The 56726-nt window shown below is 39.6% G+C and carries 57 protein-coding genes, 2 tRNA genes and 4 pseudogenes (1 of these 63 only partly in view); 33 read left to right on the forward strand and 30 right to left on the reverse strand.

All coding sequences use genetic code 11. The features are described 5' to 3' along the window. A partial coding sequence (locus tag ACY3FQ_RS09410; protein ID WP_489773942.1) for a hypothetical protein occupies positions 1-628 on the forward strand: 628 nt, incomplete at its 5' end. Between the two features lie 595 nt (positions 629-1223). Continuing rightward, positions 1224-1386 (forward strand): annotated as a pseudogene (locus ACY3FQ_RS09415) (IS66 family transposase); the annotation flags it as partial. A gap of 348 nt (positions 1387-1734) precedes the next feature. Here ACY3FQ_RS09415 and ACY3FQ_RS09420 read toward each other — a convergent pair. Next, a tRNA-Ile gene (locus ACY3FQ_RS09420) sits at positions 1735-1811 on the reverse strand. Positions 1812-2458: 647 nt separating this feature from the next. Here ACY3FQ_RS09420 and ACY3FQ_RS09425 point away from each other — a divergent pair. Both ACY3FQ_RS09425 and ACY3FQ_RS09430 read left to right on the forward strand, forming a co-directional pair. Further along, positions 2459-3031 (forward strand): 1-acyl-sn-glycerol-3-phosphate acyltransferase, encoded by a 573-nt coding sequence (locus ACY3FQ_RS09425; RefSeq protein ID WP_489774416.1) that lies wholly within the window; start codon positions 2459-2461, stop codon positions 3029-3031. Positions 3032-3293: 262 nt separating this feature from the next. Next, positions 3294-4043: a YebC/PmpR family DNA-binding transcriptional regulator gene (locus ACY3FQ_RS09430; protein ID WP_004693421.1), complete on the forward strand. Its 750-nt coding sequence runs from the start codon at positions 3294-3296 to the stop codon at positions 4041-4043. A 362-nt stretch (positions 4044-4405) separates the two neighbouring features. Here the strand turns inward: ACY3FQ_RS09430 and ACY3FQ_RS09435 are convergent, their stop codons facing one another. Together ACY3FQ_RS09435 and ACY3FQ_RS09440 are read right to left on the reverse strand one after the other, a co-directional pair. Further along, complete coding sequence (locus ACY3FQ_RS09435) at positions 4406-4876, reverse strand: Lrp/AsnC family transcriptional regulator (RefSeq protein ID WP_004693423.1); 471 nt, start codon at positions 4874-4876, stop codon at positions 4406-4408. A gap of 280 nt (positions 4877-5156) precedes the next feature. After that, positions 5157-5921: a glutathione S-transferase family protein gene (locus ACY3FQ_RS09440; protein WP_336957370.1), complete on the reverse strand. Its 765-nt coding sequence runs from the start codon at positions 5919-5921 to the stop codon at positions 5157-5159. Between the two features lie 240 nt (positions 5922-6161). On the opposite strand from ACY3FQ_RS09440, the gene ACY3FQ_RS09445 reads away from it, so the two are divergent. The 9 genes from ACY3FQ_RS09445 (at position 6162) to ACY3FQ_RS09485 (ending at position 15240) form a co-directional block, all read left to right on the forward strand. Beyond that, on the forward strand, positions 6162-7364 hold the full coding sequence (locus tag ACY3FQ_RS09445; RefSeq protein ID WP_489773944.1) for an SfnB family sulfur acquisition oxidoreductase: 1203 nt from the start codon (positions 6162-6164) through the stop codon (positions 7362-7364). Between the two features lie 10 nt (positions 7365-7374). Continuing rightward, on the forward strand, positions 7375-8598 hold the full coding sequence (locus tag ACY3FQ_RS09450; protein WP_489773945.1) for an SfnB family sulfur acquisition oxidoreductase: 1224 nt from the start codon (positions 7375-7377) through the stop codon (positions 8596-8598). Then, positions 8598-10022, forward strand: coding sequence for an LLM class flavin-dependent oxidoreductase (locus tag ACY3FQ_RS09455; protein WP_489773947.1), 1425 nt, complete (start codon positions 8598-8600; stop codon positions 10020-10022). The genes ACY3FQ_RS09450 and ACY3FQ_RS09455 overlap by 1 nt, the downstream gene beginning before the upstream one ends. A 15-nt stretch (positions 10023-10037) precedes the next feature. Then, positions 10038-10880, forward strand: a complete 843-nt coding sequence (locus ACY3FQ_RS09460) for a MetQ/NlpA family ABC transporter substrate-binding protein (RefSeq protein ID WP_489773948.1) — start codon at positions 10038-10040, stop codon at positions 10878-10880. Between the two features lie 9 nt (positions 10881-10889). Then, complete coding sequence (locus tag ACY3FQ_RS09465) at positions 10890-11726, forward strand: MetQ/NlpA family ABC transporter substrate-binding protein (protein WP_489773949.1); 837 nt, start codon at positions 10890-10892, stop codon at positions 11724-11726. 11 nt (positions 11727-11737) lie between these two features. Next, a complete protein-coding gene (locus tag ACY3FQ_RS09470; protein WP_489773951.1) occupies positions 11738-12808 on the forward strand; it encodes a methionine ABC transporter ATP-binding protein in 1071 nt (356 codons plus the stop codon). Beyond that, positions 12789-13448 carry a methionine ABC transporter permease gene (locus ACY3FQ_RS09475; protein ID WP_348960487.1) on the forward strand — a complete coding sequence of 220 codons (660 nt, stop codon included), beginning with the start codon at positions 12789-12791 and terminating at the stop codon, positions 13446-13448. Before ACY3FQ_RS09470 ends, ACY3FQ_RS09475 begins: the two co-directional genes overlap by 20 nt. A 171-nt stretch (positions 13449-13619) precedes the next feature. Next, complete coding sequence (ychF, locus tag ACY3FQ_RS09480; RefSeq protein WP_004693442.1) at positions 13620-14711, forward strand: redox-regulated ATPase YchF; 1092 nt, start codon at positions 13620-13622, stop codon at positions 14709-14711. Positions 14712-14901: 190 nt separating this feature from the next. Beyond that, entirely contained in the window at positions 14902-15240 is a 339-nt protein-coding gene (locus ACY3FQ_RS09485) for a hypothetical protein (RefSeq protein ID WP_348960488.1), read from the forward strand. Between the two features lie 56 nt (positions 15241-15296). On the opposite strand, the gene ACY3FQ_RS09490 is transcribed toward ACY3FQ_RS09485, so the two are convergent. After that, positions 15297-15836, reverse strand: a complete 540-nt coding sequence (locus tag ACY3FQ_RS09490; protein ID WP_004693445.1) for an Mpo1 family 2-hydroxy fatty acid dioxygenase — start codon at positions 15834-15836, stop codon at positions 15297-15299. Positions 15837-15953: 117 nt separating this feature from the next. Here ACY3FQ_RS09490 and ACY3FQ_RS09495 point away from each other — a divergent pair, with 117 nt between their 5' ends. Beyond that, on the forward strand, positions 15954-16649 hold the full coding sequence (locus ACY3FQ_RS09495) for a Crp/Fnr family transcriptional regulator (RefSeq protein ID WP_489773953.1): 696 nt from the start codon (positions 15954-15956) through the stop codon (positions 16647-16649). 300 nt (positions 16650-16949) lie between these two features. Here the strand turns inward: ACY3FQ_RS09495 and ACY3FQ_RS09500 are convergent, their stop codons facing one another. Further along, complete coding sequence (locus ACY3FQ_RS09500) at positions 16950-17432, reverse strand: hypothetical protein (RefSeq protein WP_004980102.1); 483 nt, start codon at positions 17430-17432, stop codon at positions 16950-16952. A 101-nt stretch (positions 17433-17533) separates the two neighbouring features. Here ACY3FQ_RS09500 and ACY3FQ_RS09505 point away from each other — a divergent pair, with 101 nt between their 5' ends. From ACY3FQ_RS09505 to dapC, 5 genes are all read left to right on the forward strand, one after another. Then, the gene (locus tag ACY3FQ_RS09505) at positions 17534-18286 is read left to right on the forward strand and encodes an AzlC family ABC transporter permease (RefSeq protein WP_004693451.1); all 753 of its coding nucleotides are present in this window, start codon (positions 17534-17536) and stop codon (positions 18284-18286) included. After that, positions 18283-18630 carry an L-valine transporter subunit YgaH gene (gene ygaH, locus ACY3FQ_RS09510; protein WP_004980107.1) on the forward strand — a complete coding sequence of 116 codons (348 nt, stop codon included), beginning with the start codon at positions 18283-18285 and terminating at the stop codon, positions 18628-18630. Before ACY3FQ_RS09505 ends, ygaH begins: the two co-directional genes overlap by 4 nt. Before the next feature lie 233 nt (positions 18631-18863). Beyond that, complete coding sequence (gene purT, locus ACY3FQ_RS09515; protein WP_171500584.1) at positions 18864-20078, forward strand: formate-dependent phosphoribosylglycinamide formyltransferase; 1215 nt, start codon at positions 18864-18866, stop codon at positions 20076-20078. 28 nt (positions 20079-20106) lie between these two features. Beyond that, entirely contained in the window at positions 20107-22773 is a 2667-nt protein-coding gene (gene glnD / locus ACY3FQ_RS09520; RefSeq protein ID WP_489773954.1) for a [protein-PII] uridylyltransferase, read from the forward strand. A 24-nt stretch (positions 22774-22797) separates the two neighbouring features. Beyond that, positions 22798-23967: a succinyldiaminopimelate transaminase gene (dapC, locus tag ACY3FQ_RS09525; protein ID WP_279739761.1), complete on the forward strand. Its 1170-nt coding sequence runs from the start codon at positions 22798-22800 to the stop codon at positions 23965-23967. A gap of 56 nt (positions 23968-24023) precedes the next feature. On the opposite strand, the pseudogene ACY3FQ_RS09530 reads toward dapC, so the two are convergent. The 5 genes and pseudogenes from ACY3FQ_RS09530 to msrB form a co-directional block, all read right to left on the reverse strand. Continuing rightward, positions 24024-24994: pseudogene (locus ACY3FQ_RS09530) on the reverse strand (TonB-dependent receptor domain-containing protein); the annotation flags it as partial. A 32-nt stretch (positions 24995-25026) separates the two neighbouring features. Beyond that, entirely contained in the window at positions 25027-25959 is a 933-nt protein-coding gene (locus tag ACY3FQ_RS09535) for an IS5 family transposase (RefSeq protein ID WP_489773955.1), read from the reverse strand. Between the two features lie 33 nt (positions 25960-25992). After that, positions 25993-26604: an AraC family ligand binding domain-containing protein gene (locus ACY3FQ_RS09540; protein ID WP_489774417.1), complete on the reverse strand. Its 612-nt coding sequence runs from the start codon at positions 26602-26604 to the stop codon at positions 25993-25995. A 21-nt stretch (positions 26605-26625) separates the two neighbouring features. After that, the gene (locus ACY3FQ_RS09545) at positions 26626-27108 is read right to left on the reverse strand and encodes a glutathione peroxidase (RefSeq protein ID WP_004980122.1); all 483 of its coding nucleotides are present in this window, start codon (positions 27106-27108) and stop codon (positions 26626-26628) included. Further along, positions 27105-27524: a peptide-methionine (R)-S-oxide reductase MsrB gene (gene msrB / locus ACY3FQ_RS09550; protein WP_005399615.1), complete on the reverse strand. Its 420-nt coding sequence runs from the start codon at positions 27522-27524 to the stop codon at positions 27105-27107. The genes ACY3FQ_RS09545 and msrB overlap by 4 nt, the downstream gene beginning before the upstream one ends. A gap of 227 nt (positions 27525-27751) precedes the next feature. Between msrB and ACY3FQ_RS09555 the strand changes: the two genes are divergently transcribed. The 3 genes from ACY3FQ_RS09555 (at position 27752) to ACY3FQ_RS09565 (ending at position 30502) form a co-directional block, all read left to right on the forward strand. After that, positions 27752-29182, forward strand: a complete 1431-nt coding sequence (locus ACY3FQ_RS09555) for a pyridoxal phosphate-dependent aminotransferase (protein ID WP_004980127.1) — start codon at positions 27752-27754, stop codon at positions 29180-29182. A 139-nt stretch (positions 29183-29321) separates the two neighbouring features. Next, positions 29322-29549, forward strand: a complete 228-nt coding sequence (locus ACY3FQ_RS09560) for a KTSC domain-containing protein (RefSeq protein ID WP_489773957.1) — start codon at positions 29322-29324, stop codon at positions 29547-29549. Between the two features lie 20 nt (positions 29550-29569). Further along, positions 29570-30502: an IS5-like element ISAlw1 family transposase gene (locus ACY3FQ_RS09565; RefSeq protein ID WP_279741615.1), complete on the forward strand. Its 933-nt coding sequence runs from the start codon at positions 29570-29572 to the stop codon at positions 30500-30502. A 95-nt stretch (positions 30503-30597) separates the two neighbouring features. On the opposite strand, the gene ACY3FQ_RS09570 is transcribed toward ACY3FQ_RS09565, so the two are convergent. Further along, complete coding sequence (locus ACY3FQ_RS09570; RefSeq protein WP_279746770.1) at positions 30598-31203, reverse strand: O-methyltransferase; 606 nt, start codon at positions 31201-31203, stop codon at positions 30598-30600. A gap of 30 nt (positions 31204-31233) precedes the next feature. Next, positions 31234-31452 (reverse strand): DUF1653 domain-containing protein, encoded by a 219-nt coding sequence (locus tag ACY3FQ_RS09575; RefSeq protein ID WP_004693482.1) that lies wholly within the window; start codon positions 31450-31452, stop codon positions 31234-31236. A 238-nt stretch (positions 31453-31690) separates the two neighbouring features. On the opposite strand from ACY3FQ_RS09575, the gene ahpF reads away from it, so the two are divergent. From ahpF to ACY3FQ_RS09590, 3 genes are all read left to right on the forward strand, one after another. Next, positions 31691-33256 carry an alkyl hydroperoxide reductase subunit F gene (ahpF, locus tag ACY3FQ_RS09580; RefSeq protein WP_489773959.1) on the forward strand — a complete coding sequence of 522 codons (1566 nt, stop codon included), beginning with the start codon at positions 31691-31693 and terminating at the stop codon, positions 33254-33256. Between the two features lie 180 nt (positions 33257-33436). Continuing rightward, entirely contained in the window at positions 33437-33778 is a 342-nt protein-coding gene (locus ACY3FQ_RS09585) for a hypothetical protein (RefSeq protein WP_010326567.1), read from the forward strand. Positions 33779-33897: 119 nt separating this feature from the next. Further along, entirely contained in the window at positions 33898-34596 is a 699-nt protein-coding gene (locus ACY3FQ_RS09590) for a VIT1/CCC1 transporter family protein (RefSeq protein ID WP_062032668.1), read from the forward strand. Positions 34597-34883: 287 nt separating this feature from the next. Here the strand turns inward: ACY3FQ_RS09590 and ACY3FQ_RS09595 are convergent, their stop codons facing one another. After that, positions 34884-35660 carry a TIGR03915 family putative DNA repair protein gene (locus tag ACY3FQ_RS09595; protein WP_348960496.1) on the reverse strand — a complete coding sequence of 259 codons (777 nt, stop codon included), beginning with the start codon at positions 35658-35660 and terminating at the stop codon, positions 34884-34886. A gap of 1 nt (position 35661) precedes the next feature. Continuing rightward, positions 35662-36921, reverse strand: coding sequence for a putative DNA modification/repair radical SAM protein (locus ACY3FQ_RS09600; RefSeq protein ID WP_489773961.1), 1260 nt, complete (start codon positions 36919-36921; stop codon positions 35662-35664). A 206-nt stretch (positions 36922-37127) separates the two neighbouring features. Between ACY3FQ_RS09600 and ACY3FQ_RS09605 the strand changes: the two genes are divergently transcribed. Next, positions 37128-38180 (forward strand): NAD(P)H-dependent flavin oxidoreductase, encoded by a 1053-nt coding sequence (locus ACY3FQ_RS09605; protein ID WP_489773963.1) that lies wholly within the window; start codon positions 37128-37130, stop codon positions 38178-38180. 40 nt (positions 38181-38220) lie between these two features. Here the strand turns inward: ACY3FQ_RS09605 and dusB are convergent, their stop codons facing one another. Both dusB and ACY3FQ_RS09615 read right to left on the reverse strand, forming a co-directional pair. Next, positions 38221-39246: a tRNA dihydrouridine synthase DusB gene (gene dusB / locus ACY3FQ_RS09610; protein WP_489773964.1), complete on the reverse strand. Its 1026-nt coding sequence runs from the start codon at positions 39244-39246 to the stop codon at positions 38221-38223. 143 nt (positions 39247-39389) lie between these two features. Further along, on the reverse strand, positions 39390-39839 hold the full coding sequence (locus ACY3FQ_RS09615; protein ID WP_489774418.1) for a cytochrome b: 450 nt from the start codon (positions 39837-39839) through the stop codon (positions 39390-39392). 60 nt (positions 39840-39899) lie between these two features. Between ACY3FQ_RS09615 and ACY3FQ_RS09620 the strand changes: the two genes are divergently transcribed. Then, the gene (locus ACY3FQ_RS09620; RefSeq protein ID WP_279741615.1) at positions 39900-40832 is read left to right on the forward strand and encodes an IS5-like element ISAlw1 family transposase; all 933 of its coding nucleotides are present in this window, start codon (positions 39900-39902) and stop codon (positions 40830-40832) included. Positions 40833-40882: 50 nt separating this feature from the next. Here the strand turns inward: ACY3FQ_RS09620 and ACY3FQ_RS09625 are convergent. The 4 genes and pseudogenes from ACY3FQ_RS09625 to ACY3FQ_RS09640 form a co-directional block, all read right to left on the reverse strand. After that, a pseudogene (locus tag ACY3FQ_RS09625) lies at positions 40883-41512 on the reverse strand (TonB-dependent receptor plug domain-containing protein); the annotation flags it as partial. Positions 41513-42147: 635 nt separating this feature from the next. Continuing rightward, positions 42148-42345 (reverse strand): hypothetical protein, encoded by a 198-nt coding sequence (locus tag ACY3FQ_RS09630; RefSeq protein ID WP_058869482.1) that lies wholly within the window; start codon positions 42343-42345, stop codon positions 42148-42150. Positions 42346-42400: 55 nt separating this feature from the next. Beyond that, the gene (locus tag ACY3FQ_RS09635) at positions 42401-42628 is read right to left on the reverse strand and encodes a hypothetical protein (RefSeq protein WP_078390397.1); all 228 of its coding nucleotides are present in this window, start codon (positions 42626-42628) and stop codon (positions 42401-42403) included. A gap of 106 nt (positions 42629-42734) precedes the next feature. After that, positions 42735-42944 carry a cold-shock protein gene (locus ACY3FQ_RS09640; protein ID WP_004693506.1) on the reverse strand — a complete coding sequence of 70 codons (210 nt, stop codon included), beginning with the start codon at positions 42942-42944 and terminating at the stop codon, positions 42735-42737. A gap of 434 nt (positions 42945-43378) precedes the next feature. On the opposite strand from ACY3FQ_RS09640, the gene ACY3FQ_RS09645 reads away from it, so the two are divergent. Beyond that, positions 43379-43960, forward strand: coding sequence for a hypothetical protein (locus ACY3FQ_RS09645; protein ID WP_279741612.1), 582 nt, complete (start codon positions 43379-43381; stop codon positions 43958-43960). Between the two features lie 145 nt (positions 43961-44105). On the opposite strand, the pseudogene ACY3FQ_RS09650 reads toward ACY3FQ_RS09645, so the two are convergent. Continuing rightward, positions 44106-46466: pseudogene (locus ACY3FQ_RS09650) on the reverse strand (TonB-dependent receptor). Between the two features lie 233 nt (positions 46467-46699). Next, positions 46700-47701, reverse strand: coding sequence for a zinc-binding alcohol dehydrogenase family protein (locus tag ACY3FQ_RS09655; protein ID WP_489773966.1), 1002 nt, complete (start codon positions 47699-47701; stop codon positions 46700-46702). 99 nt (positions 47702-47800) lie between these two features. Between ACY3FQ_RS09655 and ACY3FQ_RS09660 the strand changes: the two genes are divergently transcribed. Then, positions 47801-48172 carry a winged helix-turn-helix transcriptional regulator gene (locus ACY3FQ_RS09660; RefSeq protein ID WP_004693511.1) on the forward strand — a complete coding sequence of 124 codons (372 nt, stop codon included), beginning with the start codon at positions 47801-47803 and terminating at the stop codon, positions 48170-48172. Between the two features lie 190 nt (positions 48173-48362). On the opposite strand, the gene ACY3FQ_RS09665 is transcribed toward ACY3FQ_RS09660, so the two are convergent. The 5 genes from ACY3FQ_RS09665 to ACY3FQ_RS09685 all read right to left on the reverse strand — a co-directional run bounded on the left by ACY3FQ_RS09665 (position 48363) and on the right by ACY3FQ_RS09685 (position 49944). Beyond that, positions 48363-48439 (reverse strand) — tRNA-Met (locus tag ACY3FQ_RS09665). 97 nt (positions 48440-48536) lie between these two features. After that, a complete protein-coding gene (locus ACY3FQ_RS09670; protein WP_125273367.1) occupies positions 48537-48824 on the reverse strand; it encodes a hypothetical protein in 288 nt (95 codons plus the stop codon). A 77-nt stretch (positions 48825-48901) separates the two neighbouring features. After that, complete coding sequence (locus tag ACY3FQ_RS09675; RefSeq protein ID WP_017397253.1) at positions 48902-49027, reverse strand: hypothetical protein; 126 nt, start codon at positions 49025-49027, stop codon at positions 48902-48904. 104 nt (positions 49028-49131) lie between these two features. After that, complete coding sequence (locus ACY3FQ_RS09680) at positions 49132-49401, reverse strand: hypothetical protein (protein WP_087014309.1); 270 nt, start codon at positions 49399-49401, stop codon at positions 49132-49134. Between the two features lie 255 nt (positions 49402-49656). Next, positions 49657-49944 carry a head-tail connector protein gene (locus tag ACY3FQ_RS09685; RefSeq protein ID WP_489773968.1) on the reverse strand — a complete coding sequence of 96 codons (288 nt, stop codon included), beginning with the start codon at positions 49942-49944 and terminating at the stop codon, positions 49657-49659. A 306-nt stretch (positions 49945-50250) separates the two neighbouring features. Between ACY3FQ_RS09685 and thrH the strand changes: the two genes are divergently transcribed. Further along, positions 50251-50868 (forward strand): bifunctional phosphoserine phosphatase/homoserine phosphotransferase ThrH, encoded by a 618-nt coding sequence (thrH, locus tag ACY3FQ_RS09690; protein WP_026438262.1) that lies wholly within the window; start codon positions 50251-50253, stop codon positions 50866-50868. A 66-nt stretch (positions 50869-50934) separates the two neighbouring features. Here thrH and ACY3FQ_RS09695 read toward each other — a convergent pair whose 3' ends face one another. Together ACY3FQ_RS09695 and ACY3FQ_RS09700 are read right to left on the reverse strand one after the other, a co-directional pair. Further along, positions 50935-52221, reverse strand: coding sequence for an OmpP1/FadL family transporter (locus ACY3FQ_RS09695; RefSeq protein WP_063454719.1), 1287 nt, complete (start codon positions 52219-52221; stop codon positions 50935-50937). 355 nt (positions 52222-52576) lie between these two features. After that, entirely contained in the window at positions 52577-54199 is a 1623-nt protein-coding gene (locus tag ACY3FQ_RS09700) for an ABC transporter permease (RefSeq protein WP_063454721.1), read from the reverse strand. 55 nt (positions 54200-54254) lie between these two features. Between ACY3FQ_RS09700 and ACY3FQ_RS09705 the strand changes: the two genes are divergently transcribed. Together ACY3FQ_RS09705 and ACY3FQ_RS09710 are read left to right on the forward strand one after the other, a co-directional pair. Beyond that, positions 54255-55004 carry a hypothetical protein gene (locus ACY3FQ_RS09705; RefSeq protein ID WP_411935456.1) on the forward strand — a complete coding sequence of 250 codons (750 nt, stop codon included), beginning with the start codon at positions 54255-54257 and terminating at the stop codon, positions 55002-55004. A gap of 34 nt (positions 55005-55038) precedes the next feature. Next, positions 55039-55569, forward strand: a complete 531-nt coding sequence (locus tag ACY3FQ_RS09710) for a hypothetical protein (protein WP_063454715.1) — start codon at positions 55039-55041, stop codon at positions 55567-55569. Between the two features lie 101 nt (positions 55570-55670). Here ACY3FQ_RS09710 and ACY3FQ_RS09715 read toward each other — a convergent pair whose 3' ends face one another. Next, on the reverse strand, positions 55671-56033 hold the full coding sequence (locus tag ACY3FQ_RS09715) for a hypothetical protein (RefSeq protein WP_063454714.1): 363 nt from the start codon (positions 56031-56033) through the stop codon (positions 55671-55673). Between the two features lie 290 nt (positions 56034-56323). Here ACY3FQ_RS09715 and ACY3FQ_RS09720 point away from each other — a divergent pair, with 290 nt between their 5' ends. After that, on the forward strand, positions 56324-56726 hold the 5' portion of the coding sequence (locus ACY3FQ_RS09720) for a DUF4942 domain-containing protein (RefSeq protein ID WP_005005990.1). The gene runs 401 nt beyond the window's last position; the window shows 403 of its 804 coding nt (coding positions 1-403); it begins with the start codon at positions 56324-56326; its stop codon lies beyond the right edge, outside the window.

The following is a 56726-nucleotide window of genomic DNA, read 5'->3' on the forward strand; positions in this document are numbered from 1 at the left end:
CCCTATTTGGGATATTGAAAACACAAAATTTACATCAAATAAAATTATAAATGACATGCATAACTTATCTTCAGATATTCGCAGCTATGTAATATCCGATGGATTAGGTTGTCCACAACCCATATGTTATCCAACACTTGAAAAAATTATTTCTTTTGAAAATCTTGATGCTATCTATTCTATATATCTTCTATATCAATGGGGATTAATTATTAATAACTATGAATTATGTAACTATTGTGCTATAGCTCTTGAAAAAAACTTAGAAACTCTCTTATTAAATATTAGCTATTTGCATAGATCTCACATATTTTTATTCGACATAATTTTCGATAAAATTAGAAAAATATCTTATCGAGGCCTGACTATAGCTGACGTCACAAATATAAATTGGCGCCTGCTAAGAGCTAAAAATTGGATCAGTGATATTCGAATGAACTCATATGTATCCGAATATGAGTTGTTCAAAAAATCTGTTATATCAGAAAAATTTAAAAATAAAGAAATTTACATTTCCAATTCTGATTCTTTAATATTGCATGCGAAAATTGCTACTGATCCAAATGATCTAATCACCCTTAACCTTAATAAATTTTTTCCTTCCCACATCATATTGTATTCCAACTAAAGCGGACACCCACAATTAACACCCAGGTATGGCAGCCTGCCCTTTTATCGTTTGTAAACCTTTTTCCATGTGCTCATGCTGCCTGCCCCTGCACCAAATGCTGTATTGGCAATAATACCTTGAACATCGTCACCTGAAGCAGGTGAGATCCCAGCTGAAATTGTCCCGGCTAATTCAACATTGCTCTCTTAAATGTATTTCTTAATGCGGCACTGCCAGCCAATTTTTACCGTGTAAAAAACCCATTTACTGCCTTGGTAAATTCTATCACCAGATCCCCAAAGTGGCGAGCCAAGCTGTATAGAGTGTGGCTAAAACAAAGTCATCCCTGCTGCGCCTGTCTTAAACCAGTCACCAAAGATACACCATGGCACAGCCGTCATATTGTGAAGCTAAGTCATGGTAGGATGGATGCGGTCGCTCATCTTGAGATTTACCATCTATCTGTATTGTCCGAGGAGTGTTCAGTTTGCCAATGTCAACGAGGTATAACCGGGTGCCGAATGGCGCCTTAGAAGAGGCTTGAGCCGTGTGCTGGGAAACTCGCATGCACGGTTCTTAGGGGGTTGACGTAGGCAACTGCGTCTGACTACCCGACAACCAAATGCGCCCTTAGGCCTTGGGAAGTAAGAACTGGCTGTTTGTTGGCTCGCTGCGCAGTGGTCAACGAGCGGCGAATATCAAGACTTAAATCCAGTCAGCAAAGCTGAATGGCTTGGATCTGTATGCCTATGTTACCGACACATAAAGTGACCTAAATAGAAGAATTACTGCCACACCGGTGGCAACCCGACCAAAATTAAAAAATAGGTGTGGGGTTCAGCCCACGCTTACGAAACTTGTAATAAACTGATCTAAAATTCGATCATATACTTCATATCTCAAAGTATTGACTTAAATTATGATTAAGCCATGCCAGAATTAGATCGCCCCATACCCAAGTCGTCACTTGAATTTGAGTAACTATAGGAAATTCTATCTTTAAAGTCTTTATCCAACAAAACCAATTAAGAATAATGTTGATTTAAGCTGCTTACCATTTGCTTACCAGAATCTAAAAACAAAAAAACCACTTACGATTAGTACACGTAAGTGGTTGTTTTATATGGTGGGCCCAGACAGACTTGAACTGTCGACCAACGGATTATGAGTCCGCTGCTCTAACCAACTGAGCTATAGGCCCTAATATGCTGAATTTGTTATATATCAACAAGTTCAGGCGAAATGAATACTAGCGAAGATTTTTTCAAAAGACAAGCTTTTTCATACATGGTTGTACACTATCCAAACAATCAGGGAAATTTACATCATCAAACTGACATATCAGGTCTTTCACGATCTTTGAGTTACATAATAAGACTCAAAAGCACTTATAAATACTAGAATAATAAAATTTAATTAAAATTGGATAAAAACTAAATACTGGCTTCTTCTTTTTTTCGCGACTCAATGAAAAACTCAACAATTGACCATAAAACAATCAAAGAAAAGAGAATTATTGCACATAAAAAAGTCGAAAGATAAGCCATTCTAACAATCCTGAACTTTGTTAAACCAAAGTTAAAGTGTGAAAGTGCACACTTTAGTCTTAGACCAAAGTCTAATCTGTCATTTAGCTTATGAATAGTAGTATTTTCATTTTCACCATATTTATTTTCTATTGGATTAGATTTAAAACATCTTAATGCTCCATTTCTACCCTCACCTTGTTCAACTACTTAGGATTCAAGCCGATTCATAAAAGTGGTAAGTGCAATCAAGTAGGACTTGACTCAAACCGCAAACAAGCAGACATTAGCCTCTTTAAAAAACACTTGTATTTTTATGGTCATGTTAAAAAAATTCATTGGTGAGTCTGCTTTTAAACTCGCAGGCTGGAAATATCATGTAGAACCAAATGTTTTGGAAGACAAGCAAGTCATTATTGGATTTGAACATACTTCTATGATGGATGCTGTCTTGTCACTGGCAATTTTTCAGATCTATGATATGAAAATTCATACCCTGATTAAAAAAGAATTATTCAAAGGGCCAATGAAGCCAGTGCTCGAAGCCCTTGGCGGTATTGCAGTTGATCGCAAGTCAAATAAAGACATTGTGTCTCAAATGGTTGAACACTTTACCCAAAATAAAAAATTCAATTTAGTGATTGCGCCTGAAGCAACACGTGCCAAAACAGGTGAAGTACGTAAACCTATTCGTACTGGGTTTTGGCATATTGCTAAAGCAGCCAATGTCCCTATTGTACTCATGTACGCGAACTCAAAAACTAAGCAAGGCGGTATTTTTGGAAAAATCTACCCAACAGATCTAGATCATGACTTAGCGCTTATTAAAGCACTTTATAAAGAGCATGTTGGTTTAGATATTGAGATTCTAGAACCTAAAACTGCTGCACAATAAGGTCATTTAATTAACCTAAAAGAATGTGAAGACGCTATTCTTTTAGGTCTCTGTGGGTGTTTCCCAACAGTTAATTTTTAAAGTGAACTTCCTTTACAAGGTAAATTTTAAATAACTGGTTTTATTTCAAACAATTTTACTTCTTTTTTTGTTTGTTCAGGCGATTTTCAGAAAAACACCTACTTTCGCATAAAAAAGTGCTTATGGTAGAATTTGCACAATTTGATAGGCACAAAGCCAATCTACAAGGAGCATATTTCGCATGGCGGGTCATTCCAAGTGGGCCAATATTAAGCATCGTAAAGCAAAACAAGATGCTAGCCGTGGTAAACTTTTTACCAAATTTATTCGTGAATTAACAACTGCTGCAAAGCTTGGCGGTGGTGATGCTGCAAGCAACCCACGTCTTCGTGCAGTTGTAGAAAAAGCACTTTCCGTAAATATGACACGTGACGTCATCAACCGTGCAATCCAACGTGGTGCCGGTGGTGAAGATAACGATGACTTAAAAGAAATTACCTACGAAGGTTATGGTGTTGGTGGAGTTGCAGTTATTGTAGAAACCATGACTGACAACTTAAACCGTACTGTACCAGATGTCCGTCACTGTTTCTCAAAAACAGATGGTAACTTAGGCACAAACGGTTCAGTTGCTTTCTTGTTCACAAAACGTGGTGAGATCACTTTTGAAGATGTGTCTTTAGAAGATCAAATCATGGACGTGGCACTTGAAGCAGGTGCTGAAGATATCGAAGTCGATGAAGATGAAATCTTAGTCATTACTACACCTGAATCTTTTGGTGATGTACAAGATGCTTTGACTGCTGCAGGTTTAAAATCGGATAATGCTGAAGTGGTCATGAGCCCTTCAACTAAAGCCGAAATCACTGATATCGATCAAGCCAAAAAGATTATGAAAATGATTGATATGCTTGAAGATTTAGATGATGTACAAAACGTATATACCAATGTTGAATTCTCTGACGCGGTATTGGCAGAATTAGACGCCTAGTCTACTGCTTTAAAAAATGCGTTCTCGAATATAGTTTTGGGAGCGCATTTTTTATGTCTGATTGAATACCCTTTCAATAAATTTTGCTTTTTTACAATGATATTTATCCATGCTTAAATGCTGGCTGTCGTGTTTTAATTGATTTTAAGCCATAACTAAATTCTGATTTTTCAACAAGCGATCACGAAAGATCAGAAAACTTTACCACCGAGCGTTTTTCACGACCAATTGAATAGTAACATCATCCTGCTGTAGCACCTCTAACATACACAGCTCATGTGCTCTTATTGTCGCTGATATTATGCAAACTTTTGAAAGTAGGAAGCCTAATACTCATTAGACTCATACAAGTTCAGCGTGACTTAGACTTTGCTCAACAAACCACTACAGTTAAAAACGTTATACTCTTTAATCACAAAGCTTGAGTGCAGTGCCACCACATGTTCGATTTTACCAATGCGTTTGAGTAAAATATCACTATAGTTTTCCATATCTCTTGCCACAACTTCAACAATAAAGTCTGCCGACTGCCCTGTCACTAAAAAGGCATTGGTCACTTCAGGAATATTTTCTAGCTCTTCTAAAAACTTGGAAAAAGTATCGGTATCGTGCTTGCTCAAAGATACTTGTAGCAAAACATGTAGACTAAAACCGAGCTTTTGATAGTTAATATCACGCTTAACTTTGGTCATAATATCGTTATCAATGAGGTGCTTAATACGACGATGTACTGAACTGACCGATAGATTAATACGCTCTGATAATTCGTTTAGATTGATATCTTCATTACTTAAAATTTCTAAAATTTGCTTATCAAAACGATCTAATTCCATTATTTAACTCTCATAACAACTTATGTTTATAGGTGTTTATTTCATATTAAGCATTTCAAGTGAAAGATAAAGCTTATTTGCAGTTTTTTTTCATATATTTTCAGATTGATAAAAAGATATCAGCTTTTTCAAACAAAGAGTGCCATGATCTTTTACAAAGTTATAAATAGACTGAGAAACTTTCTATTCAGCTTCTATAAATCATGATATTGAAAATACAAGAAAGGCAAAGGCTGTCTGTATCACACATCACCTTTGCCTTGTTTGGCTTGAGCTTATTTTAAACGCCGCGCCAGTCGACTCGAGCATTGCGCTCGGTTTGATAGACTCTTAAAACATACTGCCCCAAGGGTAAATTGGTTAAATAGGTTTTATAAGCACTAAATTCTTCAGATAGACTTTCCTCATGGTCTTTTTCCCAAGGTGTCCCTTTAATCTCCAGTACAGGCGCTAACATCGAACATACAGCAATATCCGCCAAACCTAAACGATCCCCGACAAAGTAACGTCCATGATTAGCAATTAACTTCTCATTCAATACTTCAATTAAACGCTGCATTTCAGCTTTGGAATGCTCTATTTTCTCTGCATTCAACTCATAGCCTTTCGACATCAACGTTTTCATTAAAGGTTTGGTGTATTTTTCAAATTTACGTAAATACCCCTTTTCGCCCAACATAATCTGTAATGATTGATCGTTATCGGACAATGCATGGGCCAACCCCCAACGACGGACATGCAATCCCAAATCATTAGCTAACGCATTAACATCTAAAGCCTCTTTACGAAGCTGTGCTTCATTACGTAACAGTCGATGTTCTGGATAACGCTCATCAAGATATAACGCAATCTCGGTGGTATCAGCGACCCATTTGTCCTGATCACGCAAAATAGGTAGTTTATTTTGACCGGTCTTTAACTGTGCAAAAGCCCGGTGAACCCCAGGCACCACATTTTGTGCGACATAATCTAGCTCTTTATGATCGAGCAACCAGCGAGCTTTCTCACAAAAATGAGATAAAGGAAACTGGTATAAAGTTCTCATAAATGCTCCACATTTATTTTTCTATTTTGGCTTTTCAGAAAAGCCATCTATTTCAGTTGGATACTTTAGTCACTGTATTTAGGATTTACAATGTACTTTTTACTCAAATTGCCTAGAAAATGTTCAACAGCCTTTATCAAATTTATACGTTTTTTTCTCTACAATATCTCAAATCTTGATAAGTATTTAATCATTCAAGCAATCCCAAGTAGCGTATAGGCATTAAGTAAAGGTGCTTTTATGTCTCATACACTCTCTAAAAATATTCACGTGATACAAAATGATCAAGATGCGATTAATGCAGCCTATCATGTCGCTGACTTTGCCTTAGAAGGTCGGGATCAACGTGATCAGAACCGTCAGCTTCCTTTTGCTGAAGTCGAGTTATTTAGCCAAAAAGGATTAGGCGGTATTCGTATTCCTCAAGCTTTTGGAGGCGCATTTGTTTCCAACAAAACCTTAGCTCAGGTTTTTCGCATTATTAATAAAGCCGACTCAAGTGTTGGCCAAATTCCACAAAACCAAATTGCGCTGCTCAACATGATTGATATCTTGGGCAGCGAACAACAAAAACAGTTTATTTTTAATGAAATATTAAACGGCAAACGCCTTGCCAATGGCGGCCCCGAACGAAATACCAAAGATACTAAAACTCTGAGTACGACATTAAGTATTGAAAATGGTCATTACTATGTCGATGGTGAAAAGTTCTACTCTACAGGCAGTAGCTTTGCCCATTGGCTAGCCATTAAAGCCATTCACCCTGAAGGGTATGTGGTACTGACTCTTGTTGATGCCACAGCACAAGGTGTGGAAGTTATCGATAACTGGAATGGTTTTGGTCAGCGTACAACTTCAAGCGGCACAGTAAAATTACAGCGGGTTGAAATCGATCCACTACTTATTTTTGATGAGCGGAAACTGGCTGAAGATGTCAATTATCGCGGTGCTTTCTCGCAGTTAATGCAAGTTGCAATTGATATCGGTATTGCAGAAGCCGCATTTGAAGACACTTTGTCAGCAGTTAAAAAAGCCCGACCAATTGTCGATGCGCAAGTTGAGAAAGCCAGTTTTGAACATTACATCTTACAAGAAGTCGGCAAATCCGCTGTCCTGTTAGATGCCGCTATCCTACTGCTCGATGAAGCTGCTGAATATTTAGATGAGCTCGACCAACTGAGCGTTGTCAGTACCAAACAAGCAGCTAAAGCCTCTATTTTAGTCGCCGAAGCGAAGGTCTATGCTAACGATGCTGCACTACAAATTTCTGAAAAACTCCTAGAGCTTGGCGGCAGTCGTTCGAGCCTAAGCCAACATAATTTAGATCAACATTGGCGCAATGCACGTGTGCATACCTTACACGACCCGATCCGCTGGAAGCTGCATGCACTGGGTAACTATTATTTGAACAACACTTTCCCTGCTCGCCACGCTTGGATTTAAGGAGAACGTCATGACTTCATTTCAACCTATTCTTCCACTTCAATCCCAAGACACGGCGTATGCACATATTATTCAAAGTGATGCTGAAGCTTTAGAGATTGCCAAAAATTTGGCGGAGCAATTTAAACAACAGGCTATCCAACGCGATGCTGAACGAATTTTGCCTTTTGCGGAAATCGAAGCCTACAGCCAATCTGGGCTCTGGGCTATTACTGTACCGAAGGAATTCGGAGGGGCAGATGTTTCAAGCTATACCGTCGCGCAAATTATCGCATTAATGAGTGGTGTGGATGGTTCGATTGGACAAATTCCCCAGAACCATTTCTATGCCTTAGAGGTTTTACGTAACAACGGTACTGAACAACAAAAGCGTAAACTCTATGCAGAAGTGCTCAAAGGGGCACGCTTTGGTAATGCCTTGGCTGAGTTTAAAACTAAAAATGCAACACAAAAACAAACTGCTCTCAGCCAAACTGAACAAGGTTATGAGGTCAATGGTGAAAAGTTTTATTGCACGGGCAGTCTGTTTGCAGACCGTATCCCCACCTTAGTCAAAGATGCCGATGAGAAAGAGTTTCTGGTCTTTATCCCACGGAGTAGCCAAGGACTAGAACTGATTGATGATTGGTCGGGTTTTGGTCAACGAACCACAGGCAGCGGTACAGTCAAATTCAATCATGTCGCTGTAGATGCCGAAGATATTGTTCCTTTCGATACCGCTTTTTCTAGACCGACTCTGGTTGGGCCTTTTGCTCAAATTATGCATGCTGCAATTGAAACAGGCATCGCGCGTGCTGCTTTTGAGGAAACACTGGTTCGTGTGCGTCAGGCTCGTCCGTGGATTGACTCTGCTGTTGAACAGGCAACCGATGATCCTCTAACACAGTTTGAACTGGGACGAGTAGTTGCCGATGTGCGTGCCAGTGAAGTCCTACTCAAACAAGCAGCCCGCTCAATCGATGAAGCACGTCCCAATCCAACCATAGAGAACATTGCGAAAGCATCACTGGATGTAGCGAAAGTGCGTGCACATAGCACAGAAACCGCATTAAAAGCCGCTTCGAAATTGATTGAACTGGCAGGCAGTCGTGGTAGTCAGCGTGAAGATGGCCTAGACCGTTTTTGGCGTAATGCTCGTGTTCACACGCTACATGATGCGTCACGTTGGAAATATTACTTCATTGCCAATTATCTTCTTAATGGTGTACTCCCGCCACGCAGAGGGGCATTGTAATGACACTATCATCTCAAAATAGAAAGTCGAAGCAAATCATCCTGAATGCTTTTGATATGAATAGCGTAGGTCATATCAATCACGGTTTGTGGACACACCCACGTGATGAGTCACATCGTTTTAATGAGCTCAGCTATTGGACCGATTTGGCGCAAACTTTAGAGCAAGGTTTATTTGATGGTTTGTTTATCGCCGACATTACAGGTGTCTATGATGTTTATCAAAATGGTCTGGATTTAACCCTCAAAGAGTCAATTCAACTTCCAAGCCACGACCCAAGTACCCTCGTTTCTGCTATGGCTGCCGTTACACAGCACTTAGGTTTTGGTGTCACTGTAAATTTGAGCTATGAGTCGCCTTATCAGTTTGCACGGCGCTTTGCGAGCCTTGACCATTTAACCCACGGTCGTATTGGTTGGAATATTGTCACGGGTTACTTAGACAGCGCAGAACGGTTAATTGGTCAAAAAGGTTTAAAAGATCACGACTTGCGTTATGAACAAGCTGAAGAGTTTCTCGAACTTTGCTATAAATTTTGGGAAGGTTCTTGGGAAGACGATGCCGTACAAAAAGATAAGTTAAACCGTGTCTTTACCGATCCTTCAAAAGTTCATGCCATCCAGCATCAAGGCAAATTCTTCCAAAGTCAGGGCGTTTTTCAGGTTTCCCCATCTATACAGCGGACACCTGTACTTTATCAAGCGGGCGCTTCAATTAAAGGCTTAGCTTTTGCAACTCAACATGCTGAAGCCATGTTTATTGGTGCTGACACGCCTGAAAAACTCAAACAGCAAGTCGATAAGATTCGTGTGCTTGCATTAAGACATGGACGTGATGAACAAGCCATTAAACTCTTTGTTGGCATTAGTGTAGTGACGGCAGAAACGGATGAACTCGCACAAGAAAAACTCGCCGAATATATTCGCTATGCCAGTCCAGAAGCAGGTTTGGCACATTTTTCCAGTTCAGTCGGAATTGATTTAGCACAGTTTGCAGATGATGAAGCGATTCCTTATAAACAAACCAATAGCATTGCCTCGGTCAATAACAAATTTAAAGAGCAAAAAGTTACGCGAGCTGATTTAAAAGCCCAACATGTACTCGGTGGACGCTATCCACTGATTGTCGGGAGTGGAAAAACTGTAGCAGAAAAACTCATTCAGCTCTTAGATGAAACTGGCGTAGATGGCTTTAATCTCACACGAACCGTTGCCCCAGAGTCACATCAAGACTTTATTCGTTGGGTCATCCCAGAATTACAACAGCGTGGCCGTTATAAAACCGCCTATGAAACAGGTAGTTTACGCCACAAATTATTCGCTCAAGGTGACCGACTGGCCGCAGACCACCCTGTACAGCAGTATCGATGTCAAAGCTCGAGCTCTCATCCTAAAACACAGCAAAACAAACCGCATAAATTTTAAAATACGAGAAATATCATGGCTCAAACAGCAAAAAAAAAATTTACCATTATTGGGGTAATTGTCGCTGCCATCGTCATTGCGCTGGTGGCGTGGTCTTATCATAAAAAATCGAGCAGCACTGAACTGGTGATTGGGATCAGCCCACCCTTTGCCAATCCATTAAAGGTGGCTGTGGAAGAAGCGAAACAGCAAGGCATCAACGTCAAACTGGTCGAGTTCTCCGATTGGAATACCCCCAATATCACGCTCAACCATGGTGATATTGATGCCAACTATTTTCAGCATCAGCCCTTCTTAGATAACGCCATCAAAGAAACTCAATTTAAACTCAAAGCACTGGATAAAGGCATCACCACACACGTCGGTTTATATTCAAAAAAATATGACTCGATTGATGCAATTCCTGAAAATGCACGTACAGTTATTCCAAATGATCCAGTGAATCAAGGTCGTGCACTTTTACTGTTACAACAGGCTAAATTGATTAGCTTAAAAGACCCAAACAATCATCTATCTAACCTGCAAGATATTGTCAGCAATCCTAAAAAGCTCCAGTTTATTGAAGTTGAAGGTCCCCAAACTGCGCGTGCCGTTGATGATGCTGACTTGGTCTTTAGCTATCCACATTATTTACGTCTTGCAAAAACCATCGACCCAAATGATGCGCTGATCTTAGATGACAACACCAATACCCTGTATTCGATTTTATTTGTGGTGCGTGACGACTACCAACTGCAACATCCAGAGAAAGCCGCGCAACTTGAAAAATTCATCAAGATTTATCAAACGTCTGACAAAGTTAAACAGACTTTGAATAGTGAAATTGGTGAAAAACTTTGGTTCCCGGGTTGGAAGTGAGTATAAGCCATGACACAATCTTTCACTCAAAATCGAAAAAAATGGCTGATTGGCTTAAGCATCATCGTGACAATTTTTGCTCTAGCGGGTTACCGCTATAGCAAAAGCCATGCGCAAGATGATGTCTTAACGATTGGTATTAGCCCACCTTATGCCGAACTGCTGCAAAGCGTGGCAGACGATGTAAAAAAGCAAGGCATTCAAATCAAACTGGTTGAATTCTCTGACTGGCATGCACCGAATGTTGCTGTGCAAAATGGTGACATTGATGCCAACTTTTTTCAGCAAAGTGTCTTTCTACGCAATGCAATACGCGAAACAAATTATGATCTGCATGCATTCGCCACAGGAACAGGAAGTCATGTCGGACTGTATTCAAAAAAATATAAGTCCTTAGATGCACTACCAGCTCAAGCACGTGTGGTCATCCCCAATGATCCAGTGAATTCGGCACGTGCACTGATTTTACTGCATCGTGCGGGATTGATTCAGCTCAAAGACATTAACAATGAACTGTCTACTGTAAAAGATATTGTGAGCAATCCTAAACAGCTTCAGTTTATTGAAGTAGAAGGCCCACAAACTGCCCATGCGTTTAATGATGCCGATTTAATTTTTGGCTTCCCGCATTATTTAAAAATGGCCAAGGTCACAGATCCGCATCATGTCCTTTTTCTTGATCCGATAGACAAGAAATACGCCATTTTATTTGTGACACGTAAAGACTATCCAGATCAAAACCAAAAACTTGCGACTTTTGTGCAAGCATTCCAAAGCTCAAAACACGTTCAAGAAATTTTAGACCGTGATTTTGGCCAAGGTCTGTGGTTTGAAGGCTGGAAATAAGGAGAAAAAGAATGGTCAGCTTTGGTTCTCATGTGGATTTTTCAATTCCACATATCAAAATTCGTAACTTAAATAAACACTATGCAGTACAAGGGCATAGTGTGCATGCACTCAAAAATATTGACCTCGACATCCCGACAGGTAAAGTGTTTGGCATTATTGGCAAAAGTGGTGCAGGTAAATCCTCCCTGATCCGCACCTTAAATGGTTTAGAAAGTATCAGTGAAGGCCATATCCATATTCATCAGCAAGACTTGGCCGCATTGAACCACGCTGAGCTGATTCAGCTCCGACAACGCATTGGCATGATTTTCCAGCATTTTAATCTAATGTCTGCCAAAATAGTCTATGAAAATGTCGCACTTCCCCTCAAAGTGGCCAATTATCCCAGACAAGACATCGAACAACGTGTCAACGAAGTTCTCCAATTGGTCGGGCTAAGCGATAAGACTCAGCATTACCCATCACAACTGTCTGGCGGTCAAAAGCAACGCGTGGGCATTGCCCGTGCATTGGTCCACCATCCTGAAATTTTACTCTGTGATGAAGCGACATCTGCACTTGATCCAGAAAGCACCTCTGTAGTGCTGTCCCTACTCAAAGAGATTAATCAAAAGCTGGGTATCACCATTGTATTGATTATCCATGAAATGCAAGTGATTCGGGAAATCTGCGATCAGGTCGTGGTCATCGATGCTGGTGAAATTGTGGAATCAGGCGAAGTTTGGTCGGTGTTTTCTCAACCCCAACAAGGCATTACCCAAGAACTACTGAATCTAGAACAACTCGATTTGCCTTTTCGCTTAAATGCTGAACCTACGCAGCTCGATACACATGCCATTTTCAAAATTCGCTCGACTTCAGATGCGCATCATCCACCTGACTTAAAACAGATTTTGGAGCACTTTCCACAAACTGTGCATTTATATCAAAGTCAGGTCGACACCATCCAGAACCATTTAATAGGAACATTGGTTATTGCTGTTCCCACACAGGACTTAGAAATTCAATCGCTACTACAAAAACTAAAAGCACATGTGACACATGTAGAGGTACTGGGCTATGCACGACCAACTCATTGATTTATTACTGACAGGCACCATCGACACCTTAATCATGGTCGGTGCATCCGCATTTTTTGCCTTACTCATTGGTCTGCCAATGGCAGTAGTTCTAGTCAGCACCTCTGAGCATGGCATTTATCCTTCCAAAAGTATTAACCATAGCTTAGGCTGGTTGGTAAATATCACTCGTTCCGTTCCCTTCCTGATTTTGATGGTGGCCCTGATTCCACTCACACGTTGGATTGTAGGCACCAGTTATGGTGTTTGGGCAGCAGTTGTCCCTTTAACCTTAGCAGCAACACCCTTTTTTGCACGAATTGCAGAAGTCAGTTTACGCGAAGTGGATCAAGGGTTGATTGAGGCTGCGCAAGCCATCGGCTGTAACCGTACTCAAATCATTTGGCATGTGTTGTTACCTGAAGCTCTACCAGGAATTGTCGCGGGTTTTACCGTGACCATTGTGACCATGATTAACTCCTCTGCCATTGCAGGTGCAATTGGTGCAGGTGGTTTAGGCGATATTGCCTATCGCTATGGTTATCAACGTTTTGATATGCAGATCATGTTGGCCGTGACTGTCGTGCTCGTAATTTTGGTGATGTGTGTGCAAGCGATTGGAGACAATCTGGCAAATCAACTCGATAAAAGGAAGGTTTAATCCCATTATTAAAAGAAAAGGCTTAAAAGGCTCATACATAAGGCTTAAATGAGGAAGTTCTGCCCACAACATGATTTACAACTTTGATTCTTCTCCCCTGAGACCTGACTTTGTCATGGCTTTCATGTAAAATCACTGGCAATTTTTATATAACACGTTGTGAGTTATTTCATGGGTTTTAATTGCGGTATTGTCGGCTTGCCGAACGTTGGTAAATCTACACTTTTCAATGCATTGACTAAAGCTGCTATTGCTGCTGAAAACTTCCCATTCTGTACCATTGAACCAAACACAGGCATCGTTCCTGTGCCAGATCCACGTTTAGACAAATTAACAGCGATTGTAAAACCTCAACGTGTGATTCCAACGACGATGGAATTTGTAGACATTGCAGGTTTAGTTGCGGGTGCATCTAAAGGTGAAGGCTTGGGGAACCAATTTCTTGCAAACATCCGTGAAACAGATGCGATTGCTCACGTTGTACGTTGTTTTGAAGATGAAAACGTCATTCACGTTAACGGTAAAATTGACCCGCTTGATGACATCGCAACCATCAATACGGAACTTGCACTTGCTGACTTAGAAACTGTGACAAAAGCAGTGACTCGTTTAGCAAAATCTGCAAAAGGTGGCGACAAAGAAGCGCTCGCAACCAAAGCGGTTTTAGACAAAATTTTACCTTTACTTGATGAAGGCAAACCTGCTCGCGCAGCTGACCTAGACGACGACGAACGTAAACTAGTTCGTGGTTTTGGTTTAATGACTTTAAAACCAACCATGTATATTGCGAACGTTGCTGAAGATGGTTTTGAAAACAACCCACATTTAGATGCTGTGAAAAAACTGGCAGCTGAAGAAAATGCAATCGTAGTTCCGCTTTGCAACCAAATCGAAGCTGAAATTTCACTGCTAGAAGACGAAGACCGTGCTGAGTTCCTTGAAGCTTTAGGCATGGAAGAACCAGGTCTAAACGTAGTAATTCGCGCGGGCTATGGTCTTTTAGGTTTACAGACTTACTTCACGGCGGGTGTACAAGAAGTTCGTGCTTGGACCGTTAAAGTGGGTGCAACTGCACCACAAGCGGCGGGTGTGATCCACACTGACTTCGAAAAAGGCTTTATCCGTGCTGAATGTGTTGCTTATAACGACTTCGTTCAATACAACGGTGAAGCAGGCGCGAAAGAAGCAGGTAAATGGCGTTTAGAAGGTAAAACGTACATCGTTCAAGACGGTGATGTTCTACACTTCCGCTTTAACGTATAAGTCGTTCCGAATATAAAAAAACCCGATACCCATCGGGTTTTTTTATAAGCTTAAACCAATCTTAAAAACAGCATTAAATAACATATGAACACCTGATCCGTTTGGATCTCACACAATATTATAACTTCTATTCTTTCGCATTATCGCTAATTTAATCACAGGCACTAATGCCTTCCTTGAACAAACGAAAATGAAAAAGATCAGCACATTTATTGCAGCAGGTTTATTCACAACGCTTAGCGCTACAGCATTTGCATGCCCACAAGGAACAACACTGTCGGGTGGTACAGGTGCAAATCATAAAGGTGGTAAGTGCATCGCAACCATGAACGTGACGAAACATGATCAGGCAATGAAACAAGACAAAACAGCCAAACAAGATCCAGCCATGAAGCAAGATAAAATGGTGAAAGATGATTCAATGAAAGCCAATGATATGACCAATAAATCCCATAAAGATGCTCATGCTCCAAACCCGAATACACCCAAAGCTCAACCAGATACACATAAAGTCGTGAAGACATCTTAAAACAACATAAAAAAGCCAGTGAAATTCACTGGCTTTTTATCGATAAAATAATTCAGTTAATGTGATGTCACAGAGACATGTTTATTATCCATTGCAGCACGCTGTTTGCGCGCTTCATCTAACATGCGTTGTTCGATGTCTTTTCTAAAACCAAGCATAAACACCATTTCCGCCAAAACAAATAATGGACCGATGGCTAGGCCAATCACATCATCCATAAAGGCCGGTTTTTTCTTCTCATAGAAATGCCCGACAAACTGGAACGCCCAGCCAACGACAAAAATACCAATACTGAGACCTAACCAAAGTCCCAAATCAAACTGTGCAATTTTATAAGCCAATGGATAAGCCATGGCATAGATCACTAACATGATCACACCAAAAATTCGATCTAAGCTCAGGTAGTAAACAATACTCGCTAAGATCAAAACCATCGCCAAGGTAATTTCAAAACTGCCCACAGTCATGCCAGCTCTCGCGGTTAAGCACATAATTGAAAACACAATCAGCGGAATACCAACAAAGTGGGTCACGATATTTTTATGATCAAGATGATAAGCTGCATACTGACTTAATAATTTTTCTAATTTACTCATACTGTATTTCCTTATTGCATGATATTGATCACGATATAGAATAACTTTAAAGGAAAACAGCCCATCAAGTTGTCGTCGACCTGACAAGTTGCTCGATCAATCACGAAAGGACGCGGAATGCTGGAAATTCAACATCAACAACAATTACTCAATAACAATTGGTTCGCCAAACTACCACAAGCCTATCAACAGTATATTGTGCAACATGCCAAATATATTGAGGTTGCAAAAGACCAAGCTGTTTTTCACTCTGGAGAATTATTTAATGGCATCTATGCAGTCTTGAACGGCGCAATTCGCTTAGGTCATGTCGACATTGAAGGTAAAGAAGCAGTTGCAGCAATCGCAGAACCGATTATGTGGTTTGGAGAAATTTCTTTAATAGATCAGCAACCGCGTTCGCACGATGCGATTGCTATGCAAAAAAGTACCCTGCTCCATCTACCTAAACGCGATGTTGAGGAATTTATCCAAGCCACCCCAGAATTTTGGTTTCATATTGCACAGCTTGCTTCGCAGAAGTTACGCCTCGCTTTTTTAGAACTGATCGCAATCCAAAGTCAAAATATCAGTCAACGACTGGCTCAACGCTTACTGTTTATTTTAAGCGGTTATGGCAACCATCTATCGATTACCAATGATGAAATTCATTTATCACAGGAGCAACTGGCTCAAATGCTGATGTGTTCACGCCAAACCATCAACCAAGAACTTCAAAACTTAGAAAAACAAGGAATACTGGCAATTGCGTTTAAAAAGATTAAGATTTTAGATCCTGCAAAGCTGCATAGAATTGCACATAGCTCAGAATAAGTAATCAAATGTGCCCCTTAATAGTCCAACTCACAGTGATGAACCATATAAAATATTGCTACACGGCCTAACGTCTTGGCTATTTATCTCCCCGACTTGAAACTGCTGTCACCGTGTTTGACAGGCAGCTAATGCAAACATTGCAACAGCTAAATTTTTTAGATTAACTCTCAAAATTCGACTCAATTCCGATATTTTACTGCATTGGGATAATTTACTATTTTTATTATATTATTCATTAAAGCTACAACCATAAAAAAGCGAGTTTTAAAACTCGCTTTTAATCATGCTATATCGGTCTTAGACACCCACTTTTTTAGGGTCAGTATTGCCTAAACTGGGGTTATCAATTGCGCCCCGACATTGTGCTTTATCACGCTCATAATCGCTCTGTTTCTGTGCAACACTCGAAGAACCGTCTAAGGTCTCACGTGCCCACACTTCTAAGCTGGTCAAGGCTTTACGACACAGTGCGTATTTTCCTTCGGTCACTGAGTCTGTCATTTTGACATTAATACGCCAGTCCGTACTGAGTTTACGTGCAGGATGACGGACTTTAGCTTCAATCTGATCCAGTTGCTTGTTATATACCAAGCCATCTACTTCATTAATAAACACCCAAGCACGCTGGGCATATTCCGTCGCGTCATTGGTAATTTTTGGCGCAGCCTTAATTTCTACTTTTTGTTCAGGAGCTTGCTCTGACTGCCCACAAGCTTGCAAAAGTAAACTGCTTACAATTATAGCAGCCAGCCCTAAAGTACGTAATTCGAGCTTCAACATGGTTAAACGCCTCAACAAACAATTGGGCACTATGCTAGTGAATTCAGTTACAATACACAATCAATTTTGACCTATTGATAAAGTCTTCTTCAAGGTGTGTTGTGTCCGAACTTAATCCCACTCCTGCACAAGCTGCTGGCTTTTGGCAAGGGGCTAAGGATAGCCAAGCGATTATCTTTACCTATCTGCCTGTTTCTTTTGCCTTTGGTGTATCTGCAACCCAGTTTGGCTTTAGTGCATGGGAAGCTTTATTTTTATCCTGCTCAATGTATGCAGGGGCCAGTCAGTTTTTAGTGGTTGCACTATTGGGTAGTGGCACGTCTATTTGGATGACTGCCCTCACTGTGATTGCCCTAGATATTCGTCACTTACTCTATGGCCCTGCGCTACAAAACTTAATTCAAGATAAACTGAACTTAAAAAAAACCGCTATTTGGTCATGGGGGCTAACCGACGAAGTCTTTGCCTCAGGTATGATTAAACTGTCACAACGCCGTCAAGAGTGGTCTGAGTCTTGGATGCTGGGCTTAAGCCTGTTTAGTTGGCTCGCATGGGCTACAGGTTCTTTTCTAGGTGGAATGTTTGCAGACCAAGTCAGTCATTTACCCCAGTTTTTACAAGCCGCTCTAGACTTTTTATTACCTGCACTGTTCTTAAGTTTCTTATTGGCAGCATTTGAAAAGAAACACACTTTTGTGGTGGCTGTGACCATTCTTGTATCTGCCATTGCCTGCTATTTTATTGACTTATCTGCTGCAATTTTTATTGGTATCAGTTCAGGTATATTTGCAGGTTTGTTTAAGCACTATGTACTGAAAAAACCAGACCCTGAACATATGGGAGATCAAGCATGAATATCGAAATTATTTTGGTCGGCATTGTAGTGGGTATTGCAAATTTTGCTTCACGCTTTGGCCCATTCTTCGTCATTCAAAAGTTCCAGCAAGGTTCACAAAAGCGCGGTGCTCTATGGTTAAAAATTGCATTGGGTTCGATTGGTATTGCGGCGATTAGTTCAATGCTTGTGGTTGCAACTTTGCCACCACTGTTAGATACACCCAATAAAAGCTTTGCCATGTTAGTCGGCTTCATCGTATTAGCCGGACTTTATTTCAAGTTTAAGCAAATTGTCCCCGCTACACTCACCGCAGCACTGAGCTATGGTTTGGTTTATACCTATATTCCTATGCCTTTTTAACCCATATCTTGCATCCATCAAAACCTAATTTACTATTTGAAGCGCTCAGCTGTGCAAGTCATTTCCAGCTTGATTGGAAAAGTTTATTTAGCATCCTTTTGCATGAAAATTTTGACTTTGGAATGCGCAGCTTTATAAAAAAAATTGTTGGACAATATCATTAATTTATGTGAATGAACCCTGAACACTTTTAAGAGTTCTGCTATGCTAAAAGCCCATAAAATCAAGCATGGATGATTTACATGAGCGTTACTATTGGTACTCCACTTCAGCCTTCAGCATTTAAAGTCCTGCTATTGGGTTCTGGAGAGCTTGGGAAAGAAGTTGTGATTTCTTTACAACGTTTGGGTGTAGAAGTTCATGCTGCTGACCGTTACGATCATGCTCCTGCAATGCAAGTGGCACACTATGCCTATACCTTAAATATGGCAGATGCGACAGCGCTTAAACAACTCATTCAGGACGTTAAGCCGAATTTAATTGTCCCTGAAATTGAAGCCATTGCGACACAAGTATTGGTTGAAATCGAACAAGAAAATATTGCCACAGTCATCCCCTCTGCAAAAGCGGTTAATTTAACCATGAACCGTGAAGGCATCCGTCGTTTAGCTGCGGAAGAACTGGGCTTACCGACATCGGCTTACCGTTTTGCAGATACTTTAGAATCTTTCCGTGCTGCATGTGATGACATTGGTTATCCAAACTTTGTTAAACCAGTCATGTCCTCTTCTGGTAAAGGCCAATCCCGCGTAAAAGAATTTTCAGAAGTAGATGCTGCGTGGAAATATGCACAAACAGGTGGTCGTGTAAATCAAGGGACAGTGATTGTAGAATCACAAATTGATTTTGATTTTGAAATTACGCTATTAACAGTACGTTCAAAAAACCCAGAAACGGGTGAAATTGAAACTTCGTACTGCGACCCAATTGGTCACCGCCAAGACGCGGGCGACTATGTTGAAAGCTGGCAGCCTCAAGCCATGACACCAGCGGCACTTGACGAAGCAAAGCGTATTGCCAATAAAGTCACCATCGCATTGGGTGGCTGTGGTATTTTCGGTGTAGAACTCTTCGTCAAAGGCGATAAAGTGTGGTTTAGTGAAGTATCACCACGCCCACATGACACAGGTCTTGTGACGCTTGCCTCTCAGTTCCAAAGTGAATTTGAACTACATGCACGTGCGATTTTGGGTCTGCCTGTCAATACAGCACGTCATAGCGTTGCTGCGAGTGCCGTGATCTATGCAGGTGTGGATGCAAATAACTTATCTTTTTCTGGCTTAAATCTTGCTTTGGCAAACCCAAATACTGATTTACGCATTTTTGGAAAACCAGAAGGCTTTACACGTCGCCGTATGGGCGTTGCGACAGCGCGGGCTGAAACAACCGACCAAGCGCGTGAACTAGCGGCCGAAGCTGCTGGACTGGTGAGCGTTCATCAAAATTAAGCATTGTTAAAATATACGGATACGGTTCATGATCAATACTTCTCCACTGCTTAGCTATGTCAGCAGTAATCACGATATCAAAGCCATTAATCAATGGCGTAGTGATGTCGAAAATCAATTACAAGAAAGTTTTGATCATGGCCAATCCATTCGTGATGTCATTTTAACGCGTTCAAATATGATCGATGAAGCACTTATTTTCCTATGGAAATATGCAAAACTCGATCAGACAGACTTAAGTTTATTTGCTGTCGGTGGCTATGGTCGCCGGGAGATGCTGCCTTACTCAGATGTAGACATCATGATCTTGTCTGAAGATGAGTTTAGCGAAGAACAAGAAAAGCTCATTTCTGTCTTTATTTCCTCACTTTGGGATGTCGGCAATTTCAAGCCCGGCATTAGTGTACGTACCATTGCCAACTGTGTTGAACAAGCAACCTCCGACTTAACAGTTGCCACAGCCCTCATTGAGTCCCGTTTAATTACAGGCAATGAACACTTAGCCAAATGGCCGCGACGCATTGTTTCGCAAACATGGACAGATAAAACCTTCTATGATGCAAAAATGGAAGAACAGGCCAAACGTTATGCACAGCATAACTTTACGGAAAGTAATCTAGAACCCGATATTAAAAATGCGCCGGGTGGCATTCGGGACATTAACCAAATTGGTTGGATTGCTAAACGGCATTTCCGCGTCAACCGTATTTATGACTTGGTGCATTTAGGCTTCATTTCGGAGTTTGAGTTAGGTGTATTAGAAGAAGCCGAAAGCTTCCTCTGGGAAATTCGTCATCACCTACACCGCCTCACTAAACGTGATGAAAACCGTTTACTGTTCGACTATCAACGTGACATTGCCGCAAAGTTTGGCTATGTGCGTGAAGAAGGTAAATCACCGAATTACCCAATTGAACAATTCATGAAACGTTATTATCGAAGCGCTCAACAAGTCACCACGCTGAATGAAATGCTGTTGGCTTATTTCAATGAATCTGTGATTACCCCACGCCTACCGAACTATGAGCGTAACATTGAAGAAATCAATGAAAATTTTAAACTAGTCGACGGCAAACTAGCGGTTCAACACCATAAGATTTTCTCTGAAAACCCAAGTGCTATTTTAGAAATTTTCTATATATTGGCCAATCGACCTGAAATTACAGGCATTCGCGCGCGTACGCTACGTTTGTTAATTTTGGCGGCTAAACGCATTGACCAAAAATACAGAGATAATCCAGCGCATCAAGCCCTGTTTATGGCTATCATTCGCTCCCCGCATCGCTTATACGAAACCATGGTGGCAATGAAACGTTATGGCGTTTTAGGCAACTATATTCCTGCATTTGGGCAGATTATGGGGTTGATGCAGTATGACTTGTTCCATATCTATACCGTAGATGCACACACCTTATTGTTACTGCGGAACTTAAACCGTTTCAAAGAACCTGAGTTTGCCAAGGACTTCCCTGTCGTGAGTTCCGTGTTCCAACGTCTGGCACGTCGTGACATTGTCTATTTGGCTGCCATTTTCCATGATATTGCTAAAGGCCGCGGTGGTGACCACAGTGAGCTAGGTGCAAGCGATGCGATTGAATTCTGTCGTAGTCATGGTTTTACCGAACGTGAATGCAACCTTGTCGCATGGCTCATCCAAAACCATTTACTCATGTCTGTTACCTCTCAAAAGAAAGATATTTCTGACCCCGATGTGGTTAAAGCTTTTGCTGAGAAAATGGGTGACATGGAACATCTCGACTATCTATATACGTTGACTGTTTCAGATATCAATGCAACCAATCCTTCACTTTGGAATACGTGGCGCGCTTCTCTGATGCGTCAGCTCTATACCCATGCACGTGACGTGATTCGCTCAGGTTTAGGTCGTCCTGTGGATTATCAAATGCTAATTGAGGACACCAAGTTTTCTGCCAGCGAACAACTGGTCGAAGAGTTTGCACTAGATAATGTCGAAAAAGTCTGGCAAGAACTAGGAGATGAATATTTCCTCAAAGAATCTGCTGATGAAATTGCTTGGCATACACGTGCTATTTTACAGCACGGTGACAATCCTGAACCACTTGTTTTGATGCGTGCACAGCGTAAATTTGCTCAAGATGCAGTACAAATCTTTATTTATACCCAAGATCAGCCCAACCTGTTTGCAACAACGGTTGCTATTCTCGATCGTATGAATTTGGACGTACAAGATGCGCGTATTATTACCGCAACCAAAGCATTTAGCTTAGACACTTATGTCGTTCTTGACCGTTTTGGTACTCTGCTAACCGACCCTGAACGTGAAGCAAAAGTGCTATCAGCATTAAAAGATGCATTAGCCAATTCAGATAAATACCCTGGGCTCATGCAACGTCGCATCCCTCGTCAGCTACGCCATTTCGACATTGAAAACACCGTTGATATTACGCTGAATGAAGCACTGCAACAAAACATGGTTGAAATTGCAACACTTGACCATCCCGGCTTACTTGCCAAAGTAGGCGGGTTGTTTATGATGCAAGGTCTAGATATTCACTCTGCTAAAATTGCCACCCTAGGTGAGCGTGCCGAAGATATTTTCTTTGTCACCAAAAAAGATGGTCAACCCATGACTGAAACTGAAGCTGAAACTTTTGCTGCACAACTAAAATCAGCCTTAGATGAAGCCTCTAGTCAGGTCTGTGGTCAACATTAACAATACACACTGGTATTTTGTTTCATGAACTCGAGTTTATCCCTTTTACATCCTTATCCTTTTGAAAAGTTGAATAAACTATTTCAGGATATTACTCCCGCAGACTTACCCCTCATTCCACTCTCGATTGGTGAGCCTAAGCATCCTGCACCCGAGTTTGTGAAACAAGCCATTATCGATAATTTTCAGCATTTATCGACCTATCCAAACAGTAAAGGTATACCCGAATTACGCACCAGTATTGCAAATTGGCTGACTCGTCGTTTTCAACTCAATCAGATTAGTGCTGAAAACAATATATTGCCTGTTTCGGGCACCCGTGAAGCAATTTTCTCTTTTGTGCAGGCATTGGTAAATCGTGAAGATGCGCCTTATGTGGTTATGCCTAACCCGTTCTACCAAATTTATGAAGGTGCAGCCTTACTTGCTGGGGCAAAACCGTATTTTGTAAATTGCACCGAAGAAAATGGTTATCTCGGTGACTTTGATGCTGTGCCTGCTGAAGTCTGGGAGAAAACAGCCCTGTTATTTGTTTGCACACCGGGTAACCCAACAGGTGCTGTACTCTCAAAAGAGCAGTTTAAAAAGTTAATCGCACTGTCAGACCAATATGGTTTTGTGATTGCATCGGATGAATGCTATTCAGAGCTTTGGTTTGATACTGCACCTGTGGGCCTACTCGAAGTTTGTGCTGAAATAGGCCGAGATGACTACAAAAACTGTGTCGTATTCCACTCACTGTCTAAGCGCTCAAACTTACCGGGTATGCGCTCTGGCTTTGTCGCGGGTGATGCAGCATTGCTCAAACCTTATTTACAATACCGTACGTATCATGGTGCGGCGATGCCTGTACAGCACCAATTGGCTTCGATTGCAGCATGGGATGACGAAGCGCATGTTGAAGAAAATCGTGTGCAATATCGTGCAAAATTTGATTTATTTCAAAAGGAATTGGGCCATATACTGCCCCTACAAAAACCAGATGCAGGCTTTTACTACTGGTTAAAAGTAGATAATGACGAAACTTTTGCAAAAATGCTCATGGAAAAAGCACATGTCAAAGTACTTCCAGGACGTTACTTGTCACGCGATACTGAGCAAGGTAACCCAGGCGAAAACCATGTGCGTCTCGCTCTAGTGGCCGATCTTGCACAGTGTGAACAAGTCATTGCTCGCTTAAAAGCAATTTTATAAATCAGCTCATCTAAAAAAGAAAACCTCCTATAACGGAGATTTTCTTTTTTATTCAATTAAAAATCAAATGATGCACTAAGCATAAATGTCCGCGGTAAACCAGCAACTAAATAGCCATTATTGGTGTTGCTTGTATTGTTAATATTGTCATATAGACCAACAGAACCCCAATAATCCTTATCAAATACATTATTTATAAGGAAGTTAAATGTTGTTGGGGTTTGACCAAACTGAGTTCTATAACTTGCACCTAAATCAAGCGTAGTCCAATCTTTAACTTTCAAATTATTGTCCAAACTTGCATAAGTTGAACCTGTATAAGTCAATTGGGCATTCTTTGCATGATGCCACGTTGTTTATTAATATCAAATAAACTTAGTGTCACCCCAAGATGGTCATTTTCATATTTGGCGCCTACTTCTTTCTGTTCAGCCACAAACGGTTTCAGCGTAGTGGTCACACCACCAGTTGTATTTGTTAAACCTTTTGATAAAGATTCAATGTAGTTGGCGTATACTGAAAATTCTGGAGTAATTTTATAGGTTACTCCAAGTGCAGGCGTCCATTTACTCTTATCATATACCCCTGTTTTCACTTGAGCATAGTTATATGTATCTTGGAGAATCTGCTGATAACGCGCACCCAACATGATAATTAATTTATCATCTAATGCAGTCAGATTATCCCCAATAGCAACACTTCTTAAGCGCGTCCGAGTGGTCAATTTCGGACTATCCATATCTCCACCTGAGAATGCTGGTGTTAAAGTAGCAGGTTGGTCATGTTGAATAGGATGATAAATATTAGAGTTCAATGGATTCCCTGAATCCATAAAATAGGCATTTCTCGTATTTAGTTGAAATGCTGATCCAGAAACAACTAAATTATGTTTAATTGAACCTGTATCGAACTTTCCACGTACCCCAACCTCACCTGTATTGACCATGTCTACACGAGCATTATCAAAACGGTAGAGTGTACTAGCACCCGTTGAAGCATTTCTTAATGGCTTTGTTGCACAAAGGTTTGAAAGGCAGAGCTACCCTAAGTGAGCCAAATTTAAGTGGCAACTTGGGTATGAGGGCGACCTAGCTCTGTGAATTTATTTAAGACTGCTACGCGTGCATGAATCTCATTCACCTGACTAGGGAAACTCCTTGCAGTTAATTTATCGCCTAATAATTTGATGCAATGCATCTTGGTTTCCACCAAACTTCGACGATGATAACCAGACCACTTTTTCCAAAGGGATCTTCCTAGCCGTTTGATTGTTTTCAATAACTCATTCCGCTCTATAGACCTCGCTTGCTGATCTTTCCAGGGCTTTGCATTTTTCCTTGGTGGTATTACCGCATGTGCATCTCGATCTAAAATGACTTGTCGGCAGTGCTTTGTGTCATAAGCACCATCTGTATAGACAAAATCAACTTGCTCATCCAAGGGAATTTGAGCAAGTAAATCTTCTAGTACTTGTGAATCACTGACATCATTTGTGGTGAGTTGTACAGCACGTATTTGCAGGGTTTCAGCATCTATAGCAATATGGAGCTTACGCCATTGACGACGATATTCAGATCCATGTTTCTTGCGTTTCCATTCACCTTCACCTAGAAACTTCAAGCCAGTAGAGTCCATAAGTAGATGCAGTCCATCGCTACTTTTTTGGTAGCTAATCGCAATATCAATATGCTTTTGTCTTCTACAAAGTGTTGTGTAATCTGGGGTTGTCCAATCTAATCCGCAAAGTTTAATCAGACTTTGAACAAAACCTGTGACCATACGTAAAGATAGTCGAAATAGAGATTTGATCATTAAGCAGCATTGAATAGCTGTATCGGAGTAGATTTGATTTCGACCTTGTTTGCCTTGTGACTGTGCATACCACTGAGTCTTTGGATCAAACCAAATGCAAATATTGCCCCGGTTAATTAAGGCTCGATTATAGGAAGACCAATTGGTTGTACGATAGATTTTAAGGTTGGGCTTATTCATTTTGAAATTATATTGCTGAATAAGCCTTCTATGCTAGGTTTGTGCAACAAAGCCCATTTGCTCTAATGATAAAAACACATCAGCATCCTGAATCATCGATAAAAGCTGCTTAAACTCTTGCTGTGCATAGTGTTGAGGAGCAAGAAATTCTAGCTGAATATATGGAAATAAAAGCTCAGTAAGTGTTGTGATTAAGGTTTGTTCTTTTTCCCAATAAGACAGTGCAGTATCAAATAATTGACTGTTAAGACAACTGAGGTCATGATACATCTTAGGCTGTTTATACAGCACGGGTTTGAACTGCGGTATGTCTTGATAAGCATCTTTATGTGCAGTTTCTTGTAATAACTGATTCAACCAATGTGCATCTAAATGCATCATTTGGTAGCTCCAAGCCTGATCTGGAACAGGATTACACGCATGTTCTACATGTGCAGGAACCAATACCAAAGTACCAGCGTCTATTTGTTGCGTTCCACCGAAGTGGCTAGTGAAAATACTGTTGCCTTGATCCACTGCTCCAATTGAAAATGTCGGATGACTATGAGCTTTATAACAAGCACGACTTGCACATGCCCGACGTGTTTCCACATAAGGCATGCGCGGATCACTCCAAAATTCAACTGAAGCGCCTTGCTCTTTCATCACTGACAACACATCAACAGATTATTGTTGTAATGCTTTTTCAATATCTGCCTGAATCGCTTCAGGCTTGGTGGTTGGCGCATAACGATTAATTACTTTGCCATCCTTACCAATCAAGAATTTTGTAAAATTCCACTTAATGCCGCTGCCGAGAATCCCTTTGCTGTTATTGGTTAAATACCGGAATATGGCGTGGGCTTCAGGGCCTTTAACATCAACTTTGGAAAACATGGGAAAAGTCACCCCATAGTTTTTCTGACAATATGTTCCTATTTGCTCATTGCTACCCGGATCTTGCCCCCCAAACTGATTACAAGGGAAGCCTAACACCTCAAACCCTTGTGCATGATATTGCTCATAAATTTTTTCTAGTCCAGCAAATTGTGGTGTAAAACCACATTTACTGGCCGTATTGACGATGAGCAGCACTTCGCCCTCATAGTCAGCAAAGGATTTATTTTTTCCATCTAACAATTCCGCTTCAAACTGATAAATGTTGGTCATGGATAAGTATCCTCATCACTTTTTTCTTGTGTTTCTAGTTCTAATGAAGCCGAGTTTACACAGTAACGTAAACCTGTAGGCTCAGGTCCATCTGTAAAAACATGGCCTAAATGAGCATCACAGTGATGACATACAATTTCTGTACGCACCATGCCATGTGTTGTATCTTGATGCTCTTCTATCACAGTCGTATTGAGTGGCTTATAAAAACTTGGCCAGCCGCAACCACTGTCATATTTATTTTCAGAATTAAATAATGGCGTACCACAGCAACGGCATACATAAGTGCCGGCTTGTTTAGTATTCCAATATTTCCCCGTAAAGGCTGGTTCCGTCCCCTTTTGTCGCGTAATGCGAAATTCGTCAGGCGATAACTCTCTTTGCCATTCTCGGTCTGTTTTATTGAGTTTTCCCATGATCACGTCCCTTTCTATCTTGCTATTTAAAATAGGATAATCCTATATTTACGTGATTCAACTTAAAATTCCTAGTGTTTAGTTCACAATTTACAAAAGACCTATAATTCCAATAAAAGCAAAAAGAAAGCAATTAATAAAAACGGTAAGCAATTTATTTTCTTAAATGCTTTTTTGTGAGCAAATTTAATGTTAGTCTTATTGACATTCTTGCTCAGGATTAAAAAATGTCGCAAAAAAAGAGCGTTATTTTTAAACATTTACTACCTGTGATTAAACAATATCAACAGGTGGGTTTTACGCATGAAAAAATTGTTGCTTTACTCAGAGATGAACATGATCTCGATCTAGTGACAACTGAAACATTTAAAAGCTATTTATACCGTTATGCAAAAGTGACCTCCACTCTTTCCGAGAACATCAAAATGCCGAACACTCTCCAAACCCCACGCGAAATAAAAAAATCGTCTAAGCTCGAGCATGTATGCTACGACATCCGTGGACCAGTGTTACGAGCGGCCAATGAAATGGAAGAAGCCGGCCATAAGATTATCAAACTCAATATTGGTAACCCTGCACCGTTTGGTTTTGAGGCTCCTCAAGAGATTATTAATGATGTAGCTTTAAACCTGCCAAATGCAGTGGGCTATACCGACTCAAAAGGGATTTTCCCTGCGCGTAAAGCCATCTGTCAGTACTACCAACAAAAAGGCATTTTAGATATGCACGTTAATGACGTGTATATCGGAAATGGTGTCTCTGAATTGATCGTGATGGCGATGCAAGGCTTGTTAGATGATGGTGACGAGATGCTCGTGCCAATGCCTGACTATCCCCTTTGGACGGCTGCGGTAAATCTTTCAGGCGGTACAGCTATTCATTATAAATGTGATGAAGAAAACTTTTGGTATCCCGATATTGCGGATATGGAGAGTAAAATCACACCACGTACCCGCGGTATCGTGATTATTAATCCAAACAACCCAACAGGTGCAGTTTATCCACGCCATGTACTTGAGCAAATCGTCGCATTGGCTAAAAAGCACGATTTGATTTTGTTTGCAGATGAAATTTACGACAAAATTGTTTATGACGGTATTGAACATGTTTCTGTAGCAGCATTAGCGGGTGACCAACTCTGTATCTCTTTCAATGGCTTATCTAAAGCATACCGTATTGCGGGTTACCGTTCAGGCTGGATGGCCATCACAGGCGATAAGTCGCGTGCAGTCGACTATATTGAAGGTTTAGATATGCTCGCTTCTATGCGTTTGTGTGCCAACCACCAAGCACAGTATGCCATTCAAACTGCTTTAGGCGGCTACCAGTCAATTAATGATTTAATTCGTCCAGGCGGTCGTTTATACGAACAGCGTAATATTGCTTGGCAAATGTTGAATGACATTCCAGGCGTATCGTGTGTTAAGCCTGAAGGTGCAATGTATTGCTTCCCGAAATTGGACCCAGAAATCTATCCAATTCAAGATGATGAAAAACTGATGCTTGATCTACTTCGTGCGGAAAAAGTACTTCTGGTTCAAGGCACAGGCTTTAACTGGCCAACACCAGATCATTTCCGCGTAGTGTTCTTACCTGCTGAAAATGAACTACGTGAAGCCATTACCCGAGTAGGTCGTTTCCTTGCGAAAATGCGCTAATTGATCACTTTAAAAAACCGTACTTTATGTACGGTTTTTTTATTTACAAAACTGTAATACTTCGCTTTTTAAGTTTGGCATAAGTTTAAATTAAGCAGCCACATTGCTGTGATTCCATGTACATGATGGGGAGTCGCTTATGGGGACAATTGCGGTAACATCTTGGAAATACAACGCTTCCACACGCTATTTAAAAATTTTCTATGCCGATGGTTCAGGCGAGCTCTACCACCCTGTGTCTGAATTTATTTATAACAACTTAGTTCGATGTAATAATAAAACAGCCTTTGTTCATAAATATTTAGAATATGATTTGCACTTTACGCGCTTAAGGGCTTTGTTGCACAAAGCTGTTCGTAAGGTCTAATTCAGCAATATAATTTCCGAATGAAGAAGCCTGCACCTAATATCTACCGTACAATCAACTGGTCCAAATACAATCAAGCCTTAATTAATCGAGGAAACATTTCGATTTGGTTTGATCCCAAGACTCAATGGTACGCTCAACCCAAAGGTAAACATGGTCGAAATCAAACTTATTCAGATACAGCCATCCAATGCTGTTTAATGATTAAATCCTTATTTCGACTCTCTTTACGTATGGTCACTGGCTTTGTGAAAAGCCTCATTAAGCTTTGTGGTTTAGATTGGACAGCGCCAGATTATTCCACCATTTGCAGAAGACAAAAGCATATTGATCTTGTAATTGGCTATCAAAAAAGTAGTGATGGACTACATCTACTTGTCGACTCTACTGGTTTAAAGTTTTTAGGTGAAGGTGAATGGAAACGCAAGAAACATCAGCCTGAATATCGTCGCCAATGGCGAAAACTTCATATTGGTATAGATGCTGAAACCCTACAAATACGATCAGTTCAACTCACGACCAACAATGTGAGTGATTCGCAAGTCCTTGGTGATTTACTAAATCAAATCCCATTGGATGAACAGATTGATTCAGTCTATACAGATGGGGCTTATGACACAAAACAATGCCGTCAGGTCATTGCAGATCGGCAAGCGCATGCAGTGATTCCACCTAGGAAAAATGCGAGACCTTGGAAAGATACAAAAGTTCATTCGCGAGAGCGAAATGAATTACTTCGAACAGTTAAGCATTTAGGAAGAATAATATGGAAAAAATGGTCAGGTTACCATCGGCGCAGTTTGGTTGAAACCAAGATGCATTGCATCAAATTATTGGGGGATAAACTCAGTGCGAGAAACTTTCAAAGCCAAGTCAATGAGATTCATGCACGTGTGGCAGTATTAAATAAATTTACGGAATTAGGCCGACCTCATACCCGAGTTGTGTCTTAAATTTGACTAGCTCAGAGTAGCTTTAATTTTAAATCTTTGTGCAACAAAGCCGCGCTTAAGTATTCATTAATTTTTGAATCTCAAACAATCAGGATTTATCCTGATTGTTTTTCATGATCCCATGTCACCACCAACAAGCCCGCACCAATCGCTAATGTAGACAGGTTAAACTGCTCGTCCTGCTGAATAATCGCGATGAAGTCCGTGACTTGATCTGCATGCGATAGAACATTATCAACCACCAAAACTCCGCGTGAAACACACATTAGTCGTTTCAAATCTGGCCAATAGTCGACATAAGCATCACGTTCAGCATCTAGCAATATAAAATCAAAGATGGCTTGCGACTGCTTCAAATATTCAGCTGCATCACCCACCCAAAACTCAACACCATTGGATAAATTGAAATCCGCAAGATGGCTAGCGGCTTGTTGACTTCTCTCAGCATCAATTTCTAAAGTGGTTAATCGAGCATTCACTTGTTGCGCAGCATAAGCCAACCATAAGGTTGAGTAACCTGTTGATGTTCCTATTTCTAATATCTGCTGAGGCTGTTGAATATGCACCAATTGCGCCAAAAATTGTGCAGACTCAGGCTCAATATTGCGAAAGCGCGCAATGCGATCTGTTTGCGTACTGTCATGTTCTTGAAAGCGATGATATAAGGCCGATACTTTACTCAAAAATTCTGCATGCATCATCAAATCCCCCTCTACTTTACTTAGCTTCGTTTATACTTCTTGAATCAGTTTAAAGCGCTCAACCTCACGGTCATCTTCTAGCATTACCGTTTCAGTAAACATGGCAAGTGGACGTACCCAAATCGAATAATCACCATATAAACACTGATAAACCACCAGTTTTTCTTCAGTTTCACTATGCGTCGCTACATGTAAAACTTGATACAGTTGCCCTTTATAATGCTGGTAGATACCGCGCTGTAATTGCATCACTTGCTTCCCTATTTTTTAATTGTCTTGATCATACCTAATTTATACGGCTTAAACTGTAAATCACTTGAAAAATCATTTAAATCCCCCATATAGCTTTATGAAATGATTGAAGAAAACATTTTTAAATCTATAAAACCGATTATTAAAATAAAAACAAACTGTTTTATCTATTTTTAGATTTACTCTATGATTCTTCTATCAAATAATTTTACAGACTGCTTTGGAGAGCTTAACCATGTTAGATCAAAATACTTCAGCTCAATTAAAAACACTTCTTGAACGCCTTGAAGGTCCGATTGAATTGGTTGCGACTTTGAACGGTTCTGAGAAATCAGACAAAATCAAAGAATTGGTTGAAGAAGTTGCAGCACTGTCTCCACTGGTGACTGCTCGTTTTGATGGTCAAAACTCACGTGCACCCAGCTTCGGTGTGGCAAAAGCCGGTGAACAGCCGCGTGTGTTCTTTGCGGGTTTACCAATGGGACATGAGTTTACCTCTTTGATTTTGGCATTGTTACAAACCTCAGGTTACGCACCAAAAGTATCGGATGAAGTTTTGGCTTCAATCAAAGGTTTGGGCATCCAGTCTAACTTTGATGTATTTGTCTCTTTAAGCTGTCATAACTGTCCAGACGTGGTGCAAGCGTTGAACCTGATTGCTATTTACAATCCGGGCACGACAGCAACTATGATTGATGGGGCATTCTTCCAAGACGAAGTTGAAGAACGCAAAATCATGGCTGTACCGATGGTGTTCCAAGACAACAACCATATCGGTCAAGGCCGTATGACCTTGGAAGAAATTATTGCCAAACTGGATACCAATTCCGCAGCCAAAGAAGCTGAAAAACTCAATGCCAAAGATGCTTTTGATGTTTTAGTGATTGGTGGTGGTCCTGCGGGAAATACCTCTGCCATCTACGCAGCGCGTAAAGGCATTAAAACAGGGATCGTGGCTGAACGTATGGGTGGTCAAGTCATGGATACCATGGACATTGAAAACTACACCTCGATTCAAAAGACCCAAGGGCCGAAGTTTGCTGCTGAAATGGAAGCACATGTACGTGAGTACGGTGTGGACATCATGAACTTACAACGTGTTTCTAACATCAAAGGTGCAGATGAGGCAGCAAATGGCTTGGTTGAAGTCACCTTAGAAAATGGTGCGAAGCTTGAATCTAAAACGGTAATCCTTTCAACAGGTGCACGTTGGAGAGAAATGAATGTGCCGGGTGAAGCAGAATACCGTACTCGTGGTGTTGCCTACTGCCCACACTGTGATGGTCCACTGTTTAAAGGCAAACGTGTAGCAGTAATTGGCGGGGGGAACTCCGGTGTCGAAGCTGCGATTGATCTTGCGGGGATTGTAGAACATGTGACTTTGGTTGAGTTTGATACCAAACTACGTGCTGACCAAGTGTTACAAGACAAGTTACATAGCTTGCCTAATACCACAGTGATCCTAAATGCACTCTCGACTGAAGTTGTGGGTGATGGTTCACAAGTGACGGCATTGAAATATAAAGACCGTGCAACTGATGTGGAACATACCGTTGAACTTGCAGGAATCTTTGTACAAATTGGTTTATTGCCAAACACTGATTTCTTAAAAGAGACTGCTGTTGAGCTTTCAAACCGTGGTGAGATTGTGATTAATGATCACAACGAAACCAATGTCAAAGGTGTATTTGCCGCAGGTGACTGTACGACTGTGCCATACAAGCAAATCATCATTGCCACAGGTGAAGGCGCGAAAGCATCTCTATCTGCTTTTGATTATATTATTCGTTCTGGCGTGTAATCCTCTCAGACGCCTCCCTGCTAAAGGCTTATAGGCAACTCAGCTTATAAGCCTTTTTATCACGCTGTTTTTTATAAAAAATTACATTTTTTTAACAATAATGCAGTCTGCTTTACATTCAAAGTAGATTATATTTTGCCCAACCCCTACTTTTGGGTATAAAACGAAAAGGATATGAAAATGAATAAATTACTTATTGCTTTAGGTCTTGCTGCTGCTGTTGTTTTAGTGGGTTGTTCAAAAGAAAAAGCACCTGAAACAGGTGCAACGACAGGTGAACACCTTGAAAATGCTGCTGAACAAGCAGGTCATGACATTAACCAAGCTGCAAGTGAAGCTGTATCTGACACTCAAAAAGCTGCAGATGAAGCATCTGCAAAAATTGGTGCTGCCGCTGACGAAGCTGCTGCGAAAACTGAAGCTGCTGCTGAAGATGTTAAAAATGCCTCTAAAGAAGCAACAGCTCATGTTGCTGGCGCCGTAGAACAAGGTGCTGCTGATGTGAAAGAAAAAGCGCAATAATATTTCTAAACTCAAAAAAGCCTCCCACTCGGAGGCTTTTTTATGGGCTGTGCTATAGTAGATGAAACGTGCATTATTAAATAAATCATAACTTTAAAATTTGAGGATGATCTATCGTCATGTCCTATTCTCACCATGTTGAACCTCATTTAATTCATCGTACTGGTTGGCTACGTGCAGCGGTTTTGGGTGCCAATGACGGCATCATTTCAGTGACCAGTTTGATTATGGGGATGGCGGCCAGTGGCGCAACCAGCCATACCTTACTCATCACATGTATTGCAGGGCTCATTTCAGGTGCAAGCTCTATGGCTGCGGGCGAGTATATTTCGGTGAAGTCTCAATCGGATATTGAAGAAGCCGACTTAAAACATGAAGCTAGGGAATTAGATAAAAACCCGCACTTAGAACTTAAAGAACTGACTCAAATTTATATACAACGTGGACTAGAACCGGAACTAGCACATGAAGTCGCAGTACAACTCAGCGCACATGATGCACTGTCTGCACATGCTCGTGATGAAATAGGCATCCATGAAAATACCAGTGCCAAGCCACTTGAAGCTGCGGGTTCTTCTGCCCTCGCCTTTTCACTAGGTGCTCTGTTTCCCATGCTGGCCATTCTATTAAGCCCTCAAGGTTATCTGACTCAGTCAGTTGCTCTTACAGGGGTACTATCGTTATTTGGCTTAGGGGCTTTATCGAGCTACTTTTCTGGGACATCTATGTGGACAGGCGCATTTCGTGTGACGCTATGGGGGATTTTCGCGATGCTGTTTGCCAGTTGGATTGGCTCCCTATTTAATGTGCATGTTTAACGTCAACAACAGGATAAACGTTAACAATCTACCTATTAAAAATGCAGAAAGCCCATGGATTGAATGGGCTTTTTACTATTTACAGCATCATTTATCATCAACTTTAAGCTTGCACATTTTTCTCTGAGCCACTAATCAAATGCACTATTACTGATGGTTGTGCTTCAAGTCTACAGGTGCAACAGCTTATTTTTTAATTAGCATGAATTGCTTAACGTCTGTTCCCCTTCCCATAACAGCCCAAAACATCATAGAAAATGATGAGTCAACGCCTTACTTACATCTCGCTAGATTGTTTTTTCATTCATATAACGCCAGTAGCGTTTAGGAACATATTGCACATGTAGTTTGATATTTGCTCTTGCCTCGATGTTGATACTTTTAAAATAATCTTTCCATAACTGGTCATACAGCAGCTCATCATCATCTAATTCAACATTAAAGGACTGACTGTGTCCGGCTTTGTGTGCATGATCAATTTGCTCTATATCCATTTCCACCTGATGGACCGCTGTCAAATCATAATAAATTCCAAAATTTCTTTTTTCATCATAGATCAACCATCTTTGATCTTGATAGCGGTTTCTAAAATGCCGTTCTATCAGTGGTAAAACATTAAAATCCGGCTGTACCAAACTTAGAAACAATCCATCCTGACATTTTTTAAAGCGGACAAAAGCTTCCATACGATGCTTTTCCCTGCCCACTTGTTTGGCCCACTGCGAAACAGCCAATACATCAGTATGCGCATAGTTATGATCTACCGCATATGTATTTTTAAATACATAGATACAGAAATTAAAAAGATGTTGATGTGCCTGTTCCTGCTCAGACAGGAAGCAATAATAAAAAAATCGTAGATTTTCAGCCGTAATTTTTTGCTTTAAGCCTCGCCAAACTCGCTCAGCGTGTTCATCATTTGAAGCAACCTCAATACACTCATCAAACAAGCTGGCTTGGGAATTGTTAAATGCAAGCTTGACGTCAAAATCTTTAAACTGAAAGCTTCTATATACACAACTCAGTAGTCCAGTCATGCTTTGATCAAAGCGATATATCGACATACTAAAAACCGAAGCCCAGTTGAGGCGAAAGCTGTTTTTGATATTTGGATTGCCCCGATTGCAAAATGTGCTGCCGAATCTGGTTCGCTTGTTGTTCTTTTTTAAACTTTGGCGTATCTGCACAGCGAATAAAATGCTGTGCCCGATTGTAAGCAATGCCCATACGCTTTAGTTGATCGATATGAATCTGCCCAAAACGACGAGCTTGCACAATTTTTTTAGCCGATTGAACACCTATCCCCGGAACACGTAAAATCATACGATAGTCTGCATGTTGAATATCAACAGGGAAATGCTCAGGGTTACGTAGTGCCCAACTTAGCTTCGGGTCGATGTCCAAATCTAAATTCGGATGCTGATCATTCACAATTTCCTGCGCATCAAAACCATAGAAACGCATGAGCCAATCCGATTGGTACAGCCGATTTTCTCTTAATAATGGCGGCGCAGAACCCACGACAGGAAGCATTTTTTCCTGTTCATTGATTGGGATATAGCCTGAAAAATACACCCGTTTGAGTTGATACACTTTGTAATGGTGATCTGCCATTAAAATAATATCTTTGTCTGTTTCTTGATGTGCGCCCACCACCATCTGAGTGGTTTGTCCCGCGGGTACAAACTTCGGCACATGCTGAATCACACGCCGCTCATCCGTCAACTGAATTAAGCGATCGCGTACAATGCCCAAGTCCTTTTGTACTTCTGCATGTGATTTCTCAGGTGCAAACTGCTTTAGACCAATTTCCGTTGGCATTTCCAAGTTAATACTCATGCGGTCTACATATAAACCCGCCTCGGTAATAATTTCTTGGGAGGCACCTGGTATCGTTTTTAGATGAATATAACCATTAAAGTTTTCTTCAAGGCGTAACTTTTTCACCACTTGTAGCATTCGCTCCATCGTGAAATCAGCTGATTTAAAAATACCTGAACTGAGAAATAAACCTTCAATATAATTGCGGCGGTAAAAGTTGATGGTTAAATCCACCACTTCTTGTACAGTAAAAGCGGCTCGCTTGACATCGTTAGAGCGTCTAGAAACACAGTACGAACAATCAAAAATACAGACATTTGAAAATAGAATTTTAAGTAATGAAACACACCGACCATCTTCTGTATAACTATGACAGATACCGTTTCCAGTATTCCCCAAACCTTGTTTTTTGTTTTTACGATTGCTACCACTGGACGAACAGGACACGTCATATTTAGCTGCATCAGCTAGAATCTGTAGCTTTTCACGGATACGATCGGTCATGACTATCCTCGGTAAAATCTAAAATAAAAGTATAAAAAATTTCAGACTAAAAGCATTACCAATACACCTACTCAACGACATGGCTTGTCGCTAAAAACCAAAAAATAAAAGTGATTGCTTTAGATATTTTTCGAGAAAATACTGAATATTATTTGCCAATTTTGCAGTGCTGGGGCAAAGTGTCTATATGTAAAAGGAGCAAGTACATGTCTTTATTATTAGAACGTCTTGAAATTAAACATCCTATCTTCCTTGCACCAATGGCGGGTGTTTCTACACCAGAGCTTGCGGCGGAGGTTTCAAATCAAGGCGGGCTAGGCTCACTTGGATTAGGTGCAAACACCGCAGAAACCGCACGTAGCCAAATTTTAAAAACCCAAGCACTGACCGAACAACCTTTTCAAGTTAATTTTTTCTGTCATCAAAGTGTCGAACTTGATCCAGCTATCGCACAAACATGGATTGATTTTGTAAGACCTCATTTTGAACAATACGATGTAGAACCCCCCACGCAACTGCACTGTATTTATCCTAGCTTTTTGGACAATGATGACTTTTTAAATGTTGTACTTGAAACTCGCCCTAAAGCCGTCAGTTTTCACTTCGGTATTCCCCATCCGCACCAAATACAGGCGCTAAAAGACGCTGGCATTTTAACCATGGTTTCTGCAACCAACTTAGCGGAAGCACGGGCCATTGAAGCAGCAGGAATTGATTTTATTATTGCTCAAGGCATAGAAGCAGGTGGACACCGCGGGATTTTTAATGAACATTTTGATAGTGCAATACGTACGATCGACCTCGTACAACTTCTGACGCAGCACTGTCGGTGCCCGATTATTGCTGCGGGTGGCATTATGAATGGTACACAGGCTCAGCAGATGTTAAGCCTCGGCGCGAGTGCGGTACAGTTGGGGACAGCTTTCGTACAATGTAAAACGTCGAATGCCAATGATGCCTACCGTCATGCACTTTTCCATGAGCACATCACACAAATAAGTGCCAGTATTTCAGGTCGCCCTGCTCGCGGTTTACTCGGTCACTGGCATACCCAGATTGATCTACCGAACCGCCCTGCTGTTGCTGCATACCCATACTGTTATGATCTTGGGAAACAATTACATGCCGCAGCGACTAAACAAGGTGATCAAGGTTTTGGTGCATTTTGGGCAGGCACTAATGTTTTTCAAATTCGTGCCATGGAAGCACCTGACTTAATTAATCAACTGTTGGTTGAAATGCAACAAGTCAGTTATTAAGTCATATTATTCACTCAAAGCTCCACAAATGGAGCTTTATTTATTTGGTTTCCAACAAATTGACCTGTTCAACCTGTACGTCATTCATGGTTTCACCATGAATGAGTAACTGCTCAAAGTAGTCTGCGACCATTTTAAACTGTTCAGTTGTACTTTCCACTTTATACATGTTCTGGCGAAACTCATTACTTAAACGTAAACCTTTGGTGTACCAAGCAATATGCTTACGTGCAATTCGACAACCAGAGTATTCCCCGTAAAATGTGTACAGTTCGGCAAGATGTCCAAGTAGAACTTCTTTTACTTCTTGAATACTTGGTGCTGCCAAATGTTCACCTGTCTCCAAATAATGTGCGATCTCACGAAAAATCCATGGACGCCCTTGCGCAGCGCGACCAATCATAATTGCATCTGCACCGGTATAATCGAGTACATATTTGGCTTTTTCTGGACTATCAATATCCCCATTGGCAACCACTGGTATATGAATGAGCTGTTTGACTTCTTTAATCAAATCATAACGAGCCGTGTTCAAATACATGTCTTCACGGGTCCGCCCATGCAATGCTAACGCAGCAATACCCGCCTCTTCCGCACGTTTCGCTACACGCAAAATATTTTCATGACCATTCAAAAAACCCAAACGAGTTTTAAGTGTGACAGGTACATCAACTGCAGCCACAACTTCATCCAAAATTCGAGCCACCAAGTCTTCATCTTTTAAAAGTGCAGAACCCGCCAGCTTATTACAGACTTTCTTGGCAGGACACCCCATATTAATGTCCACAATTTGAGCACCATTTGAGACCTGATATCGTGCAGCTTCCGCTAACTCTTTGGGATCTGATCCTGCAATTTGTGCTGAAATAGGCGCCAATTCACCATCAAAATTAGCACGATATAAGCTTTTTTTACTCATCCGTAACGTTTGGTCTGATGTCATCATTTCACTGACAGCATGCCCTGCACCAAAGTATTTGCACAGAGACCTAAATGGACGGTCAGTTACGCCTGCCATCGGAGCAACAATCAAATTATTTGACAGTTGATACGGACCAATATACATATGAATTCATCACTTTTTCGACTGGCACAGTATACTGCATCTACACTTTCGGCTCATCTTTTATCATGTGTTATGTGACTATGAAATACTCATAATAAAAAAGCCAGACGAATCTAAAAGGCAGCCATCAGATAGCCTCTAAATCACATCATTTTTTTAAAAAGCATACTTTTTAAGACGTTATCTTTGAAAATGAAGTGGTGAACCAATGCCGCACAGGCATGCAAACCCACGAGCGCAATAAAGAGATTCCCTAAAAATTGATGCGCATCTGCAATATAGTCACTCCCCCAAACAGTACTCAAAAGCGGTAAATTTAAAGATAAAACGTGGAAATTATCAGTAAAACTCGATAATGTCATCCACCCCGCAATTGGAACAATACATAAGCTTAAGTAAAGGAAAAATCTGACCGTTTTAAATAACATTATCTGGTAAGAATTAATTATTTCAGTTTTAGGAATACTTTTTCTATACAGAAAAACAAAACTCAATCTCAAGAAAAATAAAATAAATATTAAAATCCCACCTGCAACATGAATCTGGCCTTTCCAGTCTGTTATTGTGGGATCACCTGCAGTCAGATATACCATTGCAACGGCTTTGTTGCACAAAGCTGTTCGTAAGGTCTAATTCAGCAATATAATTTCCGAATGAAGAAGCCTGCACCTAATATCTACCGTACAATCAACTGGTCCAAATACAATCAAGCCTTAATTAATCGAGGAAACATTTCGATTTGGTTTGATCCCAAGACTCAATGGTACGCTCAACCCAAAGGTAAACATGGTCGAAATCAAACTTATTCAGATACAGCCATCCAATGCTGTTTAATGATTAAATCCTTATTTCGACTCTCTTTACGTATGGTCACTGGCTTTGTGAAAAGCCTCATTAAGCTTTGTGGTTTAGATTGGACAGCGCCAGATTATTCCACCATTTGCAGAAGACAAAAGCATATTGATCTTGTAATTGGCTATCAAAAAAGTAGTGATGGACTACATCTACTTGTCGACTCTACTGGTTTAAAGTTTTTAGGTGAAGGTGAATGGAAACGCAAGAAACATCAGCCTGAATATCGTCGCCAATGGCGAAAACTTCATATTGGTATAGATGCTGAAACCCTACAAATACGATCAGTTCAACTCACGACCAACAATGTGAGTGATTCGCAAGTCCTTGGTGATTTACTAAATCAAATCCCATTGGATGAACAGATTGATTCAGTCTATACAGATGGGGCTTATGACACAAAACAATGCCGTCAGGTCATTGCAGATCGGCAAGCGCATGCAGTGATTCCACCTAGGAAAAATGCGAGACCTTGGAAAGATACAAAAGTTCATTCGCGAGAGCGAAATGAATTACTTCGAACAGTTAAGCATTTAGGAAGAATAATATGGAAAAAATGGTCAGGTTACCATCGGCGCAGTTTGGTTGAAACCAAGATGCATTGCATCAAATTATTGGGGGATAAACTCAGTGCGAGAAACTTTCAAAGCCAAGTCAATGAGATTCATGCACGTGTGGCAGTATTAAATAAATTTACGGAATTAGGCCGACCTCATACCCGAGTTGTGTCTTAAATTTGACTAGCTCAGAGTAGCTTTAATTTTAAATCTTTGTGCAACAAAGCCTCTAAGCCAAGAAAACCGTCGACTTTGTCATTTGCAAATGAAGCTGTTTGTCCCACTTGATAAGCTAGGCTGTCACCGCGGAAATTATCGGCCGATGTCACACCTAATTTCGTTTGAAAGCTTACAAGCTCAGACTTGTCAGCACGTTTGGTAATAATATTAATAATTCCGCCAGTCGCACCTGAACCATAGATACTGGTCGCACCTGAAACTACCTCAATATGATCAATCATATTTGGGCTAATACTATTTAACTGACGCGCTACATCACGTGAACCGGTTTGTGATACCCCATCAATCATTACAAGTACATTACGTCCACGCATAGTTTGACCATAATTACTACTCGTTCCACTGCTTGGTGCTAAAGATGGAACCAGTTGCGCCAAAATATCTGCAACTTTACGACCTGGACCAGCCTGTTGCGCAATTTGATCAGCAGAAATGGTTTGGACAGTTCCTGCAATTTCGGAAATGCTTTTCGGTGTACGTGTTGCTGTCATCACGATAGTTGGAAGTTTAGCTTCAGTATTTTGTGTTGTAGAGTCATTTGTTGCTGTGTCTTCAGCATACAGTTGGGTACAAATAGCTGCCGTAAGTAGACAAAGACTAAAGTGTGACAAGCGCATTTTTATTCCTCTTTTGTAGAATATTTTCGAGAATGATAATTATTATTATCTTTATTGTAAAACTTTTTATTATATTTTTAATGCAGTAAATTCTATCTTGAATACGAAAAAGCAGCCTTCATTTCAAACAGGTGTTGATCGTCATACGCTAGCATTTCTATACTTACTTTCAATGAGCTCAAATATGATATAGGTCATATTGTCATACGGCAGACGCCTATTATGAATTTGGTTTTTAAAAACCCATTTGCGGAAAACTTTCTGTGAACTCATTTAGGAGCGAATTGAGCTAGGAATATAAGGAATAATAGGCAAAGGGCTGCATCGAGAAACCAATTATTGGAAGAAATTTGGAGATTAAGAATTCCTCGGGGACAAGCTAACAATCATTAAACCTATAATATTTATATAATAAAATGAATTTTTCTTGACATTCACAGAAGATTTTTTGCTAAGAATACATTTTAGCTATGTCATTAAACTACTTATTAACAAAAGTATTCTGCCTGACATAGCCCTCTTCAAATTATCTAAAATAACTGTTCTATAATTCAAATAGATTTGAGGAGGAGTAATTGGGGGTGATTAAGATAATGTAATATTAGTCATCACGACCAACTTAAAAATAATAACATTCAGATCAACTTGAAAATTTTACCGCTATTGAGACTTTGGAAGAACATTTCAAAACCAGGACGAATATCTTCGCCATCAATAGTTATATATCTTAAATTTGAATGCAACATTGTGCTGCAAGAGTTTTTATCTACAGTTGCCTGAATAGAGTATTCAGTACCGAATTGATCTTTGACAGTAACGTTTTTCTTTAACATTTTTTCTATACCTATAATATTAATTCATTTAAAAACAATATAATCAAATATTTAGTTAGGCAACTTTATAGTTAAATTTAAATAATTGATTTAAAGCGGTATAAAATGTTCTACCATCTAAATTTAAGTCCACTTCGATTCCAGACTGAAGCAACACACGCTTACCCACTTCAATAGATTTGAATCCATCACGGGTATTTTGCATTTTATTTAGAGGAATTAACGAGACTATAATTTCAGTACCATTTGAAGATTTAGCAATTAAGGTATTAAGTTTTTTCAATTTTCACCATTTTTTTTCATATATTCCAACAAGGAATAAATATTTAATTAATAATTTTTAGTCATTAAAAAAGCACTGTTCAGTGCTTTTTTATATTTAATGCTTCTTATAAAGCAACAATATTTACAGCATTTGGGCCTTTTTGACCTTGCTCTATGCTAAATGACACTTGTTGACCTTCATGCAATGTTTTGAAGCCTGAACTAGCGATTTCGCGAAAGTGAGCAAAAACATCTGGACCAGATTCTTGTTGAATGAAACCAAAGCCTTTAGTTTCATTAAACCATTTAACTGTACCGGTAACTGTAGTAGACATAATATATCCTGCTGAATTTTAATAATTTTAGTCAAAAATAAATGACTAGATGTAACTTTGAAAATAATAAAAGTGGAGCTTAAGATCTGAAACAACGGAGGATTATGACTAAAACTGCGATACTTAAAGAAGATTTACTAAACATTACTTTTTTCTAGTTAGGCCAAGTATACATGAAAAAAATAAATATTCAAGTTATTTATAGCTGTCATAAATTTTAATTATATTAGGTGTTCCCTGCAAAAAATTGAATCGTCCTTAAAAATAGAAGTCGTCGCATCTAAAAAAGCCCTAATCATGTGCTGAGCCTTAGAATAGCTTGGACCAAAAAATTGAGGCTAGAGATGAAATTTCAAACGTTTCGCATAAGGTGTACTATGTGTTCATTCTGGATAAATAAAATAGCTTTTAAGTAAAGTTTTTTAGGATCAATAATGAATAATAAAGTTAGATTAATCTTTTGCATCGCCCTACTCTCAAATTTGGGAGCATGTGTTGGCAATATGAATCCTACAGGCGGCAATAGTAGGCCTGATTATCCCTATTACATCACGACACAACCAATGATCGTGAAAAAGATCAATGTACCTATAGGCACAAAACTAGAATATGAAGAACAACATTTTAAATCAGGCCAACAAGATTCATTACTGAACGAAAAAAAACTCATCAGAATTTCCTTCCCAGAAGATCAATCAATGAATTGGGTTGGTGTACCCATTGGTTTTATTCACAAATATTTTAACTCAGAAATGAAAGGCTTTAGCGTTTATGCACGTTTCAGCCAACTCTCGAGCAATAAGCAGACACGATTTTCTCAACTTTGGCAAAACTGTAGTGATGACTTAGGCATCCGTGTTAAAAATACGGATGATTGGACATTCAATCTCAATAATATCGCCGATATCGATAGTTGTAGTGTGAATTATCAACGATACTTTAAAGATAACGTCCAACAACAACATTATCTTGATCAGCTTTACCAAGAAATGCAAAAAGCAGGAACAGTGAAATAGCTCTTGGGTATTCAAATAATCACAACTATACGAAATCTTCCGTACCTAAGATTTTTAATACTCACAAAGTACTGTTTTGATTTAACTTAAATAAAGATAAAGCGCCACACGGCGCTCTATCTAGACTTATGCTGAGGATAATATATTAAATATGCATCGTTATGCCTAATTGGAAAGCCCTACCTGGTAAGGGTGCAATATATTTTAATGGAGAGTTTTGCGGCCGTGCATCTTCATCCAGCAAATTAGAACCATTGATAAAAAGATCAAAACTGGCGTTTTTCAACGTCATTTTTTTACGAATATCTAAATCGAGCAAATTGTATGCAGGCAATGGTACTTCCTCACCCACATTTTTACCTAGGTAACGAGGTTTGTCATAATAAATACTAGACAGACGCGCTGACCAATTCTCTAATGTCCACTCAATATTTGCGCCATAGCGGTTGGTTGGCATATTAGGCAAATTAGATTCCATCATTGGCTAAACGTAAACGATCAGGATCTGTCGCTTTATTCTTGACCAAATCTGCAAAGCTACCCACTTTTAAGTCCCCAAAGTTGTCGAGGGAAAACGTATGGTTCATATCCAACTCAAAACTATTCACTTTTGTATCGGTTTGCTTCCAATACTTCAGTGGTAAACGGTTCCGCAAGAGGCACCTGAGTGGGACAAATACAAATAGTCCTCAAAATCCATTTGATACAATGAAACTTCAATATTGGTCAAATCCAAATTCAGAGTAGTTGTAAACTCTAAACCCTGCATGACTTCTTTGTTGAGTTGTTGATTTCCTTCTTCTTGGGTCATGACTGAGTAGTGAGGGTTACTGGCATAGAGTTCATTGATTTCGGGTGCTCGTTCCGACTCACTGTATTGAAGTCTGAAACCCAAATAGTCTGTAACTCTAAAATCCGATCCGATATAAAAACTATTCAGATCAAAGGACTTATCTTCAAGCGTACTATTTGAAGCATTACGCGCCAACTTAAAGCTCTGATCCTGAATCTCATGTTTCACTTTCTCGACACGATAACCAGCATCAAAAGAAAATTTATTGAAATCTAGTTTTTCCTGAATGAATATTGCCTGAGAAACTGTATTCACATTCGGTAAATAACGTTCTGAACCTGAGCCCTTAACCTGTCTGGCATTTATAGACGTTCCTATTTCTCCAATCAGGTTTTTATAAGGCATGTGTTCAAACAGCAACTCAGCTGTATCAGTATCAAATTTATACTCATTGGCTTTTCTTGCACCAATGTACTCTCCAGATGTGTTTGACAGTTTAGATGCTTTTAGCTGCACACTCTTCAGCAGGCTTGATGGCTCTCTAAACAGTGAGTCTACGGCAAAACGATTCTGTTCGATTTTTACACCCACTGGCAAGCCATCACTATAAGAGCTCTGAAAAGATTTGTTTTCCATAGAAAAACCTGGAACTCCATATTCACTACTTTTATAGTCGGCACTCACGCCGATATAGCCATTGTTTAAGAAATAGGTTGTCCCTATCGCCATGTTTTCATTTCTGGCATAGCTGTTACCCAGTTTCTTTTTATAATTCGGCGTTACATCATTGTTAATTCTATTCTGTACGTACTTAGCCGTGTCCGGCACATAATCAGGGTTCGGATCATTAATAAACTCTTTCAATGAACCATTTACATAGCGTTTTGAGATTGCCTCATCTGTGTATTTCGCTGACTCTAAACCATCATAATAATCATAAAAATTTTCTGGGTTCTTCGTGATATCTTCCAAAACGTGCTTATTTAAATACTGATTATGCGCTTTATTAAACACATTTGAGATCCGAGAGTCCTTTTGACATGCATCTGCCAAAGCAGAATTTACGCCACCAGTACTCGGAAAAACAGCTGTATCACATACTGCAGCTTTGCTTGATCCAGGTATTTTATATAAAGAAATACTTTGGGTTGAGAACTGAATATTTGTGCTTAAGTTTTTTTGATTGTTTACATTTAAACGAATACCGTGGGCATTAAAATCATTAAACCCTTTCTTATAAGCGATATCTAAACTTCGACTTTTATCCTCCAACTTTTTTGAAATCAGTCCAGTATCAATATCCACACTCCCCCCAATGGCGTTCCCCCCATATCTAACTGAGTTTGTGCCTTTATGAACGGTGACGCTTTCCGTAAAGAGTGGATCAAATGGAATATTAATATCGCCACTTATCGCATTCATTCCATTAATGGTTTGCCCATTCTCAAGGATACTCACTCTATTACCCGATAAACTGCGTATCACGGGTGCACCAGCATTTGGACCAAAAGATGTACTTTGCACTCCTGAAACATGTTTAAGTGCATCTCCAAGTGTATTTGATGTTTCGATTCTCTCTTTCTCTATAATGACTGAAGTAAATTCTGTCTTTTCTGCTTGAAAAATAAGCGGATCTAAAGCTGTAACTTTTTGTTCTGCATGTGTCTGTTGAATAACCATCAAAATGAGAGTCATTAAAGTTGTGTGTTTCATTCTTCACCCCACTAAAAAAGAAATGCTATAACATAACATTAAGTGGATTGAAAAAATTATTCTAAAGGCTCTTTGTTATATGTGTAAGAACGAAACTGATTTCAAAAAGAGGAAAGCCACCCTAGTGCGCTGAACCCTAGAATGGCCTTGCTCAGAATATTGATCCTAATTGTATAATTTCAAGTGTTTAACTTAAAAATCAACCCACTTATTTAAGCTGAGCTTAAAATGTATTAAAAGCCTTCCAAAACGATTTTTCCTTTCGCCCGACCAGATTCAATCAGCTCATGAGCTAGTTTTAAATTTTGTGCATTAATTTTGCCTAAAGTCTGATTCAGCGTGGTTTTAATTTTATGGTTATCTACCAGTTCTGCAACCTGATGTAATAGCTGAGATTGTTGTTCAATATCTGTTGTATTAAACATTGAACGTGTAAACATGAACTCCCAATGTACAGAAACCGACTTAGACTTAAACTCACCGATATCTAGTGATTTCGGATCATCAATTAAGCCAAACTTACCTTGTGGAGCAATAAGCTTAGAAATTTGAGGAAGATACGTTTCTGTTTGATTGGTTGAAAAAATATATATAGGTGCGTCTAAACCCAATGCTTTGATTTGCGTATTTAAATCTTCGGTATGATCGATGACGTAGTCAGCCCCTAAAGACTTAACCCATGCTTTAGTCTCTTCCCTAGATGCTGTAGCAATAACTTTTAAATTTGTCTTCGCTTTGAGTAATTGAATCGCAATAGATCCTACACCTCCAGCCCCTCCAATCACTAAAATATTATCAGATTGATCTAAATCAACATTGAAACGATCAAATAACATTTCCCACGCTGTAATAGCGGTTAATGGCAGCGCAGCAGCTTCAGCATCACTCAGACTTTGTGGTTTTAAACTAACAATACGCTCATCGACTGCTTGATATTCAGCATTACTCCCATCTCGAGTTAAATCACCCGCATACCAGACCTGATCTCCGACTTTAAAGTGTTGCACGCCAGAACCGACTTCAACAACCTCACCCACTGCATCCCACCCCAAAATACGCGTATTGCCTGCTACGACAGGATTTCGTCTAACCTTAGTATCGACAGGATTAACCGAGATCGCTTTGATTCTAACCAACAAATCCCGATCTTTTAAGCTCGGCATCGTTTTTTCAATATCTACCAGTGGATTTTGAAATCCATGATCCATACCGTCAATATAAGAAATAGCCTTCATTCACTTGTCCTCTTGTTTTGTTATTTGAGTTTACTTAATATTCTTTTTTAAGTTATACAGACAAATTCGTCTTATAGTTACCAAAAGGATACTATTGAAATGGGTAAGCTAAAACATTCGCGTTTTGATTGCACACCAGGATGTTCTGTTGAAGCTGCCATAGGCTTACTTGATGGTAAATGGAAGAGTATTATCTTATGGCATTTATTAGAAGATGATGTTTTAAGGTTTAATGAACTGAGGAAGAAAATTCCAAATGTCACTCAAAAAATGCTCACTAGACAATTACGTGAACTTGAAGAGGATCAACTGATTCTACGAAAGGTTTATGCCGTTGTTCCTCCTAAAGTAGAATACCGATTATCAACACTCGGCACTTCTTTAGCCCCTATTTTGGTTGCATTAAAACAATGGGGGGATAAAAATATTGGTTTATTTGGGAAACCCATTATGCCTTTAGAATCAGAATAAGACTTAAACCTGTTTTAAGTCACTTAAAGTCAATTGTTTTCTAGAAATACTGTACTTTCATGACTTACACACCATTCCAGTGACTTGTATAAAAATTACGTTCTTAGAAACAGCTATGTATAAAATTAACTAGCCATAAAAAAAGCCTAATCTGTGAAGACTAGGCTATAAACTTTGAATCTTTTTTCGTTGGTAGCGGGAGCTGGATTTGAACCAACGACCTTCGGGTTATGAGCCCGACGAGCTACCAGACTGCTCCATCCCGCATCAACGAGTTAGCTTTATACGCCCTAAGCACCCACAAAGCAAACTTTATTTGCAATATAAACAGTTATTACATAAGCAGCATACAAAATACTAGTGCTTAGCCAATGCTTGCTTCAGTGATAAAAGCGGGATGTGAGGCTCTATAGACGCTTAATCTTGTTTTTTCACTGTCTAAAAATGACTTAGGCTCTTCAGACCATATTGATTTCCTAGAATCAAGACCCGAATGATTTAAAGCCCAATCAGAAACGGTACTATAAACAAAAGTATTATCAGCGAAAACTAATTTTGTCTTCCTTCCCACACTACTTATAAGAACTTTATGTGTAGGTAATGATCCAAATGTACTAATTTGGGTGTAAATGTATTTATAGGTTTCAGACATAGAAAAAAGTACTTAAATGACAGCGCTACTATACCATTTTAACTCTTGAAAAAGCCCACCATTTGGCGAGCTTTTTCTTACTGATCTTTATCCATGGAATGTGGCGTTGTAGTTTTATCCTGCTCTTTCGTATCTGTATCTCTTTTTTGGCATGCCGTTAATCCCAGCATTAAAACTAAACTTACTATTGCAAATATTTTCATCATTTTTGCCTAGCACGATTTAAAAATATAACTTATCAAAATCTAAAGATTTCAATGTTTAATTTATGAAACAACCTCATTCTCTTTCTTTACAGATGAGGTACTTAGCGATTTAAAGCTTTATGTGCCCAATGAATGAATTTTTCCTTTTCATGGAAATGTGGAATATTTAATAAATGAATATGAGTAACCTCACCGAAATTACCTGAAATTTTATTCGGGGCCAAAACAACAAAATCCCTCTTATCCCCTACATGTAACTCCCTAAAGAATTCCATAACTTTAAAATGCAGATTTAGAGCAGTGAATCCTTCTCTTTCAATTAGAAAGTCATAGATTTGGCTGAGTACATGTAATTCAAATTTTTTGTTCATGATCTTTTATTCTCATAATTATTTTAACAATCGGTATAATTTAACCTAATTTTATTTTTTGTTAAAGCAGATAAAAAACCCAGCCTCTGGAGAATCAATAGAGCTGGGTTAATGAAACATCATTGTCAAATTTTATTTTATTCTTGAAATTGATTCTAACGCACAAATCCAATAAATGCAAATAATTATCAATTACAATATTGTAGTTTTGAATATGCCATACCTAAAGATACATACAATTATCTACATCACCTATCAAACAGTGGGCTTACGATATAGATTAAGCAAAGAGAGTACGGGTATTGGGAGGTAGTTACCATTCACAGACACCTCTCCCCCATCTTTTCTGTGCTGTTCCCAGTATTCGATTAATAATAAAGCAGCTTGTTTAATGGCAGATGGATATTCCGATCCAAAATTATCTGTAATGTAGTTTTTAATTATAGCGTCACCAGCAACAATAAAGCTTTTTAATGAAACATCATTGCTATCATCGGCATAGTGTAAGTGGTACTTCACTTCATGTAATTCAACAATACTCATAGATCACTCCATTTTTCCGAGTCAGCTTTTACACTTTCATCACTAAACTCGTTCCTAGAGTCTTTTACGGTGTCATAGCAAATATCACAATTTCACCTCATTCCTATTCTCATATTGATTACTTGGCATTGAAATCCCTTTATCTAGGGATTTTTCTACTATTCTTAATCAGTCCTTCAAAAGATTTCTTATAGATCAATTAAAAATAAATGCTTATGAATGAAACAGATTTAAAAAAGATCAAGGCAAATACCAAATCTTCGGCTATGATAGGAAAAAATTTTTAATGGTATTTTGGGAGAACCCATGGAAATCGTATGTCTTGATCTTGAAGGTGTGTTAGTTCCAGAAATTTGGATTAACTTTGCTAAAAAAACTGGCATTAAAGAACTTGAAGCAACTACACGTGATATTCCTGACTACGATGTGTTGATGACTCAGCGTTTAAATATTCTAAAACAGCATGGCTTGGGGTTGAATGATATTCAAGCGGTGATTGCGGATATGGGGCCATTTCCTGGCGCGAAAGAGTTTGTTGAATGGGTCAGCACTCACTTTCAGTTGATTATTCTTTCAGACACGTTCTATGAGTTTGCACATCCGTTGATGAAGCAATTGGGCTGGCCAACAATTTTCTGCCATAAACTAGAAACAGATGAAAATGGCATGATTACCGCGTATAAATTGCGTCAACCAGATCAAAAACGTCAGGCAGTTAAAGCACTACACGGTTTAAATTTCCGTGTAATTGCTGCAGGCGATTCATATAACGACACCACGATGCTAGGTGAAGCGGATCATGGTTTCCTGTTTGATGCGCCAGACAATGTAATTGCTGAATTTCCACAGTTTCCACCACTGCATGGTTATGAAGCATTAAAGCAGGCGATTCGTTCAGTATCTCAGCGTAATATTCCTGAATAATTATAGATTTTTCGTAACTAAAAAAGGCGAGTCATAAATGACTCGCCTTTTTCTATGTGGTTTTGTTTAGAAGCGGTAACCGATTTTTAAACCGTATGCCCAAGCATCGTTGTCTTCAAATTCTGCGATATAAGAATCTGAACCGAAGTCAGACGCTACTTGTGCTTTGGCATCTCCTAGCATAAAGTATTTTACACCACCAGCGATGAAGTAGTTTGGCGCAGGTGAGTATTGAACGCCTAGACCTACGTTCCAATAACCTTCAGTTGGTCCAAGGGTGGATACAGGGTTACCAGTACCTGAATCCCAGCCTACAGACACGTTACCAGCCCATTGCTCATTGAGTTTGCGACCAACACCAACAGTTGCAGAAATTTGGTCGTCTGTGTACCCCCCAACAAGATCAAATCCATTAGGATTATTTGGTGCTGCTCCTGCAAGTCCTAATGTTTCTGAAACTGCGCCAAATTGTTCAGGACGGATAGAAAATTCTTTCCAATTTACCCAGCGTAAATTTGCAAAGGCTTCGGTATTAGCCATAACACCTGTTTGGAAGTCTAAGTTTACAGATTGCGGTGTTGAAAGTTTAGTAGACGTATCAACATCATAAATAGGAGATTGTCCGACGAGTGCTAAAACATTACTTTGCCCGCGCTCGTTAGTAGCTAATTCGTGATCAATTTCAGAGCGATAAGTTACAGATGCTTTTAATGCAATTTCTGGAATTTGATACGCTAAACCAGCTAACCAACCTACAGCAGAATCTTCCTTCATATCTGCATTATAAGCACCTAAACCTGTTGTGCTACCATTAGCTAAACCACGTAACTGAACGTTACCTTTAGCTGTTTGGTAAACTGGGCCACCATAAATGTTAAAATTTTCAGTTGGTTGAAAGCCAAATAACATTGTTAAGTTTTGAGTCTTAAATTCTGCCTTTGTGGCTTCAGCACCATTGTGTAATACGCCACCAGCTGCTGGGTGGACAAAGTCGCCAGTTGAGTAAGTACCTTCAGCAGCAAATGGTTGGTCATAGATCAAACCAAATGATAAATTATCTGTTAATTGCAGTTTAAGTGCCGCACTAGGGAAGTAGTAATCATCCCCCATGGCACTTAAGTCAGTATTTTGATAAGCTGGAGCTAATGGAGCTGCTGCACCACCAGGAACCCATGTATTACTTACTTTACCAGAGACACTTGGATCCAGAACAGAAATACCTGCTTCAAAATAGTTACCCGGTTGTAAGAACGCAGCCATAGATTGACCAGAACGATCTAGAGCTGCAGCAAAAGCACCTGTCATTGGTACAGTTGCTAAAATCATTGCTGTGCTTAGTGCTTTTAATTTCATTATACATTTCCCTTGGGCTATAAAGTCTTTTATGACAGTTTTTGTTGATGCTTTAAGCTTTCATCTAGGATGATTTCGGCTTGTATTCACCGAGACCATTTGTTACTCCATGTGACATAAATATCACAATTAAAATAAGAGTAAATGCTCTAGAAAAAACTATTCAGTATAAAAATTAAACCAAATAGAGTATTTGTTCTAATAAAGAGGTGTTTTTTTTCTATTAGTATTTGATAAATAAGAAATAAAATTAATAAATTTGCATTTGGTAGGGTGTTTTTGATTGGTTAAAAAAAATACTATTTTTACTCTAAAACCCATTGTTGCTCTACATATTTAGCAACAATGGGACAGATCAACGTGGGGTTTTTCCAAGCTTTGCCAATAAAATAACAGGAATCAGACCGACCAATACAATTAGTAAAGCTGCTACTGCGCCATCTTCATAAGTGCCCCTAGACGCTTCTGCATATAGCTGGGTAGCGAGTGTTTCCATATTTAAAGGACGGAGCAACAAAGTGGCAGGGAGCTCTTTCATGCAATCTACAAAAATTAATAAAGCTGCAGAAATAATAGCAGGGCGTAATAATGGTAGGTGTACACGCCACAACAATGCAAAGTTGTTTTGTCCTAAATTACGTGCAGCATCATCAAAAACACCATGAATACGGTTATAGCCTGACTCAATGCCACCTACTGAAATAGCTAAAAAACGCACAGCATAAGCATAAATAAGGGTAAAACTGGTGCCGAGGAATAATAAACCTGTGTGTATCCCCAATTTAAATTCTAAAAAGTCGGCAATGGTATGATCAATTTTACCCAAAGCCAGCATGAGACCAATTGCCAAAACGGTTCCTGGAATGGCATAACCTAAACTGGCAATACGGCTAAACCAAGTGTGTTTACTAAAACGTGCCGCACTGACAATAAAGAAACCAATCAAAATAGTTACCACAGTTGCAAGACTGGCAAGGATTAGTGTGTTGATTGAGGCTTGTAATAGGAAATCTGAAAAGCCTGCATATTGAATACGTTTATAGGATTCGACCAATAAATGACTGGTTGGAATTAGAAAGCCAATACAGACAGGAATTAAGCCTAAACCCAATAATACCAGTGCTTTAACACCTTTAACCGATTGTGCAGGCATCAAGCGGCTACGTTGTGCAGAGTTCATATAGCGCTGTTTACGTCGACCTAAACGTTCCACCAAAACCAATAAGGTAATGATCATCAACATGAAAATGGCAATTTGCGCTGCGCCAGCTAAGTCAGATTGATTAGTCCAGGTTGAATAAATCGACAAAGTTAAGGTTTTAATGCCTAAAAATTCTGTTGCACCAATATCATTAATGGTTTCCATTAAAACTAGACTAGTACCCACAGCAATCGCAGGACGTGCTAATGGAATCGCAACACGTAAAAACACTTGATCGGGTTTTAATCCTAATGTACGTGCGACCTCAATTAAACTGGCCGATTGCATCAGAAACATTGCACGGGTGCTTAAATACACATACGGATACAGCACAAAGCTAAGCAAGAAGATGCCGCCCCAAACGCTACGAATATTGGGAAACCAAAACTGTTGTAATTCTAAATTAAACCCATCACGCAGAATGCTTTGCACAGGACCAATAGGATGCAAAATGTCGATATAACTATACGCAATAATATAAGTTGGTACAGCTAAAGGCAGCAGTAAGGCCCAATCTAAAAATGCACGACCTCGGAATTGATACGCCGTTACAATCCATGCGCTGCCTGTACCAATCAGGATGGTGAGAATTCCCACACCCAACAATAAAATCCCTGTTTCTGCCAACGTGTGTGGAATTACATAACGCAGCAGATGCCCCCAAATTTCACTATCACCTTGTAATGCTGTCCAAATTAAAGCGACCACAGGTAAACAGGCGAGTAGTGTCAATAACCCACTGAGCGAAAATAAAAAATTAAATTTATTTTTAAACATTGCAATAGAGGTACTAAACATTATTGAACGTGAATTGAACTAAGGAGCTGGACGCATGAATAAGCTTGTACTTGCCATTGAGTCAGGGCGTATTACTGACGGAGAAGTTTTATTTTCACAGTTGAATCAGCTTAAATCTGGTCAAATACCCGATATGGTAAGTAGACAACAATTTGCTGAACTGTCTGAAATGGTCAATGCCTTTCAGGATGTATGGATGGATGAACCAGTATCTTTTTTTCAGCCTATCCAAGACTTTTTAAAAGCGATTGATTTAGAAGTCTACAATGATTTCAGCACTGATTTTGACTTGTGGTACTACTACGAAGCACCAGAGCAAAAATACGAAGCAACAGTAGCAACTAAACCATTATTTTCGGCACCAAAACTCACCGCTACTGGTGAAGTCTACAACTGTCTATTGACCGTTGAACAAGCTCAAAACTATCTAAATAAGGCAATTCAATTTGCTCGTGACCATAACATGCCAGTGCCAAAGTCATGTAATGAACCGTTTATCGTCACAGATGGTTTAGAGGTTGGATCTGAGTTGATCTACTCAGGCGTAGGCACAGATAAAGCCGTATATACGGCAATACAGCTCATACAAGAGGCAATACTCAATAATGCTGGTAAAGAGCATGTGTTATGCCTAAGACGTTTTTCAAACAGCTTAAAACCATTGTTAAAGTCTGCATTAGGTAAGGAAGTTTACTTAACCAATTGCACACTAGGGAAGCTGGCAGATCTTCTTGATCGCCCTGAAACATGGTCAGAGTTCACAGAACACTTTAAACAAAACTAATCAAGCTCATGGCTTAAAACTTGGAGATACGACAATGCAACTACACAATTTGAATCCTGGTACCGATACAGTTCGCCACCTTTTGAAAACCGAGAGTGCTACATATAGTGGCGTTCCATCATGTGTGATCAATATCATTGGGCAAGCAAAAAAGACTGTTCCCAACTTTATTGAAGTGATTTTTGTTGAGGTTGTATTGTTTCATCCCAAAGATGGCGAAGTATACGAAATTGAAGTGAGTGCACCGTTACAGGTTGAGCCTGTTGCCGAAGCTCACCGTATTGGAATGTTCAATCCAAGTGAAGCTAGAGCACTTATTGAGGGTGAAGTGCTGGATGTAGCAATCAATCTACAACGCAAGGCAATTGAGGAAATGATTGAATATGATTTGCTCTCAGAAGACGGTCTGGAGAAGTTCAACGCATGGAATGGGATCTCACCTGAAAGCCTATTGCTTGAAAGCTTTGAATGCGTGACCGAATACAACGGACTTCACAGCACACACTTTATGGCCAGCAAGGTGAAGCAAAAAGTAACCAATTACCTTAAAAGAGATTTGTTCTAATCAGATCCATAAAAAAGAGAGGTTTGCCCTCTCTTTTTTATGGCCATAGATTTATGGCCGTAAACGGTGTTTTTTAATTGATTAAAAAGGTTTTGGATTATTCAACCCATGAGATTAAATGAGGTGAGAAAGCCAAGTACTCCAGCTATACACATCACGAAAACAGCCCACAAAGATTGAGCGCCGTTAAACTGTAATGGCTTGGAATCATCAATCAACTTGAACACCCTTAAGATCCGCTGCATCACATTGTTTACACCAATCACAAAAAAGCCATAAATCACAGTAATGATTAGAAAATCATGTTGCTGGGGATGGTTACTTGCAAGCTTCAACATATATAAGTAGGCAAATATTGCTATTGAAGAAAGCGCATAAAAATATGCAAATACACAAGGCAGATAAATAAGCAGATCTTTAGTTGTCGCACGTATATGTTCTGAACGCTCATTTGATTTTTTCATTTAACAATATCCTCATTACAGATTTTTATAGCATTGGTATTTGTTCGATCAGTTGAGAACATAACTGAATGTTGTTTTTTCATAAGCATATCGACATCATCATTTATGAGTAGAGGTAATAAGGAATTTTAAAGGTTGAGCCATATTCCACTACACCAAGTTTTAAGCGTTGTGCTTATTTAATTTAATTATAGTGAAAAAGTTAGCTTATAAATTTTAAAAAAAAATTAATGACCATGGTTTTTATTAAAATATCTATATAGACAATTAAGCTAATTAGGTGGGCAATTATGAATATGTTGGTAAATATAAAAAGAGAAGTGCAAGCATCTGAATTAGACTTTATTGAAGTCGAAAAGCTAATTTTGCAATGCGAAAAAGCAAAATCGTCAATAAAGGTTATTTATGAAAGCATCAAAGATATTGAACTTGATGCTTACCAGATTGTGAGTGCAATCACCCGAAAATCATATTCATCATCATTCAATACTGAAGAATCTGCTTTAAAACAAATATCGTCATGCTTCTGGAGGAAGTTAACTGAGATCATCAATCTTAGAAACTTTATATCTGAAAAAGAATATGATGCGTTGTCAGATAAAATTGCTCGTCATGAAATTGAAGATTTCACGATGGATAACGTGAATGTATTTTTAGAATCTATCTGGTCTACGCGCCACATGGCATATGCTC

The organism is Acinetobacter sp. AB03 (assembly GCF_058107045.1).

Excerpts from the sequence above, each read along its gene's own strand:
- ACY3FQ_RS09670 (WP_125273367.1), bottom strand. The coding sequence starts at position 48,824 with ATGTCTGAAACCTATAAATACATTTACACCCAAATTAGTACATTTGGA.
- ahpF (WP_489773959.1), top strand. The coding sequence starts at position 31,691 with ATGTTAGATCAAAATACTTCAGCTCAATTAAAAACACTTCTTGAACGC.
- ACY3FQ_RS09715 (WP_063454714.1), bottom strand. The coding sequence starts at position 56,033 with ATGAAAAAATCAAATGAGCGTTCAGAACATATACGTGCGACAACTAAA.
- ACY3FQ_RS09570 (WP_279746770.1), bottom strand. The coding sequence starts at position 31,203 with ATGATGCATGCAGAATTTTTGAGTAAAGTATCGGCCTTATATCATCGC.
- ACY3FQ_RS09545 (WP_004980122.1), bottom strand. The coding sequence starts at position 27,108 with ATGACCAACATTTATCAGTTTGAAGCGGAATTGTTAGATGGAAAAAAT.
- ACY3FQ_RS09585 (WP_010326567.1), top strand. The coding sequence starts at position 33,437 with ATGAATAAATTACTTATTGCTTTAGGTCTTGCTGCTGCTGTTGTTTTA.
- ACY3FQ_RS09450 (WP_489773945.1), top strand. The coding sequence starts at position 7,375 with ATGACTTCATTTCAACCTATTCTTCCACTTCAATCCCAAGACACGGCG.
- ACY3FQ_RS09620 (WP_279741615.1), top strand. The coding sequence starts at position 39,900 with ATGAAGAAGCCTGCACCTAATATCTACCGTACAATCAACTGGTCCAAA.
- ACY3FQ_RS09535 (WP_489773955.1), bottom strand. The coding sequence starts at position 25,959 with ATGAATAAGCCCAACCTTAAAATCTATCGTACAACCAATTGGTCTTCC.
- ACY3FQ_RS09710 (WP_063454715.1), top strand. The coding sequence starts at position 55,039 with ATGCAACTACACAATTTGAATCCTGGTACCGATACAGTTCGCCACCTT.
- thrH (WP_026438262.1), top strand. The coding sequence starts at position 50,251 with ATGGAAATCGTATGTCTTGATCTTGAAGGTGTGTTAGTTCCAGAAATT.
- ACY3FQ_RS09425 (WP_489774416.1), top strand. The coding sequence starts at position 2,459 with ATGTTAAAAAAATTCATTGGTGAGTCTGCTTTTAAACTCGCAGGCTGG.
- ACY3FQ_RS09575 (WP_004693482.1), bottom strand. The coding sequence starts at position 31,452 with ATGCAATTACAGCGCGGTATCTACCAGCATTATAAAGGGCAACTGTAT.
- ygaH (WP_004980107.1), top strand. The coding sequence starts at position 18,283 with ATGAATATCGAAATTATTTTGGTCGGCATTGTAGTGGGTATTGCAAAT.
- ACY3FQ_RS09675 (WP_017397253.1), bottom strand. The coding sequence starts at position 49,027 with ATGAAAATATTTGCAATAGTAAGTTTAGTTTTAATGCTGGGATTAACG.
- ACY3FQ_RS09470 (WP_489773951.1), top strand. The coding sequence starts at position 11,738 with ATGGTCAGCTTTGGTTCTCATGTGGATTTTTCAATTCCACATATCAAA.
- ACY3FQ_RS09495 (WP_489773953.1), top strand. The coding sequence starts at position 15,954 with ATGCTGGAAATTCAACATCAACAACAATTACTCAATAACAATTGGTTC.
- purT (WP_171500584.1), top strand. The coding sequence starts at position 18,864 with ATGATTTACATGAGCGTTACTATTGGTACTCCACTTCAGCCTTCAGCA.
- glnD (WP_489773954.1), top strand. The coding sequence starts at position 20,107 with ATGATCAATACTTCTCCACTGCTTAGCTATGTCAGCAGTAATCACGAT.
- ACY3FQ_RS09680 (WP_087014309.1), bottom strand. The coding sequence starts at position 49,401 with ATGAACAAAAAATTTGAATTACATGTACTCAGCCAAATCTATGACTTT.
- ACY3FQ_RS09695 (WP_063454719.1), bottom strand. The coding sequence starts at position 52,221 with ATGAAATTAAAAGCACTAAGCACAGCAATGATTTTAGCAACTGTACCA.
- ACY3FQ_RS09685 (WP_489773968.1), bottom strand. The coding sequence starts at position 49,944 with ATGAGTATTGTTGAATTACATGAAGTGAAGTACCACTTACACTATGCC.
- ACY3FQ_RS09640 (WP_004693506.1), bottom strand. The coding sequence starts at position 42,944 with ATGTCTACTACAGTTACCGGTACAGTTAAATGGTTTAATGAAACTAAA.
- ACY3FQ_RS09655 (WP_489773966.1), bottom strand. The coding sequence starts at position 47,701 with ATGAAGGCTATTTCTTATATTGACGGTATGGATCATGGATTTCAAAAT.
- ACY3FQ_RS09475 (WP_348960487.1), top strand. The coding sequence starts at position 12,789 with ATGCACGACCAACTCATTGATTTATTACTGACAGGCACCATCGACACC.
- ACY3FQ_RS09460 (WP_489773948.1), top strand. The coding sequence starts at position 10,038 with ATGGCTCAAACAGCAAAAAAAAAATTTACCATTATTGGGGTAATTGTC.
- ACY3FQ_RS09605 (WP_489773963.1), top strand. The coding sequence starts at position 37,128 with ATGTCTTTATTATTAGAACGTCTTGAAATTAAACATCCTATCTTCCTT.
- ACY3FQ_RS09440 (WP_336957370.1), bottom strand. The coding sequence starts at position 5,921 with ATGAGAACTTTATACCAGTTTCCTTTATCTCATTTTTGTGAGAAAGCT.
- ACY3FQ_RS09560 (WP_489773957.1), top strand. The coding sequence starts at position 29,322 with ATGGGGACAATTGCGGTAACATCTTGGAAATACAACGCTTCCACACGC.
- ACY3FQ_RS09705 (WP_411935456.1), top strand. The coding sequence starts at position 54,255 with ATGAATAAGCTTGTACTTGCCATTGAGTCAGGGCGTATTACTGACGGA.
- ACY3FQ_RS09435 (WP_004693423.1), bottom strand. The coding sequence starts at position 4,876 with ATGGAATTAGATCGTTTTGATAAGCAAATTTTAGAAATTTTAAGTAAT.
- ACY3FQ_RS09555 (WP_004980127.1), top strand. The coding sequence starts at position 27,752 with ATGTCGCAAAAAAAGAGCGTTATTTTTAAACATTTACTACCTGTGATT.
- ACY3FQ_RS09540 (WP_489774417.1), bottom strand. The coding sequence starts at position 26,604 with ATGAAAGAGCAAGGCGCTTCAGTTGAATTTTGGAGTGATCCGCGCATG.
- ACY3FQ_RS09455 (WP_489773947.1), top strand. The coding sequence starts at position 8,598 with ATGACACTATCATCTCAAAATAGAAAGTCGAAGCAAATCATCCTGAAT.
- ACY3FQ_RS09615 (WP_489774418.1), bottom strand. The coding sequence starts at position 39,839 with ATGGTATATCTGACTGCAGGTGATCCCACAATAACAGACTGGAAAGGC.
- ACY3FQ_RS09430 (WP_004693421.1), top strand. The coding sequence starts at position 3,294 with ATGGCGGGTCATTCCAAGTGGGCCAATATTAAGCATCGTAAAGCAAAA.
- ACY3FQ_RS09465 (WP_489773949.1), top strand. The coding sequence starts at position 10,890 with ATGACACAATCTTTCACTCAAAATCGAAAAAAATGGCTGATTGGCTTA.
- ACY3FQ_RS09485 (WP_348960488.1), top strand. The coding sequence starts at position 14,902 with ATGAAAAAGATCAGCACATTTATTGCAGCAGGTTTATTCACAACGCTT.
- dusB (WP_489773964.1), bottom strand. The coding sequence starts at position 39,246 with ATGTATATTGGTCCGTATCAACTGTCAAATAATTTGATTGTTGCTCCG.
- ACY3FQ_RS09600 (WP_489773961.1), bottom strand. The coding sequence starts at position 36,921 with ATGACCGATCGTATCCGTGAAAAGCTACAGATTCTAGCTGATGCAGCT.
- ACY3FQ_RS09590 (WP_062032668.1), top strand. The coding sequence starts at position 33,898 with ATGTCCTATTCTCACCATGTTGAACCTCATTTAATTCATCGTACTGGT.
- ACY3FQ_RS09645 (WP_279741612.1), top strand. The coding sequence starts at position 43,379 with ATGAATAATAAAGTTAGATTAATCTTTTGCATCGCCCTACTCTCAAAT.
- ACY3FQ_RS09500 (WP_004980102.1), bottom strand. The coding sequence starts at position 17,432 with ATGTTGAAGCTCGAATTACGTACTTTAGGGCTGGCTGCTATAATTGTA.
- ACY3FQ_RS09445 (WP_489773944.1), top strand. The coding sequence starts at position 6,162 with ATGTCTCATACACTCTCTAAAAATATTCACGTGATACAAAATGATCAA.
- msrB (WP_005399615.1), bottom strand. The coding sequence starts at position 27,524 with ATGGGAAAACTCAATAAAACAGACCGAGAATGGCAAAGAGAGTTATCG.
- ACY3FQ_RS09565 (WP_279741615.1), top strand. The coding sequence starts at position 29,570 with ATGAAGAAGCCTGCACCTAATATCTACCGTACAATCAACTGGTCCAAA.
- ACY3FQ_RS09630 (WP_058869482.1), bottom strand. The coding sequence starts at position 42,345 with ATGTTAAAGAAAAACGTTACTGTCAAAGATCAATTCGGTACTGAATAC.
- ACY3FQ_RS09595 (WP_348960496.1), bottom strand. The coding sequence starts at position 35,660 with ATGTCGATATATCGCTTTGATCAAAGCATGACTGGACTACTGAGTTGT.
- ychF (WP_004693442.1), top strand. The coding sequence starts at position 13,620 with ATGGGTTTTAATTGCGGTATTGTCGGCTTGCCGAACGTTGGTAAATCT.
- ACY3FQ_RS09700 (WP_063454721.1), bottom strand. The coding sequence starts at position 54,199 with ATGTTTAAAAATAAATTTAATTTTTTATTTTCGCTCAGTGGGTTATTG.
- ACY3FQ_RS09660 (WP_004693511.1), top strand. The coding sequence starts at position 47,801 with ATGGGTAAGCTAAAACATTCGCGTTTTGATTGCACACCAGGATGTTCT.
- ACY3FQ_RS09490 (WP_004693445.1), bottom strand. The coding sequence starts at position 15,836 with ATGAGTAAATTAGAAAAATTATTAAGTCAGTATGCAGCTTATCATCTT.
- dapC (WP_279739761.1), top strand. The coding sequence starts at position 22,798 with ATGAACTCGAGTTTATCCCTTTTACATCCTTATCCTTTTGAAAAGTTG.